Origin of the sequence: Streptomyces sp. NPDC060028, from assembly GCF_042736725.1 — a bacterium.
GTDB lineage: Bacteria > Actinomycetota > Actinomycetes > Streptomycetales > Streptomycetaceae > Streptomyces.
The window spans coordinates 1-56,873 of sequence record NZ_JBHWVJ010000002.1; the positions used below are offsets into that span (position 1 = coordinate 1).

At 72.0% G+C, this 56,873-nt stretch carries 47 protein-coding genes and 2 pseudogenes (1 of these 49 running past the window's edge); 18 read left to right on the forward strand and 31 right to left on the reverse strand.

Annotation, left to right across the window (positions count from 1 at the left end):
- Positions 1-56: 56 nt before the first annotated feature.
- Complete coding sequence (locus ACFWBF_RS01235; protein ID WP_385593245.1) at positions 57-2,117, reverse strand: SpoIIE family protein phosphatase; 2,061 nt, start codon at positions 2,115-2,117, stop codon at positions 57-59.
- A 206-nt stretch (positions 2,118-2,323) separates the two neighbouring features.
- On the opposite strand from ACFWBF_RS01235, the gene ACFWBF_RS01240 reads away from it, so the two are divergent.
- A complete protein-coding gene (locus tag ACFWBF_RS01240; protein ID WP_385593248.1) occupies positions 2,324-3,388 on the forward strand; it encodes an NAD-dependent epimerase/dehydratase family protein in 1,065 nt (354 codons plus the stop codon).
- Between the two features lie 8 nt (positions 3,389-3,396).
- On the opposite strand, the gene ACFWBF_RS01245 is transcribed toward ACFWBF_RS01240, so the two are convergent.
- Both ACFWBF_RS01245 and ACFWBF_RS01250 read right to left on the reverse strand, forming a co-directional pair.
- Positions 3,397-4,521: a sensor histidine kinase gene (locus ACFWBF_RS01245; RefSeq protein ID WP_385593251.1), complete on the reverse strand. Its 1,125-nt coding sequence runs from the start codon at positions 4,519-4,521 to the stop codon at positions 3,397-3,399.
- Positions 4,518-5,246 carry a response regulator transcription factor gene (locus ACFWBF_RS01250; protein ID WP_385593254.1) on the reverse strand — a complete coding sequence of 243 codons (729 nt, stop codon included), beginning with the start codon at positions 5,244-5,246 and terminating at the stop codon, positions 4,518-4,520. Before ACFWBF_RS01250 ends, ACFWBF_RS01245 begins: the two co-directional genes overlap by 4 nt.
- 115 nt (positions 5,247-5,361) lie before the next feature.
- On the opposite strand from ACFWBF_RS01250, the gene ACFWBF_RS01255 reads away from it, so the two are divergent.
- Genes ACFWBF_RS01255 through ACFWBF_RS01265 form a run of 3 tightly spaced genes read left to right on the forward strand, consistent with a single transcriptional unit; the run spans position 5,362 to position 7,366 of the window.
- A complete protein-coding gene (locus ACFWBF_RS01255) occupies positions 5,362-6,060 on the forward strand; it encodes a glycosyltransferase family 2 protein (RefSeq protein ID WP_385593257.1) in 699 nt (232 codons plus the stop codon).
- Entirely contained in the window at positions 6,057-6,692 is a 636-nt protein-coding gene (locus ACFWBF_RS01260; protein WP_385593259.1) for a DUF2064 domain-containing protein, read from the forward strand. The genes ACFWBF_RS01255 and ACFWBF_RS01260 overlap by 4 nt, the downstream gene beginning before the upstream one ends.
- Positions 6,689-7,366, forward strand: a complete 678-nt coding sequence (locus ACFWBF_RS01265; protein ID WP_385593261.1) for a class I SAM-dependent methyltransferase — start codon at positions 6,689-6,691, stop codon at positions 7,364-7,366. Before ACFWBF_RS01260 ends, ACFWBF_RS01265 begins: the two co-directional genes overlap by 4 nt.
- On the opposite strand, the gene ACFWBF_RS01270 is transcribed toward ACFWBF_RS01265, so the two are convergent.
- On the reverse strand, positions 7,327-7,785 hold the full coding sequence (locus ACFWBF_RS01270) for a hypothetical protein (protein ID WP_385593264.1): 459 nt from the start codon (positions 7,783-7,785) through the stop codon (positions 7,327-7,329). The genes ACFWBF_RS01265 and ACFWBF_RS01270 overlap by 40 nt on opposite strands.
- Positions 7,782-8,948 carry a molybdopterin-dependent oxidoreductase gene (locus ACFWBF_RS01275; RefSeq protein ID WP_385593267.1) on the reverse strand — a complete coding sequence of 389 codons (1,167 nt, stop codon included), beginning with the start codon at positions 8,946-8,948 and terminating at the stop codon, positions 7,782-7,784. The genes ACFWBF_RS01270 and ACFWBF_RS01275 overlap by 4 nt, the downstream gene beginning before the upstream one ends.
- A 115-nt stretch (positions 8,949-9,063) precedes the next feature.
- Here ACFWBF_RS01275 and ACFWBF_RS01280 point away from each other — a divergent pair, with 115 nt between their 5' ends.
- Positions 9,064-10,455, forward strand: coding sequence for a glycosyltransferase 87 family protein (locus tag ACFWBF_RS01280; protein WP_385593270.1), 1,392 nt, complete (start codon positions 9,064-9,066; stop codon positions 10,453-10,455).
- Here ACFWBF_RS01280 and ACFWBF_RS01285 read toward each other — a convergent pair.
- Both ACFWBF_RS01285 and ACFWBF_RS01290 read right to left on the reverse strand, forming a co-directional pair.
- Positions 10,400-12,640, reverse strand: coding sequence for a catalase (locus tag ACFWBF_RS01285; RefSeq protein WP_385593273.1), 2,241 nt, complete (start codon positions 12,638-12,640; stop codon positions 10,400-10,402). The genes ACFWBF_RS01280 and ACFWBF_RS01285 overlap by 56 nt on opposite strands.
- A gap of 189 nt (positions 12,641-12,829) precedes the next feature.
- Complete coding sequence (locus ACFWBF_RS01290; protein ID WP_385593276.1) at positions 12,830-13,375, reverse strand: cysteine hydrolase family protein; 546 nt, start codon at positions 13,373-13,375, stop codon at positions 12,830-12,832.
- Positions 13,376-13,753: 378 nt separating this feature from the next.
- On the opposite strand from ACFWBF_RS01290, the gene ACFWBF_RS01295 reads away from it, so the two are divergent.
- From ACFWBF_RS01295 to ACFWBF_RS01310, 4 genes are all read left to right on the forward strand, one after another.
- Positions 13,754-15,475 (forward strand): GAF domain-containing SpoIIE family protein phosphatase, encoded by a 1,722-nt coding sequence (locus ACFWBF_RS01295; protein ID WP_385593279.1) that lies wholly within the window; start codon positions 13,754-13,756, stop codon positions 15,473-15,475.
- Positions 15,476-15,666: 191 nt separating this feature from the next.
- On the forward strand, positions 15,667-16,068 hold the full coding sequence (locus tag ACFWBF_RS01300) for a hypothetical protein (RefSeq protein ID WP_385593282.1): 402 nt from the start codon (positions 15,667-15,669) through the stop codon (positions 16,066-16,068).
- Between the two features lie 254 nt (positions 16,069-16,322).
- A complete protein-coding gene (locus tag ACFWBF_RS01305; RefSeq protein WP_385593285.1) occupies positions 16,323-17,564 on the forward strand; it encodes a globin domain-containing protein in 1,242 nt (413 codons plus the stop codon).
- Positions 17,565-17,599: 35 nt separating this feature from the next.
- Entirely contained in the window at positions 17,600-18,235 is a 636-nt protein-coding gene (locus tag ACFWBF_RS01310; protein WP_385593288.1) for a pyridoxamine 5'-phosphate oxidase family protein, read from the forward strand.
- A gap of 93 nt (positions 18,236-18,328) precedes the next feature.
- Here the strand turns inward: ACFWBF_RS01310 and ACFWBF_RS01315 are convergent, their stop codons facing one another.
- A complete protein-coding gene (locus ACFWBF_RS01315; protein ID WP_385593291.1) occupies positions 18,329-21,247 on the reverse strand; it encodes a glycoside hydrolase family 48 protein in 2,919 nt (972 codons plus the stop codon).
- A gap of 267 nt (positions 21,248-21,514) precedes the next feature.
- Between ACFWBF_RS01315 and ACFWBF_RS01320 the strand changes: the two genes are divergently transcribed.
- Both ACFWBF_RS01320 and ACFWBF_RS01325 read left to right on the forward strand, forming a co-directional pair.
- Complete coding sequence (locus ACFWBF_RS01320) at positions 21,515-23,029, forward strand: cellulase family glycosylhydrolase (RefSeq protein ID WP_385593294.1); 1,515 nt, start codon at positions 21,515-21,517, stop codon at positions 23,027-23,029.
- Positions 23,030-23,043: 14 nt separating this feature from the next.
- The gene (locus ACFWBF_RS01325) at positions 23,044-24,783 is read left to right on the forward strand and encodes a glycoside hydrolase family 6 protein (protein ID WP_385593297.1); all 1,740 of its coding nucleotides are present in this window, start codon (positions 23,044-23,046) and stop codon (positions 24,781-24,783) included.
- Positions 24,784-24,891: 108 nt separating this feature from the next.
- Here ACFWBF_RS01325 and ACFWBF_RS01330 read toward each other — a convergent pair whose 3' ends face one another.
- Complete coding sequence (locus ACFWBF_RS01330) at positions 24,892-25,995, reverse strand: LacI family DNA-binding transcriptional regulator (RefSeq protein ID WP_385593301.1); 1,104 nt, start codon at positions 25,993-25,995, stop codon at positions 24,892-24,894.
- 320 nt (positions 25,996-26,315) lie between these two features.
- Between ACFWBF_RS01330 and ACFWBF_RS01335 the strand changes: the two genes are divergently transcribed.
- From ACFWBF_RS01335 to ACFWBF_RS01355, 5 genes are all read left to right on the forward strand, one after another.
- Complete coding sequence (locus tag ACFWBF_RS01335; protein WP_385593304.1) at positions 26,316-27,650, forward strand: ABC transporter substrate-binding protein; 1,335 nt, start codon at positions 26,316-26,318, stop codon at positions 27,648-27,650.
- Positions 27,651-27,736: 86 nt separating this feature from the next.
- On the forward strand, positions 27,737-28,768 hold the full coding sequence (locus ACFWBF_RS01340) for a carbohydrate ABC transporter permease (protein WP_385593307.1): 1,032 nt from the start codon (positions 27,737-27,739) through the stop codon (positions 28,766-28,768).
- 4 nt (positions 28,769-28,772) lie between these two features.
- The gene (locus tag ACFWBF_RS01345; RefSeq protein ID WP_385593310.1) at positions 28,773-29,669 is read left to right on the forward strand and encodes a carbohydrate ABC transporter permease; all 897 of its coding nucleotides are present in this window, start codon (positions 28,773-28,775) and stop codon (positions 29,667-29,669) included.
- 79 nt (positions 29,670-29,748) lie between these two features.
- Positions 29,749-31,191: a GH1 family beta-glucosidase gene (locus tag ACFWBF_RS01350; protein WP_385593313.1), complete on the forward strand. Its 1,443-nt coding sequence runs from the start codon at positions 29,749-29,751 to the stop codon at positions 31,189-31,191.
- A gap of 109 nt (positions 31,192-31,300) precedes the next feature.
- Positions 31,301-31,960: a DUF2278 family protein gene (locus ACFWBF_RS01355; protein WP_385593316.1), complete on the forward strand. Its 660-nt coding sequence runs from the start codon at positions 31,301-31,303 to the stop codon at positions 31,958-31,960.
- Between the two features lie 30 nt (positions 31,961-31,990).
- On the opposite strand, the gene ACFWBF_RS01360 is transcribed toward ACFWBF_RS01355, so the two are convergent.
- The 5 genes from ACFWBF_RS01360 to ACFWBF_RS01380 are packed head-to-tail and all read right to left on the reverse strand — an operon-like array spanning position 31,991 to position 36,500.
- A complete protein-coding gene (locus tag ACFWBF_RS01360; RefSeq protein ID WP_385593319.1) occupies positions 31,991-32,701 on the reverse strand; it encodes an ABC transporter ATP-binding protein in 711 nt (236 codons plus the stop codon).
- Complete coding sequence (locus ACFWBF_RS01365) at positions 32,698-33,459, reverse strand: ABC transporter ATP-binding protein (RefSeq protein ID WP_385593322.1); 762 nt, start codon at positions 33,457-33,459, stop codon at positions 32,698-32,700. The genes ACFWBF_RS01360 and ACFWBF_RS01365 overlap by 4 nt, the downstream gene beginning before the upstream one ends.
- Complete coding sequence (locus ACFWBF_RS01370; protein ID WP_385593325.1) at positions 33,456-34,433, reverse strand: branched-chain amino acid ABC transporter permease; 978 nt, start codon at positions 34,431-34,433, stop codon at positions 33,456-33,458. Before ACFWBF_RS01370 ends, ACFWBF_RS01365 begins: the two co-directional genes overlap by 4 nt.
- Entirely contained in the window at positions 34,430-35,308 is an 879-nt protein-coding gene (locus ACFWBF_RS01375) for a branched-chain amino acid ABC transporter permease (RefSeq protein ID WP_385593328.1), read from the reverse strand. The genes ACFWBF_RS01370 and ACFWBF_RS01375 overlap by 4 nt, the downstream gene beginning before the upstream one ends.
- A gap of 1 nt (position 35,309) precedes the next feature.
- A complete protein-coding gene (locus ACFWBF_RS01380) occupies positions 35,310-36,500 on the reverse strand; it encodes an ABC transporter substrate-binding protein (protein WP_385593330.1) in 1,191 nt (396 codons plus the stop codon).
- Between the two features lie 216 nt (positions 36,501-36,716).
- Here ACFWBF_RS01380 and ACFWBF_RS01385 point away from each other — a divergent pair, with 216 nt between their 5' ends.
- Complete coding sequence (locus ACFWBF_RS01385; protein ID WP_385593333.1) at positions 36,717-38,345, forward strand: carboxylesterase/lipase family protein; 1,629 nt, start codon at positions 36,717-36,719, stop codon at positions 38,343-38,345.
- Positions 38,346-38,385: 40 nt separating this feature from the next.
- On the opposite strand, the gene ACFWBF_RS01390 is transcribed toward ACFWBF_RS01385, so the two are convergent.
- The 17 genes and pseudogenes from ACFWBF_RS01390 to ACFWBF_RS01470 all read right to left on the reverse strand — a co-directional run bounded on the left by ACFWBF_RS01390 (position 38,386) and on the right by ACFWBF_RS01470 (position 55,447).
- A complete protein-coding gene (locus tag ACFWBF_RS01390) occupies positions 38,386-39,219 on the reverse strand; it encodes a PaaX family transcriptional regulator C-terminal domain-containing protein (RefSeq protein WP_385593335.1) in 834 nt (277 codons plus the stop codon).
- Between the two features lie 76 nt (positions 39,220-39,295).
- Positions 39,296-40,063, reverse strand: a complete 768-nt coding sequence (locus ACFWBF_RS01395) for an Asp/Glu racemase (RefSeq protein ID WP_385593338.1) — start codon at positions 40,061-40,063, stop codon at positions 39,296-39,298.
- 9 nt (positions 40,064-40,072) lie between these two features.
- Entirely contained in the window at positions 40,073-40,981 is a 909-nt protein-coding gene (locus ACFWBF_RS01400) for a fumarylacetoacetate hydrolase family protein (RefSeq protein WP_385593341.1), read from the reverse strand.
- Positions 40,982-40,998: 17 nt separating this feature from the next.
- Positions 40,999-42,114 carry a cupin domain-containing protein gene (locus tag ACFWBF_RS01405; RefSeq protein ID WP_385593343.1) on the reverse strand — a complete coding sequence of 372 codons (1,116 nt, stop codon included), beginning with the start codon at positions 42,112-42,114 and terminating at the stop codon, positions 40,999-41,001.
- On the reverse strand, positions 42,111-43,136 hold the full coding sequence (locus tag ACFWBF_RS01410; RefSeq protein ID WP_385593346.1) for a carbon-nitrogen hydrolase family protein: 1,026 nt from the start codon (positions 43,134-43,136) through the stop codon (positions 42,111-42,113). Before ACFWBF_RS01410 ends, ACFWBF_RS01405 begins: the two co-directional genes overlap by 4 nt.
- 12 nt (positions 43,137-43,148) lie before the next feature.
- Positions 43,149-45,548, reverse strand: coding sequence for a bifunctional salicylyl-CoA 5-hydroxylase/oxidoreductase (locus tag ACFWBF_RS01415; protein ID WP_385593349.1), 2,400 nt, complete (start codon positions 45,546-45,548; stop codon positions 43,149-43,151).
- Positions 45,549-45,651: 103 nt separating this feature from the next.
- Complete coding sequence (locus ACFWBF_RS01420) at positions 45,652-46,167, reverse strand: acyl-CoA thioesterase (protein ID WP_385593761.1); 516 nt, start codon at positions 46,165-46,167, stop codon at positions 45,652-45,654.
- An 18-nt stretch (positions 46,168-46,185) separates the two neighbouring features.
- Positions 46,186-47,814: pseudogene (locus ACFWBF_RS01425) on the reverse strand (AMP-binding protein); the annotation flags it as partial.
- 211 nt (positions 47,815-48,025) lie between these two features.
- Positions 48,026-48,247, reverse strand: coding sequence for a hypothetical protein (locus tag ACFWBF_RS01430; RefSeq protein WP_385593352.1), 222 nt, complete (start codon positions 48,245-48,247; stop codon positions 48,026-48,028).
- Positions 48,244-48,703, reverse strand: a pseudogene (locus ACFWBF_RS01435) (hypothetical protein). The gene ACFWBF_RS01430 and the pseudogene ACFWBF_RS01435 overlap by 4 nt, the downstream one beginning before the upstream one ends.
- A complete protein-coding gene (locus ACFWBF_RS01440; protein ID WP_385593354.1) occupies positions 48,586-49,347 on the reverse strand; it encodes an urea transporter in 762 nt (253 codons plus the stop codon). Before ACFWBF_RS01440 ends, ACFWBF_RS01435 begins: the two are co-directional and overlap by 118 nt.
- A gap of 64 nt (positions 49,348-49,411) precedes the next feature.
- Positions 49,412-50,629, reverse strand: coding sequence for an RNA polymerase sigma factor (locus ACFWBF_RS01445; RefSeq protein ID WP_385593764.1), 1,218 nt, complete (start codon positions 50,627-50,629; stop codon positions 49,412-49,414).
- Between the two features lie 68 nt (positions 50,630-50,697).
- Positions 50,698-51,114, reverse strand: a complete 417-nt coding sequence (locus tag ACFWBF_RS01450; RefSeq protein WP_385593357.1) for a YciI family protein — start codon at positions 51,112-51,114, stop codon at positions 50,698-50,700.
- A gap of 185 nt (positions 51,115-51,299) precedes the next feature.
- Entirely contained in the window at positions 51,300-51,890 is a 591-nt protein-coding gene (locus ACFWBF_RS01455) for a hypothetical protein (protein WP_385593360.1), read from the reverse strand.
- Positions 51,883-52,896, reverse strand: a complete 1,014-nt coding sequence (locus tag ACFWBF_RS01460) for an SCO0930 family lipoprotein (RefSeq protein ID WP_385593363.1) — start codon at positions 52,894-52,896, stop codon at positions 51,883-51,885. Before ACFWBF_RS01460 ends, ACFWBF_RS01455 begins: the two co-directional genes overlap by 8 nt.
- A gap of 149 nt (positions 52,897-53,045) precedes the next feature.
- Entirely contained in the window at positions 53,046-54,494 is a 1,449-nt protein-coding gene (locus ACFWBF_RS01465) for an NADH-ubiquinone oxidoreductase-F iron-sulfur binding region domain-containing protein (protein ID WP_385593366.1), read from the reverse strand.
- Positions 54,491-55,447, reverse strand: coding sequence for a hypothetical protein (locus ACFWBF_RS01470; protein ID WP_385593369.1), 957 nt, complete (start codon positions 55,445-55,447; stop codon positions 54,491-54,493). The genes ACFWBF_RS01465 and ACFWBF_RS01470 overlap by 4 nt, the downstream gene beginning before the upstream one ends.
- Before the next feature lie 458 nt (positions 55,448-55,905).
- Between ACFWBF_RS01470 and ACFWBF_RS01475 the strand changes: the two genes are divergently transcribed.
- Positions 55,906-56,873, forward strand: partial view of a PucR family transcriptional regulator gene (locus ACFWBF_RS01475; protein WP_385593371.1) — the 5' portion only. The gene runs 196 nt beyond the window's last position; 968 of the gene's 1,164 nt are visible here — the first part of the coding sequence; the start codon lies at positions 55,906-55,908; its stop codon lies beyond the right edge, outside the window.

A 56,873-nucleotide genomic window follows, 5' to 3' on the forward strand; every position in this document is an offset into this window, starting at 1 on the left:
CGAGGCGCCGTGCCGGGCGCCGCGACGCGGTGAACCTTTCCGGTCACAGCACTAGGCTAGGAGCGGCGGACGCGGGCGAGGACGAGAACCGTGTCGTCGGCCGGCGGGGCGGGCAGCAGATTCGTCAGGATGCGGTCCGCCATCGCTTCCAACGGCCCCGGTTCTCCGCCCAGCTCGGTGCGCAATGCTTCCAGGCCGGCCTCGATGTCACGGCCGCGTGCCTCGATGAGGCCGTCGGTATACAGGGCGAGGGTCGCGTTCCGGGGGAGTTCGATCTCGGTCGTACTGAAGGGGAAGCCGCCGACGCCGAGAGGAACTCCGAGGACGTCGTCGAGGGTCTCCACCGTGCCGTCCGGCAGGAGGACCAGCGGCGGGGGGTGGCCGGCGCTGGCGATGCGGGCGCGTCCGGTCTGCGGGTCGTAGACGATGTACAGGCACGTCGCCAGCTGGATGCCGGCCTCTTGGGCGCATGCGTCGAGCTCGGTGAGGAGGTCGTCGGGCTCGCTGTCATGCCTGGCCAGAGCCTTGGTGGTGATACGAAGGCGGCCCATGGCGGCGGCAGCCGACACCCCGTGCCCCATCACGTCGCCCACCACGAGAACGACCCGGCCGTCGGGCAGGCTGATGACGTCGTACCAGTCGCCGCCGACCTCGGTGATCCGACTGCCGGGCACGTACCGGTGGGCCACGTCCACGTACGGGCTGGTCGCCAACGCACTGGGCAACAACGCCCGCTGCAGCGTGAGGGCGATGTCCTGGACGCGGCTGTACAGACGGGCGTTGTCCAGGCAGATCGCAGCCCGTGAGGAGAGCTCACTGGCCAGGCTGACATCGTCCCGGGTGAAGACCGGCCGGCCCGCGGACCGGCCGAACATGGCGATTCCCTGGACCGTGCCCCTGGCGATCAGCGGGGCGACGAGGACGCAGGCCAACCCGCTCTCGGCGAAGAGCCGTGCGCGTGACTCGATGAGGACGGTCCGGGCCAGAAATTCCTCGTTCACCACGGCGGAGATGGCACGACCGGTCCTCAGCGTGTCGTGGATGACGGAGCCGGGCGGGTACCGCACCGTCTCCACCCCGCTCACGAGCTCGGTGGCCGGAGGGGGCAGGATCGTCCCGGAGGCGATCCGGCGGGTGAACAGCGGCCGCGCCGGGTCAAAGTCCTCCGCCTCGTCCCTCCACTCCACGACTTCGACCACGGCGCCGTCGCAGAAGTCCGGCATTGCCGCGTCCACCAGCTCCTGGGCGGTGACGTCCACGTCCAAGGTGGTCCCGATGCGAGTGGAGGCCCCGTCCAGCAGAGCCAGCCGTCGACGGCTGGCGGTGGCTTCCAGGATGGCCTGTTCCCGGTCGGTCACGTCCACCATCAGCCCGCCCACTCCGGGGCGCGAGCCGACCGCCCCGCTCAGGGGGAAGAAACTCACCGACCGCACCTGGTCACGGTCCGGATGCCCCCGCGGGCGCATACCCACCAGGGTCCCCACGACCGGCGCTCCGCCCAGGGCGACGCCGCGGAGCATGCGCTGGTACTCGCCACCATCGGACATGAGCATGATTTCGTCCATGCGCCGCCCGAGGTGGGCCTCGATCGGCAGGCCGTCCATGTCGGCGAGCGCCTGGTTGAGGTGGACGTACCGGAGGTCCGGATCGAGCATGACCAGGCCGATGGGGCAGGTCTCGAAGAGGGCGTCGAGGAAGGCGAGGTTGGTCTTGACCCGATCGAGCTCGTCGCTACGGCTCGCCAGGACCATCACCACCGAAGGTCCTCCGGCTCCGGTGACGGAGAAGGCCCGGAAGCCGCAGTCGAAGACGGCGCCGTCACGATGCCGGGCCGTCAGCCGGCCCCTCCAGTACCCCTGGGTCCGGCCTCGCTCGGTCAGCGAGGCGCAGGGATCGGGGGCGCCCCGGGGCGCGTCGGCGAAGAGGAGGGCGCCTGGCTTCGACAGGACGGCGGTGGCGTCGTGTCCGAAGAGCTCCCGCGCGCCGGGCCCCCAGTAACAGACAAGATCGCTGTCATCGAGGCCGAAGACGGCCACGGGCACGTGCTCAAGCAGCGTCCCCGGCTCGGACCAGAACGGGCCGTGGATCTCCTCGCCCCCCAGCCGGGCCGATGGCACGAGATGCCCCCTTCCACTCACTGTTGCATCCATTATCCGAACACCACGGGCATTGCGCGGCGCGAGGTGCGCCGTGGCGAGGACCGAGCCGAGACAAACGCCCCCGCCACCGGTGGGTGGCTCAGAGCGGGAGCGGGGGTGACGGAAGTCTTACGGGTACGTGTGGGACACCCCTGGGGAGTCCTGTGCTGCGTAACGTCCCCGGCATGCGCGTACTCGTCACCGGAGGGGCCGGGTTCATCGGCTCCCACATCGTCACCGCCCTGAAGGGCGGGGGCCACGAACCCGTCGTCCTCGACGCCCTGCTGCCCGCCGCCCACCCCGGCACACCGCCCCTGCCCGACGCACGGTTCCTCCGGGCGGACGTACGGGACGCCGACGCGGTGCGGGCGGCGCTGCGCGGGGTGGACGCCGTGTGTCACCAGGCGGCCATGGTCGGGCTCGGGAAGGACTTCGCGGACGCCCCGGACTACGTCGGCTGCAACGACCTCGGGACGGCGGTGCTGCTGGCGGAGATGGCCGCGGCCGGGGTGCGCCGGCTCGTCCTGGCCGGGTCGATGGTGGTCTACGGGGAGGGCCGGTACGAGTGCCCGCGCCACGGCGTGGTGCGCCCCGGGCCCAGGCAGGCGGCGGACCTGACGGCCGGCCGGTTCGAACCGCGCTGCCTCGACTGCGGAGCCGAACTGGCGCCGGGCCTGGTCGGTGAGGACGCGCCGACCGATCCGCGCAACGTGTACGCCACCACCAAACTCGCGCAGGAGCACCTGGCCGCGGCCTGGGCCCGCTGCGTGGACGGCCGGGCGGTGTCCCTTCGCTACCACAACGTGTACGGGCCCGGCATGCCTCGCGACACCCCGTACGCCGGGGTCGCGTCCTTCTTCCGCTCCTCGCTGGCCCGGGGCGAGGCCCCGCAGGTCTTCGAGGACGGCGCACAGCGGCGGGACTTCGTCCACGTCACGGACGTGGCCGCGGCGAACGCGGTGGCGCTGGAGGCGGTCGCCGCCCGGCCCGCGGGCACACTGACGGCGTACAACACCGGCAGCGGGGAACCGCACACCGTCGGGGAGATGGCGGCCGCGCTGGCCTCGGCGCACGGAGGGCCCGCGCCGGTCGTCACGGGCCGGTTCCGCCTCGGCGACGTACGGCACATCACGGCCGACTCCGCGCGGCTGCGCGACGAGTTGGGCTGGCACCCGACGGTCGGCTTCGCGGCGGGGATGGCCGAGTTCGCCCAGGCGGACCAGCGCGCATCGGCGGGCGCCGCCGGCTGACGAGCCGGTCAGGCGGGAGCAGCCGTCGGGAGGGTGACCTCGAAGCGGCAGCCGCCCGGGACGTTGCGTACACCGGCGCTCCCCGCATGGGCCTCGACGATGCCCCGGACGATCGCCAGGCCGAGCCCCGCCCCCGCGGGCGGCGTGCGGGCCGGGGTGCCGCGCCAGCCGGTGTCGAAGACCCGGGCCAGGTCCTCCTCGGGGATGCCGCCGCAGCCGTCGGTCACCGACAGGACGACCGCGTCCGACCGGTCCCCCGCCGCGATCGCCGCGACCGCCACGGTGCCGTCGGCCGGGGTGTGGCGGATGGCGTTGACCAGGAGGTTGGCGAGGACCCGGGTCATCTCCTTGCCGTCGACCTCCACCGGTACGGCGGCGACCCCCTCGCCCACCAGCCGCACCCCGCGTTCCCGCGCCAGCGGATCGGCTCCCGAGAGCGCCTCGTCCACGAGGTCGTAGAGCGACATCCGGGTGGGGTTGAGGCTGAGCGCTCCGGCATGGATGCGGGAGAGTTCGAACAGGTCGGTGACCATGGAGTTGAGCCGGTCGACCTCCGTGCGGATCTGCCGGTGGTAGCGGGCGGGGTCGGCAGCCATGCCGTCCTCCAGGGCCTCGGCCATCGCCCGCAGGCCGGCGAGCGGGGTCCGCAGGTCGTGCGAGATCCAGGCGACCAGCTCGCGCCGCGAGGCCTCCAGTGCCTGCTGCCGTTTCCGGGACGCGTCGAGCTTGGCGCTGGTCGCGGCCAGTTCCCGGGAGAGCGCGGCGAGTTCGGCGGTGGCCGCGGTCCGGGGCGCCGCGAACCGTCCGCCGTCACCGAAGTCACGTGCCGCGAGGGCCAGTTCCCTGCTGCGTGCCACGACCCAGCGTCCGAGCAGCATCGCGGTGGCCAGGGCGACGACAGCCGCCATGGCCACGACGACGGTCACCACCCACAGGTCATGGGAGGACAGGAACATCGCCTGCGCGACGGCCAGCGTTCCGGCCAGCATCGCGGTGACCGTGACCGCGGCGACCACGAACAGGGACACCGCGACCGAGCGGTGGCGGAGCAGGCGCAGGGCCAGGGCCCCGGCGAGTCCCGCGCAGAGCGCGCCGCCGAGTGCGAAGAGGGCGATGAGCAGGACGTCCTTCATGACGCGGCCTCCGGCCGTCCGGCTTCGAAGCGGTATCCGACGCCCCATACGGTCTGGATCAGCCGGGGCCGGGCGGGGTCGTCCTCGATCTTGGCTCGGAGCCTGCGTACGTGGACGGTGACGGTGGACAGGTCCCCGAAGTCCCATCCCCACACCTCGCGCATCAGCTCCTCCCGGCTGTGCGCCCGTCCCGGGTGCGTCAGGAAATGGGCGAGGAGGTCGAACTCCCGGAGGGTGAGCGCCAGCTCGCGCCCCTGCTTGGCCGCGCGCCGGTCCGCGGGGTCGAGCACCACGTCGGCCGCCTTCAGGACGGGGCGCGCCGGGGCGGCGTCCGGCGGCCGGTTCCCGAGGCTGCGGCGCAGCACGGATTCCACGCGCAGGACGAGTTCCCTGGGGCTGAAGGGTTTGGTGACGTAGTCGTCGGCGCCGAGTTCCAGCCCCGCGATCCGGTCGTCCTCGTCGCCGAGCGCGGTCAGCATGATCACGGGTACGGGGGCGGTCGCCCGCAGCCGCCGGCACACTTCGAGGCCGTCCATGCCGGGGAGCATCAGGTCGAGGAGGACCAGGTCCGGCCACCGTACGGCGGCGCGGTGCAGGGCGTCGGGGCCGTCGGGGGCGTGCTCGACGGCGTACCCGGCCCGTGCGAGGTAGCCGGAGACGACCTCCGCGACCGTCGGATCGTCTTCGACCACCAGGACCCGGGGCTGCGGTTCGGTGTGGCTCATGGATCCCAGGGTCGCATCCACCGGGCGCGGGGTGGCCGGCTCCCGGGGCGGCCGGGGGTGACGTCCGCGTTTCGTAAGGAGTCCATGGCCCTTTTGCGGTGCGCGCGTTCCTACGGTGAGACGCGTGACCGTAGACGTAGATGTCGTACTTCCCTGCCTGAACGAGGCCGAGGCCCTTCCCTGGGTACTGGCCCGCATCCCCGCCGGCTGGCGGCCGCTCGTCGTGGACAACGGGTCCACCGACGGCTCCGGCGACCTCGCCCGCAGCCTCGGCGCGACGGTCGTCGAGGAGGAGCGCCGCGGATTCGGCGCGGCCTGCCATGCGGGTCTCCTGGCCGCCGAGGCCGACGTGGTCTGCTTCTGCGACTGCGACGCCTCCCTCGACCCCGGCCTGCTCACCGGCTTCGTCCGGGCCGTTTCGGACGGCGAGGCCGACCTCGTCCTCGGGCGCCGCCGACCCCGGGGACGGGGCGCCTGGCCCGTACACGCCCGGGCCGGAAACCTTGCCCTGTCCCGGATGCTGCGCCGCCGCACGGGCCTGCGCCTGCGCGACCTCGGCCCGATGCGGGCCGCCCGCCGCGAGGCGCTGCTCGGCCTGGACCTGACCGACCGGCGCAGCGGCTACCCGCTCCAGATGGTCGTCCGGGCCGCCGACGCGGGCTGGCGGGTGCGCGAGGTGGACGTGCCCTACCTTCCCCGGTCGGGGAAATCCAAGGTGACCGGCACCTGGAGGGGCACCTGGCAGGCCGTGCACGACATGCGGCAGGTGCTGGCCGAGGCGCCGCGCGAGCCCGCTGCGGGCGGTGCCCGGTGACCGGGACCACCTTGCTCGTCATCGCGAAGGAGCCCGTCGCGGGCCGGGTGAAGACCCGCCTGACTCCTCCGTTCACCCCGCAGCAGGCGGCAGCGCTGGCCGAAGCCGCCCTGGCCGACACCCTGGCCGCAGTGGCCGGGGTCCCGGCGGCGCGCCGCGTCCTCGTACTCGACGGGGAGGCCGGACCGTGGCTTCCGCCGGGCTTCGAGGTGGTGCCCCAGTGCCCCGGCGGCCTGGACGAGCGGCTCGCCGCCGCCTTCGCGGCGTGCACGGGCCCGGCGCTGCTGATCGGGATGGACACGCCCCAGGTGTCGCCCGCGCTCCTCGGGCGGGCTCTCGCCTGGGACGAGCACGACGCCTGGTGGGGACCCGCGGTGGACGGGGGTTTCTGGGCACTCGGGCTGGCCGAGCCCGACCCGGCCCTGCTGCGCGGGGTGCCCATGTCCCAGCCGTACACCGGAGCCGCACAGTACGAGCGGCTGCGCGCGGCCGGGCTGCGGGTCGGGCGGCTGCCGCGGCTGCGGGACGTGGACACCGCCGAGGATGCCCGCCTGGTGGCCGCCGAGGCACCCGGCAGCCGGTTCTCGGCGCTCCACGCCGAGCTGGTCCCGGCCTCCGGGGCGCGTTCGTGAGCGCGCCCACCGCGTGGCGGGCGGACCCGTACAACGACGCGGTCCGGTCCGGGCGGGGCCCGCTGTTCCTGCGACGCCGGGACGGCTGGCTGCTGCCGTTGGAGGTGGAGCGCTGGTGCGAGGCGCCGGACGGCGGCGACTGGTCCGTGCTGCGGCGCTGCCGCGGCGCCGTGCTCGACGTCGGCTGTGGCCCGGGCCGGCTGGTGGCGGCCCTCGCGGCCCGTGGACGCCGGGTGCTGGGCATCGACCTCAGTCCCGAGGCGGTGGCCCGCACCGGGCGGGCGGGCGGACCCGCGCTCTGCCGCTCGGTCTTCGACCCGCTGCCCGGGGAAGGCTGCTGGGGCACCGCCCTGCTGATCGACGGGAACATCGGCATCGGCGGCGATCCGGCCGTACTGCTGCGGCGGATGAGGGAGGTGACGAGCCCTGGCGGGAAGATCATCGCCGAATGCGCCGTCGCCGAGGTGGACGAGCGCTGCGAGGTCCGGGTCGACGACGGACGCGGCGGCCTGGGCTCCCCCTTCCCGTGGGCCCGGGTCGGAGTCGATGCCCTGTGCGGGCACGCCGAGCGGGCCGGCTGGCGGCCGGCCCACCGGTGGAACGCGGCGGGCCGGCCCTTCGTGGAGCTGATACGTCAGCCTCCCCCGCCGTCCTGCGGCGGCGCCGAGCTCTGACGGGAATCCCGGAACCCGGCCGGGTGGCTTCGCCGCAGCCACCCGGCCAACAGCACGAGCCCGGTGACGGCGGCAACGGCGGCGAGCACCAAGGCCAGGTTCCGGCCGTACGCCAGGGGCAGGACGGTGGGGTTCGCCCGCCCCTCGGGCCGCAGCATCAGCGGCGAGGTGACGAGGACGAGGCAGCCCGCGGTGAGCAGCGCGCCGCGCAGCACCCCGCGCGCCGGACGGGCCGGGAGGAACAGCCCGACAGCCAGCACGAGCGGCGCGATCAGCCCGTCGTGCAGCACGATCGCCCCGCCCAGCCAGACCAGTACGTCGACCGGGTCCGGCAGCACGGCCACCTGACGGGCCCCGATCCCGATGAGCAGCAGACCCGCGGCCCCCAGGCCGTGGCGGAGCACGGTCGCGGTCTTCACAGCACCTCCAGCCGGTGGACCCACTTCGTCTGCAGCACTCCGGGGCGGTTCGGCGCGATGACGCGCGCCGGGAATCCGTGATCCGGCGACAGCACCTGCCCGTTCAGCGTCAGGGCGAGCAGGGTCAGCGGATCCTGCGCGTACTGCCGGCCCATCTCCATGACCCGGTACGCACCGCCCGCCTCCAGGGACACCACCCGGACGGCGGCCGATCCCGGGCGGACGCCGGCCCGTGCCAGGAGGTCGCGGATCGGCACGCCGCCCCAGTCGGCCGAGACGCTCCAGCCCTCCACACAGGCGATCGGCAGCCGCGCCCTCGCCTGGGGGAGTTCTCGCAGCTGCGCCAGGTCCAGCGCATAGGGAACGGGGCCCGCCACCTCGAGCCGCCAGTCGCGCAGCAGTTCCCGTGAGATTCCGGCGGCGGCCGCGGTCCGGTTGACGGGCAGTGCCTGCGGCCCGTGGTCCGGGTGCCGCGGAGCCAGCAGGTCCAGTGCCTTCAGCGGCGTGAGGGCCTGCCCGACGGTGGTCAGCGTCACCGCGCCGACCGCCGCGCCCGCGCCGAGCAGCAGGGAGCGCCGGTCCGGGCCGTCGGCGGCCGGGAGGGCGAGCGTGCCGGGCGAGCGCCTGCTCCAATGGCTCCTGATCTGCGGGGCCTTGACGGCGACGTGCAGCAGGATGGAACCGGCGGCCACCCAGGCCACGGCGAAGTGGACCGGCACGAACGAGAACGGCCACGGATACCACTCGGCGATGTTCAACAGCCCTGTCAGCACTTCGAAGAGCGCCGCGGCCACCAGCAGCGCCACCGACAGCCGCTCCAGAGCGTGCCGCACGGACTTCACGGGCGGCCAGGCGAACAAGCGCGGGTACACGGCCCACAGTTTCACCGCCAGCAGCACGATCGCGGCCAGCCCGGTGGCGACGTGCAGGCCCTGGGTGAGGCGGTAGCCCCACACCGGCCGGCTCGGCAGCCGGTCGGCGGCCCATGGCGGCGGATGCTGCAGGTAGTGGCTGATCAGGCCGGTCACGAAGCAGACCGCGAAGGCGGCACCGAGCCGGCGGCCCACCGCGGTCGCCGTGCGCGGATCGTGCAAACGCCCTGCGAAGGTCGGGGGTCGGACGGCCGACAGCCGGGTTCGCAGTCGGCGGGTACGGGATTCCATGACACCCATGACACCCGCGACGAGGGGGTTTCGGGCGGCTTGAACACCTTACGAAACGCGGACGCCCTGCCCGGCGACCTGCTGGGCGAGGTCCTGTCCTGCCAGGCTGGCCCGCATGAGCCGCCCCCTCGCCGACCGCGCCACCCTCACCACCGCCGTACTGGTGTCCGCACTGACCGGCGTACTCGCGGCGACCCTCCGCAAGGACGGCTACTTCACCGACCCCATCGGCCTGACCTGGTGGTACGTGGCTTCGTGGGCGCTGTTCGCCGCCGCGGTCCTCGCCCTGCGCAAGGTTGCGGCCCGGGCCGTCATCCCGCTGGTACTCGCCGGTTCGGCCGCCGTGGCGATCACCGGGCTGGCGGCCGCGCCCCGGACGAGCACGGACTCCTTCCGTTACGCCTGGGACGGCCGTGTCCAGGCCTCCGGCACCTCCCCGTACGACCATGCCCCGGCCGACCCGGCGCTGACCGCGCTGCGCGACGCCTGGCTGTTCCCCGAGGGCCCGGCCTGCGCCGGACACCGCGACCTGGTCCCCCTCGCCCCGGGCGTGTGCACCCGTATCAACCGCCCCCGGGTGCACACCATCTATCCCCCGGCAGCCGAGGGGTACTTCCTCCTCGTGCACGTCCTCTCCCCCGCCGACGTACGCCACAAGGCACTCCAGGCGGGCGGCGCGGCGCTGTCCGTCGGGGTGACCGGTGCACTGCTGCTGGTCCTGCGCCGACGGGGCGATCCCCGCCACGCGGCGTACTGGGCCTGGTGCCCGGCCGTACCGGTCGAAGCCGTCAACAACGCGCACGTGGACGTCCTCGCCGTGCTCCTCTCGGTCGCCGCCCTCGGGGTCGTGAGCCGCAGACGGGTCGCGGGCGGGGTGCTGTTCGGCCTCGCCATCGCCGCGAAGCTCCTGCCCGCCGTGCTGCTGCCGGGGGCGCTGGCCGGCGTCCGCAGCCCGCGGCGCGCCGCCGCCGTACTGCTGCCCGCCGCGGCGGCCGTCGGCCTGTCCTACCTGCCTTACGTACTGGGTTCGCGGTCCTCCGTGTTCGGGTACCTCGGCGGATACGCCGAGGAGGAAGGCTACGAGGACGCCGGATCCCGCGGCCGCTACGCCCTGCTCCGCATCGTGCTCCCCGACGACTGGGCACTGCCCGCCGTGGCAGCCGTCCTGCTCGTCGTGATCGTCCACCTGTGGCGCCGGGGCGACCCCGAACGGCCGTGGAGCGGCGCCCTGCTGGTGACCGGGACGGCCTTCCTCCTCATGACCCCCGGGTATTCCTGGTACGCGCTGCTGCTGATCGCCCTCGTGGCGCTCGACGGCCGCTGGGAGTGGCTCGGCGTCGCCCTCGCGGGCGCCGTCGTGTACGTGGCCGGCCACTCCCTCGGCCCGGAGACCGGCACGGTCGCCTACGCCCTCGCGGGCGGCGCCGTCCTCCTTCGCTTCCCCGCCGGTATCAGGCGGGGGGCGGGAACCGGTCCCAGGCCCGGTGTTCGGCCAGGGCGGCGGTGACCGTGTCCACGACCGCCGTGCTGTCCTCTCCCAGGGCGATGCCGGGTCCGTCCGTGGCGATGCCCGCGGCTTCGAGGAGTTGCGTCGCGTCGCTCCAGCCGCCGATGGCCTTGCCGTGGCGGTAGGCCTCGGTCAGCAGGAGCAGGACGCGTGGGTCGCCGCCACCTTGCGACGCGGGCCCGGCGGCCTTGGCGTCGCGGGCGCCGTGGGCGTCGGAGCCGGGCCCGGGTGCGCCGGCGAACAGGAGGGCGTCGTACTCGACGGAGCGGGTGGCGCCGAAGGTCCGCTGCACGGTGATCGGGTCACCGTCGGGGTCGAGGGTGCCGCCGGCCGGGGCGATGACGAGGGGCAGCATGCCCGCGTCCAGGATCGCCTGCCGCGCGGTGCGTACGCCGTCCAGGTCGGCCGCGGCGTCGGCGACGATGCCGATCACCCGGCCGTCGGTCGGCCAGGTCCTGCCCAACTGCGAGAGGGCGGGGCTGGCGTCGGACGCGATGAGCGGCACGGTGGCGGCCGGTGCCGGCAGGCCGAGGCCTTCGGCCACCTTCGCGCACAGCTCGGGGTCGATGTTCGCCAGTACCTTCAGGGTGCGTTCCTTGATCGCCTGCTCGTAGCACTTGTTCAGTTCGAAGGTGTAGGCGGCGATGATGTGTTCGCGCTCCGGCGGGCTCATGCTGAGCCAGAACAGGCGCGGCTGGGTGAAGTGGTCCGAGAACGAGGCGGGCGCCTCACGGACCTTGCTCGCCTCGGGGACCGTCACGGGTGTCTCGATGAAGGCGGCCGTGTCGGATCCGGCGAGGAAGGGGCAGCCCCCGTCCAGGCTGTTGGGCCGGTACGGGGCCACGCCCGTGTGGACGGCAGTCTGGTGCATGCCGTCGCGGAGCATGTCGTTGACGGGGGCGTGCGGCCGGTTGATCGGGATCTGCCCGAAGTTCGGCCCACCGAGCCGGCTGATCTGCGTGTCGAGGTAGGAGAAGAGGCGGCCCGCGAGCAGCGGGTCGTCGGTGACGTCGATGCCCGGGACCAGGTGGCCGGGGTGGAAGGCGACCTGCTCGGTCTCGGCGAAGTAGTTCTTGGTGTTGGCGTTCAGGGTCATCAGCCCGATGGGCTGCACCGGCGCGATCTCCTCCGGCACGATCTTGGTCGGGTCGAGGAGGTCGATTCCCTCGAAAGCCTGCTCCGCGGTGTCGGGGAACACCTGGATGCCCAGTTCCCACTGCGGGAAGGCGCCCGACTCGATGGCGTCGAAGAGGTCCCGGCGGTGGAAGTCGGGGTCCATTCCGTTGATCAGCTGGGCTTCCTCCCAGACGAGGGAGTGCACGCCGAGCTTGGGCTTCCAGTGGAACTTCACGAGCACGCTCTCGCCGGCCTCGTTGACCAGCCGGAAGGTGTGGACCCCGAAGCCCTCCATCATCCTGAACGACCGCGGGATCCCGCGGTCGGACATGTTCCAGAGGGTGTGGTGAGTGGCTTCGGTGTGCAGCGACACGAAGTCCCAGAACGTGTCGTGGGCGCTCTGGGCCTGCGGGATCTCCCGGTCCGGATGCGGTTTGCCGGCGTGGATGATGTCGGGGAACTTGATCGCGTCCTGAATGAAGAACACCGGGATGTTGTTGCCCACCAGGTCGAAGGTGCCTTCGTCGGTGTAGAACTTCGTCGCGAAGCCCCGGGTGTCGCGCACCGTGTCGGCCGAACCGCGCGAGCCGAGCACGGTGGAGAACCGGACGAACACCGGAGTCTCCACGTCCTTCGCCAGGAAGGCGGCCCGGGTCACTTCGCCGGCCGTGCCGTAACCCTGGAAGATCCCGTGCGCGGCGGCGCCGCGCGCGTGCACCACCCGCTCCGGGATCCGCTCGTGGTCGAAGTGCGTGATCTTTTCCCGCAGATGGTGGTCCTGGAGCAGGACCGGCCCCCGCGCCCCGGCCTTCAGGGAATGATCGCTGTCGTACAACCGCGCCCCTTGGGCGGTGGTGAGGTACGCGCCGCTCTGCGCGACGCGGGCCTGCTCCGCCCCGGTGGCCTGACCGGTGGGGCTCACCGTCTCGGGCCCGTCCTGGTCCGGCTTCGGCGGGAGGGGTCCCGTCGGCTCGGTGGGTTCGGCCACCTCAGGCGGCAGCGGCCCCGGCTTGCCGGGCACGAGGCCGTCGCCCGTCCCTGTGGTCGCTTTGGAGTGTTCGGCGGTCATGATCTCTCCATGGGAAGGGTGGGCGGGACGTTTCAGCCATGACCCGGAGCACGCCGGGCCCAAACGGACTCCCCGGGGTTCTCACCCGGCCGCAGGGGGTCATGGCATCTGCCCGAAGCCCGTGCCCCCCGCCTGCCCCGCGCGGGCCCGCGCGGGCCCGCGGAACCGTCTCCCGGGTGAACGGGCCTTTCAGCCCGCGGCTCCCAGGGCTTCTTCGGCGGGGAGGATGCGCGCCCCCATGTTGGTCCGCATCATGCACAGGGCGGCGTCGGCCAGGTCCTGGTGGATGTGGGCCACGGCGTCCTCGGCGACCGTGACCGACAGGTGCCGGATGTGGGCGTCGAGGGCGGAGTAGAGCACGCACTGCTCCGTGACCTGCCCGCACAGGACGAGGTGGCTCACGTCGAGCGTTCCCAACAGGTACGCGAGCGGCGTCTCGTAGAAGACGGAGTGGCGCGCTTTGACGACGAAGTAGGAGCTCTCGTCCGGCCGCACCGGGGAGACCAGGTCGGCGTGCGGGCCGGCGAGCGCCGTGTCCAGGATCTCCCCGTGGTGGGAGCGCCACTTCCCGAAGTTGTCGTTGGCGTAGATCACCGGAAGATCCCGCTCCCGGGCCTGCTCCAGCAGGTGCACCACGGCGGGCAGTGCCCGCGTCACGGAGGGGAGGAGCAGGTCGGCGTCCTCGTGGTCGTACGTGTTGAGCATGTCGATGACGACAAGAGCGGTCTTCCCCATGCTCTCCAAGGTCCCAGACGCTGCACCGGGCGGCCGCTGACCGGGCCGGACGCCCGATCAGTGATACACGCGTACGGGGGTGTCGCGGGATCTGCCCCTGGCCGACGGGCACATCCAGGCCCTCGGCACCGACGCGGCCGGCCGGCGCCAGTACCTCTACCACCTCCAGGGACTTCAGGACGTGGCACGCGACCGTCCTGGCCGCCGTGGTGCGGGCCGCCCAAGCCGCTGCGAGGGCCGCGCGGGGCGGACAGCGGAGGCCTACGATGGATGAGCCGCTCCTCGGAGCCCAGGCCCGCAGAACCTCCCTTCCGAGCCGGGCAGGGCCGGGGGGCGATACGGCGCCCCGCGTTCGGCGGCTGCCGGAGAGGAGGCGGGTTGAATCGGTTCGCCCGGCTCGCCACGCGTCTGCTGGGGGCCCCGCAAGGGCTCGTGTGGCTGGACCCGTCCGGCAAGGCCGGGGGCTCGGCTCCCGACTGCTGGCCGCCCGACGCACCCGTCCCCCCATCCGTGCTGAACTGCTGTCGGCGCGTCTCGGAGGCCCGGCTGCCCCTGTTCCTGCCGCAGGCCGGGGACCGTGACGGTGACAGTGGCAGCGCCTTCGCCTTCGCCGGCGTACCACTCGTGGGCGGCTCCGGGGAGCTCTTGGGCGTCCTCGCGGTCGTGGACCACGAGCCGCGCTCCTGGAACGAGGACGACGTACGGGACCTGTCGGACCTCGCAGCCGCCTGCGGCGCCGACATGCGCTCACGCATCCCCTCCGTACCCGCCCGCCGGGCCCGCGCGGACGGGCGGGAAGGGGCGGACGCCGCCGTCGAGGGGGAAGCGGTCCGCATGCACACCCTGCTCAGCCGCGCCCAGCTGCTGCTGCGGGCGTCCGAGGACCTGGCCGACACCAGCAGCCTGCAGGATGTCCGCCAACGCGTGGGAGACCTGGTCAGCGGAGACCTCAAGCCCTCCTACATCGGTCTGGTCCTGGTCCAGCAGGGGATGCTGCACCGCATCGCCCATCCCATCGACGGAGACATGCCCTTCGAGAGGATCCCCGAGCCCTACACCCTCGACTCGGACTGGCCGAGCGCGCGGGCGGTGCGTGAGAACCGCATGATCGTGGTGGACGACCAGACCGAGATCGCAGCCGCGTACGGCCCGCAGACCGGCAACGGGTTCGCCTCCGTGGGCCTGCGCACCGCCGTCTGCCTGCCCCTGCGAGGAACGCACAGGACCCTGGGAGCGCTGGTACTGGGGTGGAGCGCCCCGTACGCCATCGGCATGGGCGAGCGAGCCGTGCTGACCACGCTCGCCGGTTACACCGCCCAGGCAGTCGAACGCGCCCTCCACCTCGACGAGCGCGTCACCGTCGCGCGGCAGCTCCAGCGCGCCATGCTCACCGACCTCCCGGCCGTACCGGGCCTGGAACTGGCTGCCCTGTACCGACCGGCCGCGCAGGACGACATGGTCGGCGGGGACTGGTACGACGCCTACCCCCTGCCCGAGGCTCCGGGCGGCGGGGCCACGGGGGCACTGGCGCTCACCGTCGGCGACCTCACCGGTCACGACATGCGGGCCGCCGCCCTCATGGGCCAGGTCCGCAGCATGCTGCGCCAAGCCGATCAGGACCACCCCGGCGAGGGCCCGCAGCATGCCCTCAGCGCCCTCGAACAGGCCATCCGGCGCCTGAAGCTCCCGGCCAGCGGCACCGGCGTACACGCCCACCTCAGCCCCGTGGGCGACGGCCACTGGCGCCTGAAGTGGAGCAACGCCGGTCACCCGCCTCCGCTCCTGGCCACCCCGGACGGCGCCGTGGAGCACCTGACGCGGCACGACGTGCTGTTGCACCACACGCTGCCGCCCGTACCCCGCACCTGCGACAGCCGTCCCGTTCCACCGGGCAGCACGCTGTTGCTGTACACCGACGGGCTCGTCGAAGAACGAGGGCGGGACATCGGGGAGAACATCGGCCGCCTCGCCGGCGGGCTCGCCGCCGCCCCGGTGAAGCTGCCTCTGAAAGCACTGCTGCAGTCGCTCCTCGACACCGTCGGCCCCCGGGAAGCGCAGGACGACACCGTCCTGTTCGCCGTGCGCGTCCCCACTCCCTGAGCCGGCCCCCGGGCAGGCCGGGATCACCCCCGCTCACCATCTGCGGGACGGCGCTGGTCCGGGCGGGCGGTCTCCTTGTGTGTCCGGTGCCGGGAACCGGGGTCCTCGGCGGCGACGGAGCGATGGTGGCGGGTGCCCGGCCCCGCAGGGGCGGTCCGCGGGCTCCGGCCAAGAGCGAAGCGAGGTATCGCGTGAGCAGCCCGATCCGCCTTTCGGAAGACTGCCTTGATGCCCTCCACCACCTGAGGGAGACGCGAGAGGTCAATACCGTGATCCTCCGCTTCGCGGATCCCCCGGGGCTGCTGACTGCGGAGGTGGAGGGCAATCTGACCCACGAGGAGCTGGTCGCGGCCCTGCCCGCGGCCGAGGCGCGTCTGGTCGTCCACGAGCTGTCCTTCGCCACCGCGGAAGGTGCGCGCAGGCACGAACACCTGCTGGTCCTGTGGATGCCGCCGGACGCCGGCGGACAGGAGGAGACCTACACGGCGGGCTACGCCTTCCTGAAGGAACACCTCGCGGAGGTTCACGTCCACCTCACGGCCAGACGGGCGGACCAGCTGGAGTACCGGAGGCTGGTCGCCCTCGCCGGCTGAGAGTTCTGCGCCCACCGCACCCCGAGGAGGGCGCGAAGCATCGCTTAACAGAAATATCGACCGGGGTGCAATGGGTGCACGCCGGTCACACCCCTTTGTTACTTCTGAGTACTCACATGGTCATGTACCGTCCGGAACCGCTTGATCCGTTTCGGCGTTCCCGACCCCCGATGAGGACTCATGATGACCTCCACTCTCGACGTCCCGGTCACCACTCCCCCAAGACGACCAACGGACGGAGGAGCGCTGGTCTCTTGAGATTCCGGATCAACCGCCCGGGCCACACTCCCGCGCCCCCGTCCCCGCAGGCCCCGGCGCCCGCCCCGGCCGCTCCTGCCGCCAGGCCGGAGGTCGTGGAGCCACCCCTGTCGGCCCGCGAGACGGACCTCATACGTGCCTCCGTGACGGTGGTCGAGCCGATGGCCGCGGAAATGACGGTCTACTTCTACGCGATCCTCTTCGCCCGCCACCCCGAAGTCCGTCCGATGTTCCCGCCCGGCATGGACGCCCAGCGCGGCCGCCTGCTGCGCGCGCTGCTGCGCATCGTGGACCTCGTCGACGACCCCGAAAACCTCGTCCGCTTCTGCGGGCACCTCGGACGCGACCACCGCAAGTTCGGCACGCTCGCCGCGCACTTCCCCGCCGTGGGCGAGTGCCTCCTCGCCTCTCTGGCCCGCTACGCCGGCCCCGCGTGGACCGCCGACATCGCCGCCGCGTGGACCAAGGCGTACGGCGTGGTCGCCGAGGTCATGATCAGCGCCGCCGAGCAGGACGAAGCGGTACGGCCCGCCGTGTGGCCCGCGACCGTGGTCCACCGCGTCTCGCGCGGGAACGGCATCGCCGAGATCACCGTACGCCCCCACATGCCCTACGCGTACGCCGCCGGACAGTACGTCAGCGTCGAGACCCCGTGGTGGCCGCGGCACTGGCGCCACTACTCCCCCGCCAACGCGCCCCGCGAGGACGGCAGCCTCACCTTCCACGTGCGCGCGGTCGCCGGCGGCTCCGTCAGCAGCGCACTGGTGCACCGGGCGGTGGTGGGCGACGTGATCCACCTGGGAGCCCCCATGGGTGACATGGTGCTGGACGCCGCCGTCTTCAACGACCTGCTCTGTGTGGCCGGCGGCACCGGCCTCGCCCCGATCCGCGCGCTCATCGAAGAGGTCGCCCGCCGCGGCGGACGCCATCAGGTGGACCTGTTCCTCGGCGCCCGCACCGGCGCCGAGCTGTACGGGGTCGAGGACATGCTCCGGATGTCCCAGCGCCACCACTGGCTGACCATCAGGGGCGCGGTCTCCCACGAGTACATCCCCGGGATCCGGGGGTCCCTCCCGGAGGTCCTGGCCGAGTACGGCCCGTGGTACCAGCACGACGTCTACCTCAGCGGCCCGGCCCCGATGGTCGTCTCCGCGAGAGAGACGCTCACGCTCGGCGGCACCTTGCCCGACCGCATCCACCACGACCCGTTCGAAACGCCCGTCCTGTCCTTTCCCTGAGCCAAGCGCTTGCCCGTCCTGCCAGGAGAACCCCCGTGACCTTGCCCCCGCCGTCCTTTGGATCAGCAGGCGAACACCGACTGCAGCAGCAACTGGGCACCGCCGAGCGCGCCGCCCGGTTCTACGACCAGCAGGTGCGCCCCTGCCTCACACCCGAGATGCGGGACTTCATAGGCCGCCAGGCGATGGTCTTCCTCGCCACCGCCGACTCCCACGGCGCGTGTGACTCCAGTTTCCGGGCGGGGCCGCCGGGCTTCGTCCACGTGATCGACGACCACACGCTGGCCTATCCCGAGTTCCGCGGGAACGGTGTGCTCGCCAGCGCCGGGAACATGACGGAGAACCCCCATCTCGGCATGCTGTTCGTGGACTTCACCCACCACCACGTGGGCCTCCACGTCAACGGTGTGGCCCGCCTCTACACCGACACGGGCCTGCGCTCCCTCCATCCCGGGCTGCCGACCGACCTCGCGCCCGGACGCAGCCCCGAAATGTGGGTCCAGCTGAGCGTCGACGAGGCCTACATCCACTGCTCCAAGTACATACCGCACCTGGAACCGGCCCCCCGTCCCGGCAGCCATGACGCCGCGCGCCCCAAGGACTCGAGCTATTTCACCGGTCTCCCGGCCGCGCGCCCGACGGTTCCGGCGCCGAGCGCTCCTCCCCGCTGAGGGCCCGGCGGACCGGGTCGCAGAGGCCAGGCATGCCCTTGCGGGCTGCCCGGCCTCTTCGTACGCGTAGCTGTCTCCGGGCGGGGCGGGCCGTTATTCGAGCAGCTCCGCGTACGAGCCCATGGCCAGGGCGATGTCCGCCTGGGCCCAGAACCGGTGGTACGTGAAGACGGGCGCGGCGCCGCCCGCGAGGTAGGCCTCGATCTTCGGCCAGGCCGGGTCGTCCTGGTAGAAGGTGCGGATCGAGGCGAAGGTGGACGAGGAGTTCACCGTGTCGCCGTTCGGCATGGTGCCGGTCCATGAGCCGGGGACGTACACCGGGTTGTCGAAGCGGTTGTAGTCGGTCCGGGTCTCCGGGACGGCGATGCCCAGCGGGTCCTGGTGGTGGGCCCACATGCCGTCGAGCAGGGCCTTGGCGACCCGCTTGGCCTCGGCGTTCCCGGACTTCGCCGCGTAGTACGTCAAGGTCTTGGCGTAGGCGGCGGCCACGCCCACGTCGTCGGTGTAGTCGGCGACGGTGACGTGCAGGCCCGCGTTGGCGCCGGGGGCGGACGCGTTCCAGGTGTCGGGGGCGCCCGACCACTGGAGGGTGGAGGGGATGCGGTAGGTGCCGTCGGGGTTGACGGTGGTCTTCGACAGGGCCCAGCCGACCCACTTGTCGAGCACGGTCTTGGCTGCCGCGTCGCCCGTCTGGCGGTAGTACTCGGCGACCCGCTCCATCGACCAGGCCTGGAAGCCGAACCACTGGTTGGACGCCGGGTCGTGGTAGACGGGCTGCTCGTCGTAGAAGAGACCGTGGAAGGTGGGGGTCCCGGCCGGGGGCTGTGCGTACCGCCCCTGCCAGCTGTTGGTGGCGCCACCCGCGATGGCGCCCTCGTCGGACTGGAGCCAGCGGTAGAACTCCAGCTGCCGGTCCAGGCTGGTCGCCCAGTCCGCCGCGCCGGTCGACGACTTGGGCTTCAGCGGGGCGTACTCGCTGAGCGCGTAGGCGGCGAGCGGGTTCTGGTAGCCGCTGTGGGTGTGGCTGGAGCCGATCCGCCAGGACCAGCCGGCCGAGGTGTCGGCGGCGCCGCCCCAGGCGTAGTACCAGGACATCAGGTAGTGCGCGCTGTCCTTGCCGGTGCCGGCGGGGCAGACGGTCGGGCCGACGCAGTTCCCGGCCTTCTTGAAGTACTTGTCGAACATGGAGTACCGCAGGTAGTCGCCCATTTTGGCCGCCTTGGAGACGGTAGCGGTGACCTGGGCTGCCTTGCCCTGTTCCTTGGCCCAGATGTCGGCCCAGTAGGCGGCCTGGACGGCGCGCGCGTCGGCGTCCGGGGCATCGGTGAACTTCCACTGCTTGGCGTAGGAGGAATCCCCGGTGAAGAGGTCGAGGTAGCCGTTCTTGCCGCCGAAGGTGAAGTTGTCGCAGGTGGGGTGCGGAACGGTCTCCCAGACCGACTCCTGGGGCCCGCGCTGGAAGGTGTTGATGTACGAGGGACCGGTCGCGGTCGGTCCGGCGGAGCACTTTCCGGGCTCGTTGCCGTAGCCGTAGACGTTGTCGACGTCCTGGAGCCAGTGCATGCCGTAGATGTCGTCGGTGCCGTACGCGCTCTTCAGCTCCCCGGCGATCGGGTCCGCGCCGGCGGCGACTCCCCCGTCGAGCTTGGCCGGGTACTGCGAGGGAAGGTCGTGCTCGGGTGCGTAGGTGGCGGGCTTGGAGGCGTTGTACGAGCCGGTCGTCGGCTGGTCGGCATGGGTGGGGATCATGAACTTCTCCATGGTCTCCCACGCACCGTTGAACTTGGTCCAGTCCCCGGTGATCTTCCCGTACATCGCCTGCAGCCAGATCAGGTAGCTGTACGCCTCCGAGGTCGTCTCGTGCCCCTGGTCCGGGGCCTCGACGATCAGCGTCTCGACGGAGTGGTACGGGATGCCCTCGGGCGAGAAGTAGCCGTTGGCCGGATTGGTGATCTTCCCGTGGAGGTCGAGGAAGCGGGCGTCGTACGTCGAATCGGCGGCCAGCTCCGCGACCGTGACCTCGGCCTTCGCATGGCCGGGGGCCGTCGCGGTGAAGACGGCGGAGCCGCTGCCGGTGCTCCCCGCGGCGACCGTCACCTTCTGGGCGGTGTTCCAGTTCGCCGGGGTGAAGGTGAGCGTGGCGGGTGTCGCGGTGAGGTCGGTGTTTCCCGAGGTGCGGTCGACGCCCACCGTGACGTTCGCGGTCGGCTGGGCGGAGAGCTTGAGATCGAAGGTGGCCCTCTCGCCCCGGCGTACGGAGAGCTGCGCGGGCGTGGCGACGAGCGCGGGGCCGGCGGCGACGGTGATGCCGACGGGGGCGGACTCGGCGGAGGCGCCCAGGCTGTCGTAGGCCTTGGCATAGAGGGAGTGGGCACCGGCGGCGAGGCCGGTGGCGCCGAGGGTGAAGGGCGCCGTGGTGTCAGTGCCCAAGAGGGTGGTGCCGCTGTAGAACTCGACCTTCCCGACGGTGGCCCCGTCGGCCGCCGCGGCGGTGGCGGCGAGCGGGACGGGGGCCCCGGCCGGGTAGACGGCGCCCGCGGTGGGGCTGGTCAGGACGGCGACCGGGGGCTGATGGGCTCCGGTGCACGAGGTGCCGTTGACCGCGAAGGAGGTGGGGGCGGCGTTGGTCCCGCTGTAGGCGAACTGGGCGCCGGCGGTGACGGCCGCGCCGGGGGCGACGGTCTTGTTCCAGGCCGCGGCCGTGACGCTGACGCTCTTGCCGGACTGGGACCAGGCGCCGTTCCAGCCGTTGGTGAGCTGCTGGTTGCCCTTGTAGTCGTAGGTGAGGTTCCAGCCGTCGAGCGGGGTGGCGGAGCGGTTGGTGAGGGTGAGCTCGGCGGTGAAGCCCGACCCCCAGTCGTTGGTCTTGTAGTCGACGCTGCACTGCACCGCCGCGGCCGCGGCGGTGGTGGCGCCGACGGCCGTGAGGCCCAGGGGGAGGGAAAGCGCCGCGGCCGACGCGGTCAGCAGCCGGCGCCGTCCGCGCCGTCTGAGTGAGGGGTGTGCTGGCATGCCGGTGGTTCTCCTCGCGGCTCGGGGAGGTGGGGGGCGTGCGAAGAGCATGAGCACAAGCTGTGAACCAGTGGGAGCGCTCCCACTGTGCAGACGGGACGCAACGGCGTCAAGACGCGCGAAGAGTCGAAGACATTCCGGGGAGAAATTTGGCCAACTCCTCTTTTGCTTGGCGTCAGTTGCCGCTACGGTCTGGCCCCAACCAGTGGGAGCGATTCCGTCAGTCGGCGCGCCGTCAGAGCGCGCCCTCGCTGCAAGGAGTCGCTCATGCGACACCCCCCACGCCTGTCCGCGCTGCTCACAGGGGCAGCGCTGGCGATGGCGAGCTGTGCGTTCGCTGTCATGGGTACGGCCTCAGGAGCCGCGGCCGCACCCTTGTGCACGGTGAAGTACTCGGTCGTCGGCCAGTGGGCCGGCGGATTCCAGGGCGCGGTCACCGTCACCAACAACAGTTCCGCGCTGAACGGCTGGAGCCTCGGCTTCGGCTTCCCGGCAGGTCAGACCGTCAGTCAGGGCTGGGGCGCCAAGTGGTCCCAGACCGGGCCGGCCGTCACGGCCGTGAACGAGGACTGGAACGCCGCGCTCCCCGCCGGCGCGAGCGTCACGACCGGCTTCATCGCCTCGTGGTCGGGCGCCAACACGGCGCCCGGTGCGTTCACGCTCAACGGAACGCCCTGCACCACCGGCCCGGGACCGGGACCGGATCCGACACCCACACCCACACCCACACCGACGCCCACCGACCCGACCGATCCCCCCGGCCCCGTCTCCGGGGCGCCCGAACTGAGCGTCACCGGCAACCGCCTCACCGACCAGAACGGCGCCACCCGCCGCCTCCTCGGCGTCAACCGCTCCGGGGGCGAGTTCATGTGCGTGCAGGGCCACGGCATCTTCGACGGTCCCGTTGACGAAGCCTCGGTGCGCGCCATCGCCGACTGGAAGGCCAACACCGTCCGCATCCCCCTCAACGAGGAGTGCTGGCTCGGCCTCGACAACATCAAGCCCGAGTACCGGGGCACGAACTACATCGACGCCGTCAAGGGCCTGGTCGGCCGGGTCCTCGCCCAGGGCATGACCCCGGTCGTCGAACTGCACTGGACGTACGGCCAGTACACCGGCAATTCCTCGGGCTGCGCCGACGTCCACGCCTCCTGCCAGAAGCCGATGCCGGACGCCCGGTACGCCCCGGCGTTCTGGACCTCGGTGGCGGACACCTTCAAGAGCGACCGGCGAGTCGCCTTCGACCTGTTCAACGAGCCCTATCCGGACCGGGCAACCCCCACCACCGCGCAGGCATGGACCTGCTGGCGCGACGGCGGCACCTGCCCGGGCATCGGCTACGAGGTCGCCGGCATGCAGGACCTGGTGGACGCCGTCCGGGCGACCGGGGCCCGCAACCTCGTCCTCGTCCCCGGCATCGCGTACTCCAACGACCTGAGCCAGTGGCTCGACCACTCCCCCACCGATCCGACGGGCAATCTGGCCGCGGCCTGGCACGTCTACAACTTCAACACCTGTTCCGACGAGGCCTGTTGGAACTCGACCCTCGCCCCGGTCGCCGCCCGGGTCCCCGTGGTGGCGGGCGAGATCGGCGAGAACACCTGCGGACACGCGTTCATCGACCGCGTCATGGCGTGGTTCGACGCCCGCGCCCTCTCCTATCTCGGCTGGACCTGGAACACCTGGAACTGCAACTCCGGGCCGGCCCTGATCACCTCCTACGACGGCACCCCCACCTCATTCGGCACCGGGCTGCGCGACCGCCTGCGCGCCCTGAACTGAAAGGCACCCACGAAATGAGCCGCACGATCCCCCGCACCGCCCTGCTGGCGGCCCTCAGTCTCGTCACGGCCGCCGGCGCCACCGCCACCGTGTTCGGTACCACCGCCGCCGGCGCCGCCACCGCCGGCTGCAAGGTCGAGTACCAGATCACGAACCAGTGGAACACCGGGTTCGGTGCCAACGTGATCGTCACCAACACCGGTGACCCGGTCGCCTCCTGGAACCTCGAGTGGTCCTACGCGAACGGCCAGCAGGTCACCCAGGGCTGGAACGCCGCCATCACCCAATCCGGCACGGCCGTGACCGCCAAGAGCCTCTCCTACAACGGGAACCTGGCCACGGGCGGTTCGACCTCCTTCGGCTTCAACGGGTCGCACACCGGCACGAACGCCGTGCCCGCGACGTTCAAGCTCAACGGCGTCACCTGCAACGGCGCCACCGTGCCGACGGAGCCGCCGACCACACCCCCGACCACACCACCCACGACCCCGCCGCCCTCCGGCAGCAAGGTCGACAACCCGTACGCCGGCGCCAAGGTGTACGTGAACCCGGAGTGGTCCGCCAAGGCCGCCGCCGAGCCGGGCGGCACGAAGGTGTCGAACCAGCCCACCGGCGTCTGGCTGGACCGCACCGCCGCCATCCAGGGCGTCAACGGCGGGATGGGCCTGCGGGCCCACCTCGACGCGGCCCTGGCACAGAAGGGCAGCGGCGAGCTCGTCGTGCAGCTGGTGATCTACAACCTGCCGGGACGGGACTGCTCCGCGCTCGCCTCCAACGGCGAGCTGGGCCCCACGGAGATCGACAAGTACAAGACGCAGTACATCGACCCCATCGCCGCGATCCTCGCCGACTCCAAGTACGCGGGGCTGCGGATCGTCACCACGGTCGAGATCGACTCGCTGCCGAACCTGGTCACCAACGTCTCCGGGCGCCCGACGGCCACCGCCAACTGCGACGTGATGAAGAACAACGGCAACTACATCAAGGGGGTCGGGTACGCACTGAACAAGCTGGGCTCGATCGCCAACGTCTACAACTACGTGGACGCCGGCCACCACGGCTGGCTCGGCTGGGACGACAACTTCGGCGCCTCCGCGGACATCTTCAAGCAGGCGGCCACCGCCGAGGGTTCCACGCTCGCCAACGTGCACGGCTTCATCGTGAACACGGCCAACTACAGTGCGCTGAAGGAAGACCACTTCAAGATCGAGGACTCCGTCAACGGCACGTCCGTACGCCAGTCGAAGTGGGTCGACTGGAACCGGTACACCGACGAGCTCTCGTACGCCCAAGCCATGCGGACCAAGCTCATCTCCCTGGGCTTCGACCCGAAACTCGGCATGCTGATCGACACCTCCCGCAACGGCTGGGGCGGCACGGCAAGGCCGACCGGACCCGGCGCGCTGACCAGCGTCGACACGTACGTCAACGGCGGCCGCTACGACCGGCGCATCCACCTCGGCAACTGGTGCAACCAGTCGGGCGCCGGGCTCGGCGAGAGGCCGCAGGCCGCACCGGCCCCGGGCATCGACGCGTACGTGTGGATCAAGCCGCCGGGGGAGTCGGACGGGGCGAGCAAGGAGATCCCGAACGACGAGGGCAAGGGCTTCGACCGGATGTGCGACCCGACGTACACGGGCAACGTCCGCAACGGCAACAGCATGTCGGGCTCGCTCCCGAACGCGCCGCTCGCGGGCCAGTGGTTCTCGGCCCAGTTCCAGGAGCTCCTGAAGAACGCCTACCCGGCACTGTGACGCACCGCCGCGGGTGACAAGCCCGGAGCCGTACGGAACCACTCGATTCCGTACGGCTCCGGGCCGCGCCGCGCTCAGGAGGAGGACCCGGAGGGACCGGAACCGCCCTCAGGAGGAATCCCGCACGATCAGCTCCGTCGGAAGGACCCGGCGCGGCTCCTCCCCCGGCCCCGCCGCGGAACCGGCCCAGGAGGGCTCCGCCGCCTTCTCCGCCTTCCCCGTCTTCTCCGTCTTTTCCGTCTTTTCCGTCTTTTCCGCGATCTTCTGGAGCAGCAGCCGGGTCATCGTGCGGCCCATCTCCTCGATCGGCTGACGCACACTCGTCAGGGGCGGATCCATCAGACGGGCCACCGCCGAGTCGTCGACGCCGACGAGGGCCACGTCCTCGGGGACCCGCCGCCCGGCCTCGCGCAGCACACCGCGCGCGCCGGCCGCCATCACGTCGGAGGCGGCGAAGACCGCGTCCAGACCGGGGCTGCGCTCCAGGAGCTCGCGCATCGCCAGCCTGCCGCCGTCCTCGGTGAAGTCCCCGTGCGCCACGAGCGACTCGTCGGGCACGAGCCCGGCCTCGGCGAGGCCCGCGCGGTAGCCGCCCAGCCGCGCGCGGGCCACGTACATGTCGAGCGGCCCGCTGATGGTCGCGATCCTGCTCCGGCCGCGTCCCACGAGGTGGGCGACGGCCGCCCGTCCCGCGCCGATGTTGTCGGAGTCCACGTAGGCGACGGGTTCCGCCTCGGAGCGGCGCCCGTTCATGACGACCGGCAGCCCCAGCTCCCGGATCCGGTCGGGCAGCGGATCGTCTCCGTGGACGGATGCCAGCAGCACCCCGTCGACCCGCTGGGTGGCCAGGTACTGTTCGAACCGCGCCCGCTCCGGCTCGGTCCGCACCAGGGTGAGCAGCAGCTGCTTGTCGGCTTCCGCGAGCTCGGCGCTCACTCCGCGGATGAGGTCGAGGAAGTACGGTTCCGCGAACAGCCGGGCCTCGGTCTCCGGGATGACGAGGGCCACCGCGTCGGTGCGGCTGCCGGCCAGCGCCCTGGCCGCCTGATTGGGTACGTACCCGAGCTCGGCGACGGCGCGGGCGACGGCGTCCCTGGCCTGCTCGCTCACCCGTGGCGAGCCGTTGATCACCCGGGAGACCGTACCCCGGCCGACGCCGGCCAGGGCCGCGACTTCTTCCAGGGTGGGCCTGCCGTTGTGCCGTCCGCTCACGCCTCTCGAACTCCCCTCGCTGATCAGGCAGGACAGTGGACCGCTCCCCGTCCCAGCGGAACAACGTTACGCCGACCGGAGGTGTGGGAGCGCTCCCACACTACCTGCGACCGTCCGCCGACGCCATGGCCGCGTTCAGAACCTGACGCGACCCCCCGGAAAGCGGGGGCGCGACATCCGCCGAACACCTTCCCGTAATGAATCGGCGTTCATCTCTTGACACTTGCACCCGCCAGGCAGCAACCTTCCGGCAACGACGTGGGAGCGCTCCCATGCAGCCCTGGCGCACAACGAGCACCACCTTGGACGAGGAGAGTGGAATGCGCACTTCCAGCAGCAGACGCGGACGCCGTACCGCGATCGCCGCAGTCGCCGTCGTCGCGACCGGCACGGCCTTGCTCACCGGCTGCGGCGGTGACGGTGACGACGGTGCGGCCGGCGGCGAGAAGATCACGCTGCGGATCGGGACCTTCGGTTCCTTCGGTTACGACGACGCGACCGGGGCCAAGCTCTACGCCGAGTACACGAAGGCCCACCCGAACATCAAGATCGAAGAGTCGAACGTGGCCGACGGCCAGAAGTACTGGGACACGCTCAAGCTGCGCCTCTCCCGCGACAGCGGCCTCGCGGACATCCAGGCCCTGGAAGTCGGCTACGTCGCGGAGGCGACCGGGCCCGCCATGGCGGGCAAGTGGGTCGACCTCGGCAAGACGGGCGGTGCGGACCTCGGCGCCTTCCTCGACTGGAAGGTCAAGCAGGCCACCACGGGCGACGGCAAGGTCATCGGCCTCGGCACGGACATCGGCCCGATGGCCATCTGCTACAACAAGGACCTGTTCGCCAAGGCCGGCCTGCCGACCGATCGCACCGAGGTCGCCAAGCTCTGGACGGGCGACTGGGCGAAGTTCATACAGGTCGGCGAGACCTACAAGAAGAACGCCCCGGCCGGGACCGCCTTCCACGACTCCGCGAGCGGCCTGTTCAACGCCGTGGTCTCCAGCGAGCCGGTGCAGTACGCCAACGCCAAGGGCGAGCTGGACTACGAGAACAGCCCCGGCGTGAAGAAGGCCTGGGACACCGCCGTGACGGCGGCCAAGGGCGAACTGACGGCGAAGCTGCGCCAGTTCGACGAGAAGGGCACCTGGAACGCGGCCTTCAAGAACTCGACGTTCGCCACGGTCGCCTGCCCGAGCTGGATGACGGGCATCATCAAGGACCAGGCGGGCGCCGAGAACCAGGGCAAATGGGACATCGCCGCGCCCCCCGTGGCCGGGAACTGGGGCGGTGCGTTCCTCACCGTGCCGAAGTCCGGCAAGCACACCAAGGAGGCCGCCGAGCTCGCGGCCTGGCTGACCGCACCGGCGCAGCACGCCAAGGTCTTCGGCGTGAACGGCAACATCCCGTCCTCCAAGGACACGCTCACCTCTCCGGCGGTCCAGGACGCCAAGCTGCCGTTCTTCGGTGACACCCCGGTCGGCAGGATCTACTCGCAGGCCGCGGCCGGCATCACGCCCGCCCCGATCAGCCGCTGGGACGGCCAGGTGAAGACCTTCCTCACCGACAACGGCATCCTCGACATCGAGCAGCGCGGCACCGACCCGGCGAAGGCCTGGGAGAACGTCAAGAAGCTGGTCGACGACAAGATCGACCAGTAGCGGGGATCGCGCGCGGCCCGACGCCTGCGGGCGGCGGGCCGCGACCGTCCGCACCACCGCACGCACCGACCTGGAAGGACGCCCCCGTGGCCACCTCCGTACGGGCGACGAGTGGCGGCCCCCCGCCGCCCGCCGCACCTCCCTCCGCCTCCGGCTCCGGCTCCGCCCCCGGCTCCCGCAAGCACCCTGCCGGGCGCGGCGGCGGCTGGCGCAGCGCGCTCCACCGCCTGGACATGAAGGCGATCCCGTACGTCTTCATCGCCCCCTTCTTCCTCACCTTCGCGGCCTTCGGCCTCTTCCCGCTGATCTACACGGGCTGGCTCTCGCTCCACCGGGTCGAGCTCGGCGGCAGCGCGCAGTGGAAGGGGCTGGAGAACTACAGCTCCCTGGCGACCAGCGAGTTCTTCTGGAACGCCCTCGCCAACACTTTCACCATCGGTGTGCTCTCGACCGTTCCCCAACTGCTGATGGCCCTCGGTCTGGCACACCTGCTCAACTACAAGCTCCGCGGCCGGGGGTTCTTCCGGGTCGCGGTCCTCGCCCCGTACGCCACCTCGATCGCGGCGGCGACGCTCGTCTTCGCCCAACTGTTCAACACCGACTACGGCCTGATCAACACGGCGCTGGGCTGGCTCGGCTTCGAGCCGGTCGCCTGGGAGTCCTCCAAATGGCCCGCGCAGATCGCGATCTCGACCATCGTGACGTGGCGCTGGACGGGTTACAACGCACTCATCTACCTGGCAGCGATGCAGGCCGTGCCGCCGGACCTGTACGAGGCTGCTGCGCTGGACGGGGCTTCGCGCTGGCGCCAGTTCCGCAGCGTCACCATCCCCTCCATCCGCCCGACGATCCTCTTCACGGTCATCGTCTCCACCATCGGTGCCACCCAGCTCTTCGGCGAGCCGATGCTCTTCGGCGGCAGCGTCGGCATCAGCGGCGGCAGCGGGAACCAGTTCCAGACGCTCAGCCTGCTCATGTACGAGAAGGGGTGGGTCACCGGCGCGCTGGGCCAGGCCTCCGCCATCGCCTGGGTGATGCTGCTGCTCCTGTTGCTCATCGGCGGCATCCAGACGTTGATCTCCCGCTCGAACCGCAAGCGCAAGAAGCCGGGGAGCTGACCTGATGGCCCGCACACTCGACACGACCACCGCTACGGCGCCGCGCGCCGCCAGGCGGCTTCGCCAGTCGGCAGGCCGTCAGCACCACGCGGGGCCGCTGACCTACGCGTCGCTGGGCCTGGCCGCGCTGGTCTCCCTCTTCCCGCTGTACTGGAACCTCGTCGCCGCCTCCCACTCGGGCGAGCGCGTGGTCGAGGCCCCGGCCCCGCTGCTGCCCGGACCCCGGCTCTTCGACAACCTCTCCTTCGCCTGGAACCAGGTCGACATGGGGGAGGCGCTGGTCAACACCACGATCGTGGCGGGGCTGGTGTCCCTGTCCACCGTGCTGTTCTCCACCCTGGCGGGCTTCGCCTTCGCCAAACTGCCCTTCAAGGGGCGGGGCGCCATGCTGGCGCTGGTGGTGGCGACCATGACGATCCCGCCGCAGCTCAGCGTGATCCCGCTCTACCAGATCATCACCGACCTCGACTGGGTCGACCAGCTCCAGTCGGTCGTCCTGCCCTCGCTGGTCGCGGCCTTCGGCGTGTTCTTCATGCGCCAGTTCCTCATCGAGGCACTGCCGGTGGAGCTGGTGGAGGCGGCCCGGATGGACGGCGCGCACAGCCTGCGCATCATCTGGCACGTGGTGTTCCCGGTGGCGCGGCCCGCGATGGCGGTCCTCGGGATGCTCGTCTTCGTCCAGGCCTGGAACGACTTCTTCTGGCCGTTCATCGCCCTGACCCCCGACGGGAACCCGACGCTCCAGGTCGCCCTGGCCGGGCTCGGCGCGGGCAATCACACCGTCGACCAGGCCGTGGTGCTGACCGGCGCGCTCATCTCCACGCTGCCGCTGCTGCTGGTCTTCGCCGTGCTCGGCAAGCACATCGTCGGCGGCATCACGGCCGGCGCCGTCAAGAACTGACCTGCTCGTCCCCCTTTCTCCCCCCTCCCCTCCCCCCTGTCCGCACCACATCCGTACTTCGCGTTGGGAGCGCTCTCCTATGACCGCGTCCGAGACCCGGCCGCTCACCGCCGTCCGCTCTTTCCCGTCCGACTTCCTGTGGGGCACGGCCACCGCCGCGTACCAGATCGAGGGAGCCGCCCGTGAGGGCGGCCGGACCCCGTCCATCTGGGACACCTTCTCGCACACCCCGGGCAAGGTCTTCGAAGGCCATACCGGTGATGTGGCGGTGGACCACTACCACCGGTTCCGCGACGACGTCCGGATGATGTCCGAACTCGGCCTGGGCGCCTACCGGTTCTCCGTCTCCTGGTCCCGCGTCCAGCCGACCGGCCGGGGCCCGGCCGTCCAGCAGGGGCTGGACTTCTACCGCCGGCTCGTCGACGAGCTGCTGGCCGCCGGCATCGAGCCGGCCCTCACCCTCTACCACTGGGACCTGCCACAGGAGCTGGAGGACGCGGGCGGCTGGCCGGAGCGCTCGACCGCCGAGCGGTTCGCCGAGTATGCGGGACTCGTCGCGGATGCCCTGGGAGACCGGGTGAAGCGCTGGATCACGCTCAACGAGCCCTGGTGCAGTGCGTTCCTCGGCTACGGCTCCGGGGTCCACGCGCCGGGCCGCACCGACCCGGTGGCCGCCCTGCGCGGGGCCCATCACCTCAACCTCGGACACGGCCTGGCCGTCCAGGCCTTGCGGGCCGCGCTGCCCGGGGGCGGCCAGCTCGCGGTCTCGCTCAACCTCCACGAGGTCCGCCCGTTGACGCCCTCGCCCGAGGACCGGGAGGCGGCCCGCCGCATCGATGCCGTCGGCAACCGGGTCTGGCTCGGTCCGATGCTGGAGGGCGCCTACCCGAAGGACCTGTTCGCGGACACCGCCCATCTGACGGACTGGTCCTTCGTCCGGGACGGCGACACCGCGACGAGCCACCAGCCCTTGGACCTGCTCGCCCTCAACTACTACACCCCGACCGTCGTCTCGCACGTCGCGAAGGGCGAGCAGAAGCCGCAGGACGACGGCCACGGCAACAGCGAGCACTCGCCCTGGCCCGGGGCGGACGACGTCGCCTTCCACCGGGCGCCGGGCGAACGCACGGCGATGGGCTGGCCGGTCGACCCGGGCGCCCTGTACGACCTGCTGACCCGCACCGCCGCCCGCTATCCCGGCCTGCCGCTCGTCATCAGCGAGAACGGGGCCGCGTACGAGGACGAGATCGGCCCGGACGGCACGGTCCACGACCCGGAGCGCGCCGCCTACGTGCACGCGCACCTCGACGCGGTGCACCGGGCGATCGCGGCCGGGGTGGACGTACGCGGCTACTTCCTCTGGTCGCTGCTCGACAACTTCGAGTGGGCGTACGGGTACGCCAAGCGGTTCGGTGCGATCCACGTCGACTACGACACCCTGGAGCGCACGCCCAAGTCGAGCGCGCACTGGTACGCGCGCGTGGCGCGCACGGGTGAGCTGCACGCTCCCGGCGACGGGTAGCCGGCCACGCCGGTCCGCGGCGGGCTCCTCTCCCACCGTGCGGGCGAGGAGCGTCCGCTTGGCCGAGCCCTGATGGCCGGAGCGACCGACCGGTGGTTCAGTGAGGGTCATGCCATTCGACCACTACGGCGTTCTGGTCGGAACGCTGACGCAGCACTTCCGGGACACGCCCGACATGCAGGGGGCGTGGTTCCACGTCAACCTCAGGGTCGATGCTCCCGACGGGCGGTACAGGTGCGCCGTCGACGTCGACAGCCATGATTCCGACACCGGGGTGCAGTGGAAGGTCTTCACCGTGGACGCCTCCGCGCTCGGCCCGGTGGCCGCACTGGCGCCGGGGTACCACGACCTCGCGCGCACGGCCGGGTCCGGCGCCCTCGACTACATTCGCCATCCGGCCCTGCTCGGCCGCCCGGCCCTTCCCGCGTGGCCGCTGCCCCGTTGGCTGCAGGAGCTCCTCGAGCGGTGGCTGAGGTCCTCCCGGCCCTGGCAGACGGGTTCCAATCTCGACGCGGCCCTCGCCCTCGAGACGATCCTTGACGTCGGACGGCCGATCCTGGTGTTCGGCGAACCGTTCGATGCCGGCCTGGGCGTGCACAACGTCCACCAGAACCAGGGCGACCCGTACGGCAGTCCGTGGTGGGACGAGAACGGCACCTGGCAGGACGGCGCGACGCTGACCCGCCGCCCCGACGGCCGCTACGACGTGTTCCTGAGCAAGTTCTCCTCCCAGAAGGAGCACACGGACGCCGCCGGGCATCCCGTCTGACGGCAGCCGCGGCCGGCCGGGGGCCTACGGTCATTCGACGCCCAGCAGACGCCGCCGGTCGTCCGGGCGGGATGCGAAGTCCGCGCAGGTGGCCCGGTGGACGATGCGGCCCTTCCGCATGACCGCCACGTCCCGGGCCACGGAGAAGGCGAGGCCGAGGTTCTGCTCGACGAGGACCACCGACATGCCCTGCGCGCTCACCTCCCGGATGACCTCGCCCACCTGCGCGACGATCGCGGGCGCGAGGCCGTCGGACGGCTCGTCGAGGAGCAGCAGCCGCGGATTGCCCAGCAGGGCCCGGGCGATGGCGAGCATCTGCTGTTCCCCACCGGAGAGTTGGTCGCCGCGGTGGCCGAGCCGCTCCCCCAGCCGTGGCAGCAGGTCGAGGATCCGGGCCCGGGTCCACGGTCCCGGGGAGGCGCGGCGGGGGGCGGCGATCGCCAGGTGCTCCGCGACGGTCAGCGGCGCGAAGACCCGCCGCCCTTGCGGGACCACGCCGACCCCGGCCCGCGCGATCACGTCGACGCGGGCTCCGGCGAGTTCCCGGCCGTCGATGCTCACGCTGCCCTCGTAGGGCCGGACGAATCCCATGACGGTCGAGACGAGGGTGGTCTTGCCGACTCCGTTGCGGCCGAGTACGGCGACGATCCCGCCGGCTTCGAGGTCGAGGTCGACGCCGCCGAGAACGGTTCCCCCGGCGTAGCCGGAGCGCAGGCCGCGTACGCGGAAGAAGGGTGTCACGAGGAGACCTCCATGGTCCCGAGGTAGGCGCTCTGGACCTCGGCGGACGCCCGCACCTCGGCCGGGGAGCCCGTCTTGAGGTGTCTGCCGAGGTGCATGACCGTCACCGTGTCGGCGAGCTCGAAGACCATGTCGAGGTCGTGTTCGATCAGCAGTACGGTCACTTCGGCGGGCAGCGCGGCGACCAGTTCGGTGAGCCGCGCCGTCTCCGCAGGCGACATGCCGGCGGCGGGCTCGTCCAGCAACAGCAGCCGGGGTTCGGTGGCCAGGGCGACGGCCACCTCCAACTGCCGCCGTTCGCCGTGCGAGAGCTCGGCCGCGCAGGCCCCGTACCGGTCGGGCAGTCCCACCCGCTCCAGCAGTGTGCGCGCCCGTGCGGTCGCCGCTGTCCGGGTGCTCACCCGCCGCAGGCCTCCGAGTCCGGTACCGGTCCGGCGCAACACGGCGAGCAGGACGTTCTCCAGTACGGTTTCGCGCAGGAAGAGGCTGGAGTGCTGGAACGTCGCGGCGACGCCGAGCGCGACGCGGCGGTCCACGGTCAGCCGGGTCACGTCCCGCCCCTCGACGAGGACGGAGCCGGAAGTGGCCGCCAGGGTTCCGGAGATCAGGCCGAACAGGGTCGACTTGCCGGCGCCGTTCGGCCCGATGATCGCGTGCCGTGCACCCGCCCGTACGGTGAGGCTGAGCTCGTCCACCGCCGTGAAGGATCCGAAGTGCCGTGACACCTGGCGCAGTTCGAGTGGATCACGATCTGTCATGCCGTCCCCTTCCGGGTCAGCCTGGGCGGGAGTCGTACGCCGGCCAGCCCGCGCGGCAGCGCGTAGACGGCGGCGACGAAGAACAGTCCGAGCAGCAAGGGGCCTCGTCCGGCGACGACTTCGAGGTTTCCGAGGTAGTCGCGGGTGAGCCAGACGAGCGCGGCGCCCGCGCAAGCTCCCCCCGTGGATCCGGAGCCGCCGATGACGACGGCCAGCAGGGCCAGGGCCGCGATCTCGAAGCCCGCGTCGCCGGGCGAGACGAACCGCTGCACCGACACCCACAGGCCACCGGCAACGCCCGCCAGGGCGCCGGCGCCGCAGTAGGCGGTCAGGGCGTAGCGCCGGGTCGGGTATCCGATCGCGCTCATGCGGCTCTCGTTGTCGCGGATCCCGCGCAGGGCCAGGGCGAAGGAGGTCGCGCCCAGGTGGGAGACCGCCGTGAAGAGCAGCAGGAAGACGGCCAGGACGTAGAGGTGGACCAGCCCGTCGGCCTCCAGCGCGGCTGCGCCGGGCAACGGCACGACGGGCGGGATGCCGGACATCCCGTCGGTGCCGTTCGTCAGTGGCTTCCAGTTGACGGCGGCGCTGTACGTGATCTCGCCGATGGCCAGTGTCAGCATCAGGAACACCACCCCTCGGGCCCGTACGGCCAGCCATCCGGTCACGGCGGCCACCAGCGCGGAAACACCTGCGGCGACGAGGAGTTGGAGTGGCCCGATCTCGGTGAGGCGCTTCCCGACGATCGCCGCCGTGTAGGCGCCGACGCCGAAGTACGCCGACTGCCCCAGCGTCGGCAGCCCGGTCAGGCCGGTGAGGAGGTTCACGCTCATGGCGAGCAGGGCGAAGACCAGGATCCGCGACAGGGTGCCGATGGCGTACGGCCCGAGGACGAAGGGGGCCGCCGCCAGCCCGGCGACCACGGCGCTCCCCGACAGCCTCCGCGTGGTGGATCCGGCGGGTGCGGCGGGGCTCATGCGCGCACCGCCGACGGGACCAGTCCGTGCGGGCGGACGGCGAGCACGGCGAGCATCGTGCCGAAGAGGAGGAACGGCGCGTATGCGGGCACCAGGGCCACTCCGAGCGTCTGCACCTGGCCGATGAGCAGCGCTCCGGCGAGCGCGCCGCGCACCGATCCGAGGCCGCCCACCACCACGACGACGAGCGAGAGGACGAGCACGGTCTCGTCAACGCCCGGGCCGGGCCCGAGAATCGGCGCCCCGAGCACACCGCCGACCACGGCCAGGGCCGCGCCGGACGCGAAGACCCCGTAGAGCACCGCGCGGATGTCGATGCCCAGCGCGCGGACCATGTCCCGGTCGGCGACGCTCGCCCGTACCAGCGCCCCGAGGGAGCTGCGTTCGAAGACGAGGTACACGACGAGCGCGAGGGCGGCCGCGACGCCGATGAACACCAGCCGGTAGACCGGATAGGCGTGGCCGAGGAGGCCCACCGTCCCGCGCAGCGAAGCCGGCGGGTTGGTGGGCAGCACGTCGCCGCCGAAGGCCGCGGCGAGCAGATCGGCGACGACGAAGGTGATGCCGAGCGTCAGCACGGCCTGGTCGAGGTGCCCGCGCCGGGCCAGCGGTGCGGTGAGGAAGGTCAGCGCCGCTCCGCCCGCGGCGCCCAGCAGGCCGCCGGCCGTCAGCGCGAGGAGCAGACCCCACAGGCTGCCGTCGGACAGTGCGTAGGCGACGTAGGCCCCGGCGAGGTAGAGCGTGCCGTGGGCGAGGTTGAGTACGTCCATCATGCCGAAGACCAGGGACAGGCCGACGGCGATGGTGAACAGGAGCAGACCGAAGGCGACTCCGTCGACGAGGCTGACGAGGTTGCCGTCCAACCATCCGGTCATGTCAGCCGCCCAGTCTGCCGAGGTCACCGACGACGGTGTTGGCGCCCTGCCTGACCTCGCGCAGGTACCAGGGCTGGACGGGCGTGCCGCCGTTGTTGAAGCGCCAGGTGCCCCGCGGGCTGTCGATGTCGCCCGCCTTGGCGATGGCGGCGTTGACGGTTTCGGAGGTCACGCTGCCGCCGGACGCCGCGACCGTCCGGATGGCCTGGTCCAGTACCTGCGCCGCGTCCCACGAGGCCATCGCGTAGGTGGTCGGGGCCGAGCCGTAGGCGGACGCGTAGGCGGGGGCGAACTGCTTGTTGGCCGCGTTGTCGAGGTCCGCGCTGTAGTTGAGTGCGGTGAGGATGCCGGTGGCGGCGTCGCCCTGCCCCTTGAGTACGCCGCCCTCGGTGAGGAAGCCGGGCGCGTAGAGCGGGATCTTGCCGGCGAGTCCGAAGTCCCGGTACTGCTTGACGAAGTCGACGGCCGCCCCGCCGGCGTAGAAGCAGAAGACGGCCTTCGCACCGGACTTCTCGATCTGCGCGAGGTACGGCTGGAAGTTCTTGGTTCCCGGGAACGGCGTGTAGACCTCCTCCCCCGCGATCTTCCCGCCTGCCGGGAGGAAGGTGGACTTGAAACCTTCCACCTCGTCCTTGCCCGCCTGGTAGCCCGCGGCGATCAGGAAGACGGGGCCGCCGGCCTTCTCGGCCACGTGCTTGCCGAGCGCTTTGCCGGGTTCGTCGTTGACGTAGGAGGTGCGCCAGATGTACTTGGTGCCGGTCAGCGTCGTGGGCGAGGCGTTCGAGCCGACGAGGGGGATCCTTGCGGCCTCGAACAGGTCCTTGACCCCGTTGACGGTGGCCGAGCTCACCACGCCGCTCACCGCCAGGACGCGGTCCTGCTTGACCAGCTTTTCGGCCGCCGCCTTGCCGGAGTCGGCCGTTTCCCCCTCGTCGGCGACGACGACGTGCACCGCGCGGCCGCCGAGTCGGCCACCGTGCTGGGTGACGTAGAGCTCGAAACCGTGCCTCATGTCGTCGCCGAGGGCCTTGTAGGTCCCGGACTGCGGAACCAGGAGCCCGATCTTCACGGGACCGTTCTGCTTGTCGTCGCCGGCGCCGCCGGCGCCGAGGCTGGCACCACCGCACGCCGTGGTCAGCAAGAGGGCCGTTGCCACGGCCACCAGACCAACGGGACGTATCCGACCTGCCATGGGAACTCCGTAGGTAGTCAACCGACCCTGGGGGACGGGGTGTTGCCGATGAGGACATCGAAGGTGACACGTGTCTATCGCGCGACTGGGACGGCCGTCAAGACTTCACGAGATGAACGAGCCCATGGGCGCCACACCCCTTGACCGCCCCTCCGCATGTGCCGTAACACTGACCCTCGTCAATTTCACGCCATGCATTTCGGGGAGTGAAGCACGATGACCGACGATCCATCTCGGCGCGAAGTCCTCAGGAACAGCGGGGTGTTGGCCGGCGCAGCCGTGCTGTCCGGCCTGCCGGACGGCCCCGCGGCCCAGGCCGCCTCGCGCACGGACGAGCCCTCGCCCGTCGCGGAACCGCCCGCGGGCCGGCTGCGCGGAATCCGGGAGGGAGGCCTCGCCGTGTTCAAGGGCGTGCCCTACGCGGCGCCGCCGGTCGGCGCCCTGCGATGGCGGCCGGCGGGGCCCCATCCCGGCTGGCAGGGCACACGCGATGCGACCGCCTTCGGCCCGAGCGCCCCGCAGCCCTACCGGGAAGGAGGCGACCCGGTGCTCGGCACGCACGGCTCGCCGCCCTTCGACGAAAACTGCCTCACGCTCAACGTCTGGACCCCCGCACCCGACGCCGCCAAGCGGCCGGTGATGGTGTGGATCCACGGCGGCGGCTTCATCTCCGGATCGGGCTCGGTGCCGGGCTACTCCGGCGAGACCTTCGCCCGCGACGGCGACCTGGTCGCCGTGACCGTCAACTACCGGCTCGGCCCGCTGGGTTACCTGTACTTCGGCGAGGACGGCGCCGGGGGGAACTTCTGGCTCACCGACCAGCTCGCCGCGCTGCGCTGGGTACGGGAGAACATCGCCGCGTTCGGCGGTGACCCGGACAACATCACCGTCGCCGGCCAGTCGGGCGGCGCGCTGTCGGTCGCGGCACTGGCCGGCCACCGGCCCAAGGGCCGCCCCCTGTTCCGACGCGCCATCCTGCAGAGCCCGCCGCTCGGGCTGCAGATCCCCACCCGAGCCGAGTCGCTCCAGCGCACCGCCGCCTACCTGGACATCCTCGGTGTCGCGAACGTGGCGCAGCTACGGGCCGTGCCCTGGCCCCGGCTGATCGCCGCCACCTTCGAGATGTTCGGGCGCACCGCCCGGTGGGGCTACTGGTCGACGCCGTTCCTGCCCGTCCTCGACGGGGTCACCCTGGACCGCGACCCCGCCGAGCTGCTGACCGGCGGCGCCGGAGCGGACATCGACGTCCTGATCGGCTGGACCAGGGAGGAGGCCAACTTCGCCTTCGCGCTCAGCGAGCCGTACGTCTCCGCGACCAGGGAGCAGGTCCTCGTGCGGGCCCGGGACACCTTCGGGAACCGGGCGGGCCAGGCCTACACCGCCTACGAGGAGGCCCGGCCGGGCGCCCGCCCGGTGGACGTGCTGATGGATCTGATCACCGACGACCTGTTCCGGATGCCCGCGCTGGAGCTGGCCGAACGGCGCGCGGCCCGCGGACGGCCGGTCTGGGCGTACCAGTTCAACCTGCCGACGCCCGCCCACGAGGGTCAACTCGCGGCCGCGCACTGCCTGGAGCTGCCGTTCGTCTTCGACAATTTCGACAAGTGGGCGCAGGCGCCCTTCCTGGCGGGACTGGCTCCCCGGGTCCGCGACGGTCTCGCCGCGACCGTGCACGCGGCCTGGATCTCCTTCATCCGCACCGGCGACCCCAACCACCACCCGATGCCGCAGTGGAACCGCTACGACCGGGACTCCCGCACCACGATGGCCCTCGACTCGGTCACCACCGCCGTCGATGACCTCGCGGGCTACTGGCGGCGCCTGCACCAGGAGGCGGCGTCCTAGTGCTGTGGCCGGGAGGTTCACCGAGTCGCGGCGCCCGGCACTAGCCGTCCGCCTCCGTCAGGCCGGTGACCTGCCGTACGTGCAGCAGGCTCGGTGTGGCGAGCACCTCGTGCAGTTGCTGGAAGATCCGGCGCGCCGCGACCGCGTTCCAGTCCGCGGGGAGCAGTTCGCTGGGCAGACCGGGATCGAGGTAGGGCAGCCGGCGCCACTGGGTGAGCATCGGGACGTAGTGGCGGAAGGCCTCGCCGCCGTCGATCTCGCGCTGCCGCGCGAGCCCGGCGGCGACGGGGCCGTACGCCTGGGTGAAGGTGGCGTACTGCTCCTGGATCGCCGGGAAGTCCCACCACGAGCTGACCGTCTCGGGCAGGTCGCTGAAAGCCGCGTAGTCCGCGGCGAACAGGTGCACGTAGTCGCTGAGCCCGAGCCGGACCAGCATGTCGCGGGCGTCACCCAGGAGCCGGCCGGGCGCCAGCCACACGCCCGGGGCGATGTTGCCGAAGCCGAGCCAGGTCAGGCGGGTGCGCAGCTGGTAGCGGTACGAGCGCTCGGATTCGGGTACGGAGAAGACGGCCATCGCCCAGCCGTCGCTCAGCTTCGCCGGTTCCAGGCTGCCGAAGATGCGCCGGTCGCCCTCGTCGAAGACGGGCTGCGCGGCCGGGCTCAGCCGGTAGCCGGTGGCGCCACGGCGCTCCGGTTCGAGTACGCCCTTCTTCTTCTGCCGGGAGATCGCCGAGCGCACCGCCGGGCCGTCCACGTCCAGCTCGCCCATCAGCGTGATCAGGTCCGCCACGGAGATCCAGCCGCCGAGACGGCGCAGGAACGCCCCGTACACCGTGTTGATCAACGAGCTGGGCCTGAGGGGACTGTCCGCCATGATCGCCTTCCGTCGTATGCGGTCGCGATCCTACCGAGCCGGGCGGCCGGGGCGCCGTCCAGGTCCCGGTGACGGCTCACCCCGCGTAGGCGCCCGAGAGGAGGTGGCCCGCCCCGGGGGCCACTGCCGGGAGGTCCAGGGCGCGCAGCATCTGGTGCGCGGTGCACACGGCCGCCGAGACGACGGGCTTGCCGAGGAGCTGTTCGGCTTCCCCGATCGCGCCCAGGGAGGGCATCTGGACGCAGGCGGAGAGCACGACGGCGTCGGCGTCGGCGTGGTCCAGGGCCTTGGCGAGCCCGGGGAGGCGCGCGGGATCGTGCGCGGCGACGTCCAGGTTGCCCGGGATCTCCAGGGCCTGGTAGTCGAGCACCTCGATGCCCTCGTGGGTGAGGTAGTCGACGACGGTCTTCGTCAGCGGGCGCATGTACGGGGCGATCAGGGCGATCTTCTTCGCGCCGAGGGTGTGCAGGCCGTGGACGAGGGCTCCGGCACTGGTCACGACCGGCGCGGGGGCGCCGTTCTCCACGGTACGGGTGTGCAGGCGTTCCTCGGAGACGCGGTGGTAGCCGAGGCCCATGCTCATGATGGCGACCAGACAGGCGTAGCCGAGCACGTCGACGTGGGCGTCGGAGAGCTCGACGGCGCACCGGTCGGAGTCGGCGTCCATGGCCCTCAGCTGCTCCGGGGTCACGTGGGTCATGCGCATGCGGCTGGAGTGGAAGGTGAAGCGCTCCGGCGCGATGGCTTCCCGGGCCCGCAGGATCGCCGGGACCTCGGTCTCCATGGTGACGTTGGAGCTCGGCACGATCTGGCCGATGCGGTAGGTGTGGGTGGGGCGGGGCATGGTCGCTCCTCAGCGGGCGTCGATGACGGGGTTGGTCAGGGTGCCGATGCGCTCGACGGTGGCCTCGACGGTGTCACCCGGGTGCAGGAACTCGGGCGGGACCATGCCGGCGCCGACCCCCGCGGGGGATCCGGTGGCGATGACGTCGCCCGGTTCGAGGGTGACGCCGGAAGAGATGTCGGCGATGAGGCGGGCGATGGGGAAGAGCATGTGACGGGTGTTCGACTTCTGTTTGGTGACGCCGTTGACGCGCAGCGAGAGGTCGAGGTCCATCGGGTCCGGGATCTCGCCGGCCGTGACGACGGCCGGGCCGAAGGGGGCGTAGGAGTCCTGGCCCTTGGAGAAGAACCACTGGCCGGAGCGCCGCTGGTCGCGGGCGCTGATGTCGTTCACGATGCTGTAGCCGAAGATGTGGTCGTACGCCTCCTCCTCGCTCACGCGGAAGGCGGTCCGGCCGATGACGACGGCGAGTTCGCACTCCCAGTCGAGCTGCGTGGTGAGGTCGGCGTTGTGCAGGATCGGCTGGCCGGGGCCGGTGACGGCCGTGGCGGGCTTGCTGAACAGCACCGGGCGCGAGGGCCGCTCCTTGTCGGTGTCCAGGCTGCGGCTGGACTCCTCCACGTGTTCCACGTAGTTCAGCCCGACGCCGATGATCTTGCCGGGGCGAAGTGGGGCGCGCAGGGTGACGTCCTCGAGCCGGTGGACCGCCCCGGCGGGCCGGTCGGCGGCGGCGAGGCCGAGGAGTTCGCGGGCGGTCTGCTGCGCGGCTTCTCCGGCCCGGATGAACGACAGGAGATCGTGCGGGAGTTGGACGCCGGCCCGGTCGGCAAGGAGCGCGAGGTCGAGGACGAGTCCGTCGGTCTCGGCGCCGAGGCGCTCCGGGGCGTCGGGGCCGGTGGTGAAGGTGAGCAGGCGCATGATGTCGGTCCTCGGGGTCAGGCGGTGGTGGGCTGGTGGCCGTCGTGGTCGGCGTACGCCTCTTCGCGGTGGAAGCCGAGCGAGCGCATGACGGGGAAGTCGTTGAAGGAGAACAGGCAGGCGTCCTCGGACTGGTCGAGGTTGTGGTGCTCGTGCCAGGCCCAGGAGGGGACGCAGAACATGTCGCCCTGCCGCCACTCGAAGCGCTGTCCGGCGATCACCGAGACACCGTGCCCCTTGGCGGCCGTGTAGATGACCGAGCCGGTGTGGCGGTGGGCCGAGGTCGCCTGGCCGGGCCGCAGGAGCTGCATGTGGGCGCCCATGGTGGGCATGACGGGGCCGCCGGTGAGCGGGTTGGTGTACTCGGCGATCACGCCGTCGTACGGGGAGCCCTCGGTGGCCTTGGCCAGCTTGCGCAGGGCTTCGTAGGTGGGCTCCCAGGGGAACGCCAGCAGCGGCGAGTAGGGCCTGGTCCACTTCTCCACGCCGTAGGGCAGGAGGTTCGCGCCGTATGTCAGCACGGAGGAGTTGATGACCTTTCCCGGGGTCTGGTACAGCTCGGGGTGGACCTCGTAGAAACCGGCGTCCAGGGCGTTGACCAGGGGTATGTCGAGCCCGTCCTGCCAGATGACGGGGGCGTCGTCGGCTTCGTTGCCGTGTTCGTGCCAGGTGCCGTTCGGCGTGATGGCGAAGTCGCCGGGTCCGACCCTGAGCTTCTGGCCGTCGACGATGGTCCACGCTCCGGTGCCCTCGTGGACGAAGCGCAGGGCGGCGGCCTGGTGGCGGTGGGCGGTCATGGCCTCCCCGGGGCCCATGATCTGCAGGCCGGTGTAGAGGAGCCCGACGGCGGCGCTGACGTCCCTGCGGCCCGGGTTGACGAGCATCACCACGCGGCGGCCGGCTTCGTCGGCCTTGACCAGGTCGAGGGCCTTGCGGACCAGCGGCCGCAGTTCGCTGTAGCGCCACAGCACGGGCACGGACTTCGGCTGCGGGTACCAGGGCTCGATGTCGTTGGCGACGGTCCACAGCGCGCCGGCTTCGAGCTGGGCGAGTTCGCCGTAGAACGCGGAGAGTTCGGGAGAGTCGGACACGCGGGCTCGGCCCGGTCGGCTGTCGTCGTACTCGGTGGTCATGCGTCCTCCTTCGGGAGAGCGGGGTTCTCGGGGCAGAGGGGCGCCGCGGTGTGCGCCGGATCGGTGGCGAAGGTCACCGGGGTGCGCGGACGGTTGTCGACGTGGAGCTGGAAGACGTCGAAGCGGTTGTAGTGGCCGACGATGTCGTGCATCTGCTTGGGCTGGATGCACCGGGCCAGGTCGATCTCGGCGTAGACGATGCCCTCGGAGTCGATCAGCGGTTCGGTGACGGGCCGGCCGTCGGGCCCGAAGATCCCGGACAGGGCGCTGCGGGGACGGGCGAGCATCCGGCGCACGTCCTCGTCCTCCCCCGCGATGGCGTCGACGATCTCCGGCGAGATCGTCGAGCAGGCCACCACGGAGAAGACCTTGCCCTCGAAGCTGTGGGCGGCGGTGCGCACGGCTATGGCGTCGGCCATGTCGTAGTCGGCGGGTGCGACGGGCAGGGCGATGTAGCAGGAGGCATGGACCAGTTCACCCTGTGCGAGGAGGGTGAAGCGGGCCAGCGTGTTGGTGTTCTCGCCGCAGGCGAGGGCGCCGAGCGGGCCGACGGGGGTCCGGTGGACCTTCAGCGAACTGCCGTCACCTCCGGTCCAGGTGAGCTTCTCGGCCCACGTCGGCACCAACTTGCGGTGCACTCCGAGGAGTTCACCGTCGGGTCCGATGGTGAGCAGGGTGTTGTAGAGGGTGCCGAGGCTGTGCGGGCCGCGCTCGTTGACGCCGATGACGAGGACGACCTCGTACTGGCGGGCCGCGGCGCGCAGTTGGTTTACGTACGGGCCGGGCACATCGATGGACGAGCGGTAGAGGCGCTCGAACCAGGGCGACCCCTGGACCGGGTTCATCGTCCAGTTCCAGTACGGGTATCCGGGGACGAACACCTCGGGGAAGACGACCAGTTCGGCGCCCTGGGCCGCCGCCTGCGCGATGAGGGCGATCGCCTTGTCGACGGTTGCGGCCGCGTCCAGGTACACGGGGGCCGCCTGTACGGCCGCGGCGGTGAAGCGGGGCAGATGGTCCATCGGTCCTCCAGATCAGCGGGCGGCGGCAGCGGACACGGCCACGGGAGTGCGCGGCGCCCAGCGCTGGTGCACGGGTGCGGAAGCCTCGCGGAGCAGCTGGAGGCGGGGCGGTACGCGGTCGGTGCGCGCACCCGGCGGGCGCCCGCTTCCCGCCCGCCAGGAGGCGGGCCAAGGCGCGGCCGGGCCGCTGTAGCCCTGGGCGGCCGCCGCGTGCAGGGTCCACAGCGGGTCGTGCAGCTGGGCACGCCCGATGGCGCACAGGTCGGCCCGGCCGGCCAGGATGATCGAGTTCACGTCGTCGTACGTGGAGATCGCGCCGACGGCGATGGTGGGCAGGCCGGTGGCGTTGCGGATCAGGTCGGCGTACGGGGTCTGGTAGCTGCGGCCGTACCGGGGCCGCTCGTGCGCCACGACCTCGCCGGTGGACACGTCGACCGCGTCGGCGCCGGCCTCGCCGAGCGCGCGGGCGATCTCCACCGCGTCGGCCTCGCTGGTGCCGCCTTCGGCCCAGTCCGCGGCGGAGATGCGGACCACGAGCGCCTTGCCCTCGGGCCACACGGCCCGCACCGCGCGGAGCACTTCCAGGGGGAAGCGCAGCCGGCCGGTGAGGGTCCCGCCGTACTCGTCGGTCCGCACGTTCGTCAGCGGGGAGAGGAAGCCGGACATCAAGTGGCCGTGGCCGTACTGCAGTTCCAGGGCGTCGAAGCCGGCGCGGTGCGCGCGTTCGGCCGCGGCGGTGAAGTCGCCCGCGATGGCGTCCATGTCCCGGCGGGTCGCCTCGCGCGGGACGGCGGCGCCCGCGCCCCAAGCCAGCGGGGAGGCAGCGAGGAGCGGCCAGCCCTCGTCCCCGAGCGGGACGGCCCTGCCGTCCGGCCGGGGCACGCCGGTCGCGGCGCGACGGCCGGCGTGGGTGAGCTGGACGCCCAGGCAGGTGTCCGACTGGCCGTGGACGAAGTCGGTGATGCGCCGCCAGGCGGCTTCCTGCTCGTCGGTGTACAGGCCGGGGCAGCCCGGGGTGGCCCGGCCGTCGGCGCTGACCGCGGTCATGCCGGCGAAGACCAGACCGCAGCCGCCGAGGGCCTGGGTGCTCAGGTGGACGAGCTCGAAGTCGCCCGGGACGCCCTCTCGCGCGGTGTACAGCGCGGTGGGCGGCACGACGACGCGGTTGCGCAGGTGCAGTCCGCCCAGTTGGAGCGGGCGGAACATCGGCGGGACGGTGGCGCCGCCGGCGGGCCGGGCGGCGGGCAGCGAACTCCCTTCGACATGCCAGGAGTCGACCGTGGTGGTGAACCGCTCGTCGCGCACGCGCAGGTTGTCGTAGGTGACGCGGCGGCTGCGGGTCAGGAGGTTGAAGGCGAACTGCGGGGGCTCCTGGGCCGTGTAGCGGCCGACGTTCTCGAACCATTCGAGGCTGGCCTGCGCGGCGCGCTGGGTGGATTCGACGACCGGACGGCGTTCGGTCTCGTACGCGGCGAGCGCCGAGGCCACGTCGGGGTGTTCGTGGAGACAGGCGGCCAGGGCGAGGGAGTCCTCCATCGCGAGCTTGGTGCCGGAGCCGATGGAGAAGTGGGCGGTGTGGGCGGCGTCGCCGAGCAGGACGACGTTGCCGTGGCGCCAGGAGGCGTTGCGGACGGTCGTGAAGCGGATCCACTTCGAGGCGTTGGGGATCAGGCGGTGCCCGTCGAGGTGCCCGGCGAGGATCTCCTCGCACAGCCGCACGCTCGCCTCGTCGCTCTCGCCCCGCTCGAACTCCCGGTCGGCGAGCACCTCGAAGCCCGCCCGGCGCCAGTCATCCTCCGCGATCTCCACGATGAAGGTGCTGCGCTCGCCGTCGTACGGATAGGCGTGGACCTGGACGCTGCCGAAGTCCCGCTTCTCGACGATGAAGGTGAAGGCCTCGAAGACCCGGTCGGTGGACAGCCACATGTAGCGGCAGTGGCGCTCGTCCAGGTCCGGGCGGAAGCTGTCGCCATACGTGTCGCGGGTCGTGGAGCGGATCCCGTCCGCTGCCACCACCAGGTCGTATGCGGCGGAGAGTTGGCCGACGGGCGGCGCCTGGGTGCCGTAGTGCACGTTCACCCCGAGGTCCGCGCAGCGCTTCTGCAGGATCTCCCGCAGCCGGTTGCGGTCCAGGGCGGCGAAGCCGTGGCCACCGGAGACGTGGACCTCGCCGCCGTAGCGGACGTCGATGTCGCTCCACCGGGCGAACTGCGCGGACATCGCCGCGAACACCTCGGGATCGGCCTGCGCTATGCCGTCGAGCGTCTCGTCGGAGAAGACGACGCCGAAGCCGAACGCGTCGTCGCGGGCGTTGCGCTCCCAGACCGTGATCTCCCACTCCGGGGAGAGCTGTTGGGCCAGGGCCGCGAAGTACAACCCGCCGGGCCCTCCTCCGATGACTGCTACACGCACGGTGTTCCTCCTAGTGGTTCCGGACGACAGAATATGTTGCAGATTTGGCGATCGTCAAGAATGCGACACATCCTGTCGGTGCGCCCGGGCTCGTCGCCCGCGCTCACGCGAAGAGCTCGGGGGCCTGCGGACCGGACTTGGTGAGGACCTCCCGCACGTCGTCCGGCCAGGCCGTGGATCCCGTCGCGCGCGAAGCCGAGTGGGCGACGACCATGCGCCCGGTGGCGGCCGTCTCCTCCCCTTCGCCGCGCACGGTGAAGGCGTAGTGCAGGGAGCTCGTTCCGACCTTGACGACCCGCAGTTCGGTACGGACGGTCTCGCCGAACCACAGCCGGGCCTGGTAGTCGGCCTCGAAGTGGACGCGGGGCGTGCTGCCGAAGAGGTGGGCCAGCCCCAGTCGGCGCAGCAGGACGGCCTCGGCCGCCTCGACCCAGCGCACGACGGTGGAGTGGTGGTAGTGGCCGGCCGCGTCCGTGTCGGGCCATTCGACGCGCCGCTCGACGACGACGCCGGGCAGGTTCTGCGCGAGGGCCTCGGGGCACCCGGCGGCGCAGCTGTCCGACGGCGCGGAGGCCGTCTGCCGCGGGCGGGGGGCGGGGTCGGGGTCGGGAGTGTTCATGGTCGTGCCTTTCGCGGGACTGCTAGGGGTGTTCGCGTGGGCCCGCTTGCGCAGTTCGGCACGCTGGAGCTTTCCGTTACTGGTGCGCGGGAGCTCGGTGACGAACTCCACGGCGCGCGGGTACTTGTAGGGCGCCACGGTCCGCTTCACGTGGTCTTGGAGCTCCTTGACGGTCGCCCCGTCGGGCGCGATGCCCGGGCGCAGGATCACGTACGCCTTGACGAGCATTCCGCGCTGGTCGTCCGGGGCGCCGACGACCCCGCATTCCTCGACGTAGGGGTGGGTGGCGAGTGCCTTTTCCACCTCGGGGCCGGCGATGTTGTACCCGGAGGAGACGATCATGTCGTCGCTGCGGGCCACGTACCAGAAGTAGCCGTCGGCGTCCCGTACGTAGGTGTCGCCGGTGATGTTCCAGCCGTTCCTCACGTACGCGCTCTGGCGCGGGTCCTCCATGTACCGGCAGCCCGTGGGCCCGGTGACGGCGAGGAGGCCCGGCCGGCCGTCCGGGACGGGCTCGCCCGCCTCGTCGACCACCTTGGCCCGGAATCCGGGCACGGGGCGGCCCGTCGAGCCGGGCCGTATCTCGCCGTCGGAAGCCGAGATGAACACGTGGAGCATCTCGGTGGCGCCGATGCCGTCGATGATCCCCAACCCCGTGGCGGCGTGGAACTCCTCCCACACCGCGACCGGCAGCGCCTCCCCCGCGGACACGCAGCGGCGCAGCCCGGCCAGCTGGTGCACCGCACCGGCGGCCATGATCGCCCGGTAGGCGGTGGGCGCGGTGAAGAGCACGGTGACTCCGTGTTCCTCCACGAGGTCGGCAAGCCGCTGCGGGGTGGTCTGTTCGACCAGCAGGGTGGCCGCGCCCGCGTACAGGGGGAAGACCACCAGCCCGCCGAGCCCGAAGGTGAAGGCCAGGGGCGGGGTCCCGGTGAACACGTCGTCGTGGAGGGGCTTGAGGACATGGCGGGAGAAGGTGTCGGCGTTGGCCAGTACGTCCCGGTGGAAGTGCAGGGTCGCCTTCGGCCGCCCGGTCGTCCCCGAGGTGAAGGCGATCAGCGCGACGTCGTCGGCCGCGGTGGCGACGCCGGTGAACCGCCCCGCCTTCGCCGCGCAGCGCGCAACCAGGTCCTCCTCGCCCGGGCCGCCGTAGGCCAGTACGGCATGGGCGGGTGCGTCGACGGCGGTGAGCTCGTCGAGGAAGCGGTGGTCGCACACGGCGACGGCCGGCCGGCTGATCTCGCACAGCTCGGCGAGCTCACCGGCACGCAGCAGCGGCATGGTGGTGACGGCGACGCCGCCGGCCTTCAGGACGCCGAACCAAGTGGCCACGAGCCAGGGGTTGTTGGGGCCGCGCAGCAGAACCCGGTTGCCGGGGACGAGGCCGAAGTCCTCCGTGAGCACCTGGGCGACCTGGTTGGCGCGCTCCAGCAGGTCACCGTACGTCCACCGCTCCGCGGGAGTCAGCAGGCAGGGCCGGTCGGGCCCCCAGCGCCGGACGGCTTCGTCGAGCAGTCGCTCGGCGCAGTTGAGCCGGTCCGGGTAGTGCAACTCCGGCAGGTCGAAGTGCAGTTCGGGCCAGAGGGAGAAGGGCGGGAGCCGATCGCGGCAGAACGTATCGACATGGGCAGACGGGGAGAGCTCCATGGGGCGGCACCTCAATCTCGGGGCAGCAGGGAGAGTGGAGCAAGTATCTCGCTAATCTGGCGACCGTCAATGATCCGCGATATTCGATTTTGTTAACAGCGTGTTGCGCGGCCGACCGAGTCGTTACACGTGTAACACACTAGGCCTCTCCCCGGAGGGGTTCAATCATTTCGGACAATCATCACTAAGCGGGACGCTCTGGTTACACGCGTCATCCCCGATCGGTGCGCGCCGCCAGCAGCACCTCCCGGAGCCGGGACACCTGTACCGACGCGCTCTCCGGCTCCTCGCTCACCCCCGGCGTGGCGTCCGCCGAGAGCTGCTTGAGGTGGTCGGAGGGGACCTCGGCGTACGCCTGCTCCTCCTCGACCAGGCCGCCGGGCCGGCGCAGTCCGACGGTCAGCCCGACGGCCCTGCCGATGAGGGCCGTCATCGCGAACGAGTACAGGCCCGGTACCACCGTGGCGCTGAGCTGCCTGCCCAGCAGGTCCCACGAGCCGCCGTGGAAGAGGCCCCCCAGCCGTGGATGCCGACCACGTCCAGGGTGTCGTCCACTCCCAGCCGGCCGACGACAAAGCCGATGACCGCGGCCCACACGGGGCTCACGCCGCCCGCCGGCGGGGTGGTCGCCACCAGTCCCGTGACGGCGCCCATGCACATGTCGAGCAGACCGACCCGGCGGGCCCGCCACCAGCTGGTCACGGCCCAGCCGGCCATCGCCGCGCCCGCCGCGAGCCGGCTGTTGAGTGAAGTCGAACCGGCCGAACCCCATCAGGGACAGACCGATGACGACGAGCGGCAGGTTGTGCGGGCGGATGCCCTGCCGCTCGAAGTCCGCGCGGTGGCCCGCCACGATCGCAAGGGCCAGACCGGCGGCGCCCGAGCCGATCTCCACGACCGTGCCGCCGGAGAAGTCCACGGCGCCGAGCTGCTTGGGAGCGCGGTCGCCACGCCGGCGCCCGCCACCGCGTAGGCCAAGGCGGCGGTACCGGGGGCGATGAACACCCCGCACAGCGCCATGGCGACCAGCACCGCGTTGTAGCCCATCAGCCCCTGGGCCACGCCCTGGGCCGGTGCGCCCGGCATCCAGGCGACCAGCAGGCCGGTCGCGCTCCCGACGCACGCCATGGCCCCGGCGAGCCGGTCCGCCACGAAGATCCCGGCCAGGAAGAGCAGGCCGACGTACCACTGCGCATGAAGAAGATTTCGCCGACGTTGCCCAGGAAGGTACCCAGGAAAGCCGCGACCGCAGAAGTGACCACGACGACCAGACTCGAACCGGCGACGGTGAGCAGATAGGCGGCCGTACTGCCAGCCCGACGCGAACAGCGCCGAGACGAGGAACACGCCACACAGGGCGCTCGGCATGAAGTCCACCTGGGCGACGCTCCGTGGCACCTCCAGCACGAATTTCACCGGATGGCGCTCGCCCGTTCCGGAGCCGGAAGACCCGGACCCCTTCTCGGGGGCCTTCGCAACACCCGGCGCCGCAGCCACGTACACACCCTCGGGTAATGGTCCGCAAAAGCGCATCAGCGCATACGGAACGCCTTGAAGTCAGCGAATCAAGACGCTGACACCCCGCACGGGATTACCGCTATTGCGCGAGGCGGGCCGCGCGGGCCCGGAGGTAGCGGCGCTCCGGGATGCTCAAGGTCCGCCCGGCGGCCCTCGCGTAGGCGGCGCGGGCCGCCGGGCGGTCGCCCGCCATCTCGAGCAGGTGGGCCCGTACGGCGTCCAGGCGGTGGTGGCCGGCGAGCCGGCCGTCCTCGTCCAGTTCCTTCAGCAGCGCGAGCCCGGCCTCGGGGCCGTGCACCATCGCCTTCGCCACCGCGTGGTTGAGGTGCTCCATCGGGCCCGGGGCGAGGTGGATCAGGAGCCCGTACAGGGCGAGGATCTCCGCCCAGTCGGTGTCCTCGGCACGCGCCGACTCGTCGTGGACGGCCGCGATGGCGGCGCGCAGTTGGTACGGGCCGAGCCGGCTGTGGGTGAGTGCGCCGCTGACCAGGGTGACACCCTCGGCGATGGCCTCACGGTTCCAGCGTGCGCGGTCCTGCTCGGCGAGCGGGATCAGGCTGCCGTCGGTGCCGGTACGGGCCGGCCGGCGGGCGTCGGTGAGCAGCATCAGGGCCAGCAGCCCGGCCACCTCGCCGTCCCCGGGCAGCAGTTGGCGCACGGCCCGGGTGAGGCGGATCGCCTCGGCGGCGAGGTCCGCGCGCAGCAACTCCGGGCCCGAGCTGGCGGTGTAGCCCTCGTTGAACATCAGGTAGAGCACCTGCAGCACGTCGGCCAGCCGCTGCGCGAACTCCTCCCCCGGCGGCGGCCCGAAGGGCACTGCGGACGCCTTGATGCGCTGCTTCGCCCGGCTGATCCGTTGCGCCACCGTCGCCTCGGGCACCAGATGGGCGCGAGCGATCTCCGCGGTGGTCAGCCCTCCCACGGCGCGCAGCGTGAGGGCGATGCGGGCGGCCGGTGAGAGCTCCGCGCGGCAGCACAGGAAGAGGAGGGTGAGGGTGTCGTCCTCGGTGGGGGTACGGCCCTCCCCGGGCGGCGGTGACTCGAACTCGTCGCGCGGCGTCATCGCCGCGGCCGTCTCCTCGCGCCGTCTGCGCGCTTCCTCGCTGCGCAGTTGGTCGATGAGCCGGCGGGAGGCCACCCTGATCAGCCAGCCGCGCGGGTTGCGCGGGCGGCCCCGGTCGGGCCACTGCGCGGCGGCCGCGAGCAGCGCGTCCTGTACGGCGTCCTCGGCGGCGTCGAAGTTCCCGTAGCGGCGCACGAGGGCGCCGAGGACCTGGGGAGCCAGTCGGCGCAGCAGGTCTTCGGTGTCCTCGGGGTCTTCGCCGCCCCCTGCGTGATCGCCGGGGGCGACCGGGTCGTCGCCTGTCACATTTCGGTCCCCGGGCCCTGGTCCACGGGGTGCACGACGACCGGATGGTTCGGGGCGCCCTCCGGCGCCGGGCAGGCGTGGGCGCGCGCGGCGATCTCGGCGGCCCGTTCGAAGTTCGGGACGTCCACGATCCAGTAGCCGGCGAGCACCTCCTTGGCCTCTCCGTACGGGCCGTCGGACACCACCGGGGTGCCGTCGGCCGCGGCGGTCACGAACCGGGCCTGCCGGGGTTCGGCCAGCCCCTGACCGTCGACCCACTCTCCGGACTCGGCGAGATCGTCGTTCAGCGACCCCATGTGGTCGAACATCGCCTTGCGCTGCTGCTCGGTCCAGGCGGGGCTGCCCTCGCTCCCCTTGCCTGCCATGGCGTCGTAGTCGGCCTGCTTCCCGAGGACCATCAGCAAGTACTTCATGGCCTCTCACTCCTTGTGATCGCGACCCCCTGGGGGGCCTTTCACATGGGACGTCGTAGCCGTCGCTCCATTCTCGACATGTCCGGGCGGCGCCGCCACCACGAGGGGTCACGGGGGCCGCGCGCGTTCTCGCGTCGAACGGGCGGCCGCGACGCGGTGCGGTGGGGCGCCGCACCGCGTTCGCGTCAGGAAGGGCCCGGGCCGGGCTCCGTACCGGGGGCGGGTCCGTGTTCAGGGCCGTGTTCGGAGCCGTGCTCCGCGCCGTGTTCGGAGCCCTGCTCGGAGCTGTGCTCGGAGCTGTGCTCGGGGCTGTGCTCGGAGCTGTGCTCAGAGCCGTGGGAGGCCCCGGTCTCGATGGTTCCGCCGAGACGCTCGCGCAGAGGGGTCAGGGCTTCGGCGGAGGCCGCGGTCACCACCCACCGGTCCCCGACGAGGTACGTGCCGCCGTACATCCGTGATTCCGCCAGCCACGCCTGCTGCCCCTGGCCGGCGGTGAAGGTGGCCATGCGGTACGCCTCCTGCCCCGCCCCGCACGCTCCCTCCTTCAGCTCCTCCGCGTCGACGGTGATCTCGGCGGTGCAGCCGAGGGCCGCGGCGATCTCCGCCAGCGTGGTGCCCGGCGCGGGCGCCGCGGCCGCCGCGGGCTCCGCCGCGTGTTCCGTCCCGTGCCCTGCGGCGCACCCGCCGCACCACAGGGACGCGAGGAGCACGGCCACGCAGGGCACCAGGTGGCGGCCCGTGACGCGAGGGGCGCGGGAGACCGCCGGGTCACCCACCCGCCCCACCCGCCGGGACCTTCTTGCCCGCGTCGGTGACGGCGAACCAGAGTCCCTGCTTGTTGTGCCCGTTGGTCTGCCCGGGCGCGGTGTCGCCGGTGAAGAGGTAGACCGGCCAGCAGTCGATCGTCAGCTGCTCCGTTCCGTCGGGGCGCTTCACCGATCCGACCAATTTCGAATTGATTCCCGACACCTTCGCCTTGTCCACGGCGGCCGCAGGCTTCCAGGTGTCCAGGCAGGCGTCCAGGCAGCCGAATTTCATCGGCCAGGCACTGTCCTTGTCGAAGCGGTAAAGGGTGCGCCCCTCGCCGTCCACGACGATCTTCCCGAGTTTCGCATCGGCCGAGACGGAGAGTTCATCGCCGGATTTCCCCTCCTTTTCCGCTCCTCCTCCCTTTTCCGCACCCTTCTTGTCGATGGCCTTCTTTCCGTCCGACGCCAGCGCGTGCCAGGTGCCGCCGACGCCCTCGCCCTTCGCCTCGCCCGGCCCGCCGTCCTTGGCGTACCGGTAGACGGGCCAGCCCGCGAGCGTCAGCTGCCGGGTGCCGTCGGACCGGGTCACCGCGCCGAGCGCCGCCGGGTCCATGCCCCCGGAGACCGAGGCGTCGTCCGCGGGCACCGCGGGCCAGGCCTTGGCGCAGTCGCCGTCACAGTTCGAGGCGGGGGGCTTGGCCGTGTCCTTGTCGAACCGGTAGAGGGTGGCCCCGGCGCTGTCGGTGACGACGCTGCCCACGTCCGCGATCTCCCGTACGGCCAGCTGCCCGGCCGCCGCGGTCGACGCTCCGGCCGACCCGGCCGCTCCCGCGGGGGCCGCCCCCGAGCCGTATCCGGATCCCGATCCCGATCCGTAGCCCGAGTCGTATCCGCCGCCGAGGGCCTTGCTGTCACTGGCCGGCTGTACGGAATTCACATTGCGGGCGGTATCGCTGCCGCTTCCGCATCCCGCGGCCAGCATCAGTACCGCGATCACCGATCCGGCCGTTGTCACTCGACGCCTGTTGTCCACGATCACTCACTCCTTCGAGTTCAGCCCGGGGATTTCGCTTGCCTGCTCATTCATAAGGCCCGCACAGCTTGTCGAATTGGAAATCCCGGGAATTTATCAGATCGCGCCAAAGAGTGAACTCGGCCCGGCGGCGGCCGTTCACCCCCGGCTCATTCCTGAATGCGCAGGGCGAGGGCCGGGCAGCGGCGCACCGCCCGCAGCGCCTTCGGCCGCAGCCGTCCGGGGACCGGCATGACGCCCTGTGCGGGGAACCCGTCGGCGTCCAGCCGGACGACGTCGGGCAGCAGGTCCACGCACAGCCCGTGGCCCTTGCACAGCGTCCAGTCCACGACGAGCCGTTCCGGGTTCTCGTCCTCCGGCAGCGGCAGCGCCCCCAGGACGCGCCGCCCGCACCCGCTGCCCAGCGCATGGTCGCGGAACTCCTCGGGGAAGACGGCCAGCGCCGAGGCCACGAAGGACGAGGTGCCGTCGGGGTGGCTGCACGCGCCGCGCCCGCGTACCGCGCGCATCCGTGACTCCACGGCTTCCAGGGCGGCCCGCCCCCCGCCGCCCACCAGGTCCTCGACCGCGCCCGCCAGCGACGGCAGCCCCCTGACGCACGGCCCGCACTGCCCGGCCGACTCGTCCGCCATCCAGCGGGCCACCCGCGCCACTTCACCGGCCGGACAGGTGTCCTCGGGCAGCGGGAGGACCGCACCGGCCCCGAGGACGGCGTCGAACGCGGAGAGGGAGGCCCGGGAGAGGGCCGCCGACCGCGCCGCGCCCGGAGCGAGCCACCGGCCGTGGTAGCCGCCGACCAGGACGCCCTGGCCGGGGGCCGATCCGCACAGGTCCAGCACGTACGCCAGCGAGGTCCCGGTCGGCACCTCGACCACGGTGGAGCCGCCGACCGTCAGCAGGATCGTGCCCGGCTCGGTCGGCAGGCCCGCCGAACGGTAGGCGGCCGCGCCGAGCCGGGCCGCGACGGCGAGTTGGGCGTAGGTCTCGGTGTTGGACAGCAGGGTGGGCAGCCCGCCCAGCCCCCGTTCGCTGGTGCGCACCTTCTGCCCGGACGGGAGCGCGGAGCCGCCGTCGAGCCCGTTGACGAGGGAGGTCCCCTCGCCCGTGACGAAGCGTTCGGGGAGTCTGACGACGCGGACCCGGCTGCCGGCCGGTCCGCGTTCGGCCACGGCGGCGCGCAGCGACTGCTCCACGTCCTCCCGGGTCACGCCGACGACGATGTCCTCCGCGCCGAGCGCCGCGGCGGCCAGCAGCGCCCCGTCGAGCACGAGGTGCGGCACGTGCAGCAGCAGGGCGGTGTCCTTGAGACAACTGGGCTCCCCCTCGCTGCCGTTGACGACGACCGCGGTACGCCCCTCGCGCGCCCGGGCGGACCGGGTGACGGCCCGGAGTTTGCGGGCGAAGGGAAAGCCCGCCCCGCCGCGGCCCCGGAGGTCGATGCCCTCGGCGAGCTCCACCAGGGCGTCGCCCGGGTACGGGGGCAGCGCGCCGTGCACGGTCAGGTGGCCGACCCGGTCGAGGCGCGGGGCGGCGTCGAGCCCGGCCAGCAGCCTCGGCTGCCCCACGCAGCCGAGGGCCGGGCGCGTGACCCCGGTCATCGCGGGCCCCGGCCGGCCGATGACGGCAGGACGAGGGGTTGTTGGAGGGTCTGTTCACCGGGCGGCTGGGCCAACTGCCGAGCCAGTCGCGCGGTGAGCAGCGCCGTGGGCTGCTCCACGGGCTGGCGGACGAAGGGCCGCGGGGGCCGCGCCGGCCGCTCGGGCGGCGGCTTGGGGGCGGCGGACGGGGCCGGGGCCACGGGCCGGGCGGGCGCCGCGCGCAGCCTGGTCCGCAGGCGCAGCACGAGTACGGCCGTGACGCCGATGAGGCAGAGGGCGTACGCGACGGTCACCCACCCGCTGGCGGAGCGGCCGGACTTGAGGCCGTGGACGAGCGAGGCGCCCCAGGCCGGGTAGGCGCCCATGTGCAGGGCGCGCCACCACACGGACCGGCCCTTGGTGGCGAAGGCGCTGCGGACGGCGCCGGAGACGGCCACGGCGACGAAGAAGTACCCGGCCAGGGTGCCGAGTCCGATGAGCACGGGCTGGTCCCGGTCCGCGAACGGCACGACCACGGAGGCGGCTGCGGTCTGCGCCTCGGCGACCTTGACCCAGACGTGCAGGGCGAGGAAGCCCAGCCCCGAGACGGCGAGGCCGCGGTGGGCCGCCTGGGCGATGATCCGGTGCCCCGAGGTGAGCAGCGTACGGTCCGTGGCCGCCAGGCCCCACAGGACGGCGGAGGTGAGCGAGACGAGCGAGAGCACGCCCGCCCCGTAGTCCAGGAAGTCCCAGACGTGGCCGAGGACGCCCGCCTGGACGGCCACGGTCAAGGAGGCCAGGGCGGCGAGGGCGCCCACGAACAGGGCGGCCGGGTTGGGCCCGCCGGCAGCGGACAGCAGGGGCGGGCGCCGGACGGCCCGCCGCCCTACGGCCGCGGCGGTGGCCGCGCCGGCATGCCGTCTGGTGCGCCGGGCCCGATGGGAGCGGGGCATACGGGTCTGGGGCAAGGGCATCGGGTTCTCCCATACGCCCGGGTCCCGAGCGCTCCACCTCGCACTCGGCTCCCGGGGCACTCGTCGGAACTGCTCCGCGGTGGGCGGGAGATGGATGCGTCGCCGACCGGGAGCGGGGGCCGGAGTGCAGAAGCATCGTGGACCTCCGCAACGCCTCCACAGTATTTATCGAATCGTGACAAGTTCTGGCGGCCACGGCATCATCACATCGAACACCCCCGGAAGATTCCCTTCCAACGGTGCGGTGGCGACCGGGTCCAGGCCTTGTCCGCCGCCACACCTCCCCGACGGCAAATTCGAGGCAAAGCCGCGGGACTGCAAGTGGACGGCACGCTCCTGGAGGGAGTACGAGGTGCTCAACTCACCTTCCGGCAGCGGCCGGTGGCGAGGGGCGGCGACTCGGCAGGCTGCTCACCCTTCCACGGGGCGGGCCGTACCCCGGCATGAACGAGGTAACAATGTGCGAACTTCTGAACCGCATCTGGTCCCGCCCCCGCGGCGAGTGGACCCGGGTCCTGCGAAGGGAGCTGCCCGCGCTGGCCGCCGGGATAGTGGACGAACTCCGGGAGGGAATCCCCGGATTCGCCGAGCTGGTGGAGGACATCGGTGAGGACGTGGTCAGACACCGGGTGGAGGCGGGCCTGCTCACCACCCTCGGCTACCGCGAGCCGGCCGACCACGGCCGTCGGCCGGACCCCGAACACGGCCTGGTCGAGGACCACGGCGGGGATCGGGAACTGGCCATGGGACATCAGGAACCGGGCAGGGTGAGGCAGTCGCCGCCACCCCTGACCGTCGTGCCCCCGCAAGGCCTCGGACCGGCGCCCGAGCGGGCCCGGCGCGAGCTCTTCACCGCTCTTACGGGTGACATGACCATGTCTGAAATTGCCCTCGCGGAGCTCGCCGCGGCGGCCGGCTGGCCGCTCCCCTCGGCCGTTCGCGCCATCGCCCTCGCCACACCCGGCGAGACCCAGCAGCTGGCGGCCGTCCTCGAGGACGGCCTGCCCGGCATGGTCGGCGGCCAGCCCTGCCTGCTCGTCCCGGACCAGGACCCGGACGCCCGCAGCGCCCTGGAGGCCGCGCTGCGCGGCCGGTTCGCCGCCGTCGGCCACACCGTCGCCCTGCGGGACACCGCCTCCTCGCTGCGCTGGGCACTGCGGCTGCTGGCCCTGACCCCGGCCCGCGCCGGCCTGGACGCGCGGGCCGTCTTCGTCGACGACCACCTCTCGACGCTGTTGCTGCTCCAGGACGAACCCTTGGCGCACGCGCTGGCCGCGCGCTGGCTGCGGCCGCTCGCGGACCTCACCCCGCGCCAGAGCGAACGGCTCGAAGTCACCCTGCTCGCCTGGCTGGAGGGTGGCGGCGCGCCCGAGGCGGCGAAGGCCCTGAGCGTGCACCCGCAGACCGTGCGCTACCGCATGCGGCA

What these genes read in the sequence shown, in the direction of transcription:
- ACFWBF_RS01240 (WP_385593248.1), top strand. Translation starts at nt 2,324, where the DNA reads ATGCGCGTACTCGTCACCGGAGGGGCCGGGTTCATCGGCTCCCACATC.
- ACFWBF_RS01245 (WP_385593251.1), bottom strand. Translation starts at nt 4,521, where the DNA reads ATGAAGGACGTCCTGCTCATCGCCCTCTTCGCACTCGGCGGCGCGCTC.
- ACFWBF_RS01250 (WP_385593254.1), bottom strand. Translation starts at nt 5,246, where the DNA reads ATGAGCCACACCGAACCGCAGCCCCGGGTCCTGGTGGTCGAAGACGAT.
- ACFWBF_RS01275 (WP_385593267.1), bottom strand. Translation starts at nt 8,948, where the DNA reads ATGGAATCCCGTACCCGCCGACTGCGAACCCGGCTGTCGGCCGTCCGA.
- ACFWBF_RS01280 (WP_385593270.1), top strand. Translation starts at nt 9,064, where the DNA reads ATGAGCCGCCCCCTCGCCGACCGCGCCACCCTCACCACCGCCGTACTG.
- ACFWBF_RS01285 (WP_385593273.1), bottom strand. Translation starts at nt 12,640, where the DNA reads ATGACCGCCGAACACTCCAAAGCGACCACAGGGACGGGCGACGGCCTC.
- ACFWBF_RS01290 (WP_385593276.1), bottom strand. Translation starts at nt 13,375, where the DNA reads ATGGGGAAGACCGCTCTTGTCGTCATCGACATGCTCAACACGTACGAC.
- ACFWBF_RS01315 (WP_385593291.1), bottom strand. Translation starts at nt 21,247, where the DNA reads ATGCCAGCACACCCCTCACTCAGACGGCGCGGACGGCGCCGGCTGCTG.
- ACFWBF_RS01320 (WP_385593294.1), top strand. Translation starts at nt 21,515, where the DNA reads ATGCGACACCCCCCACGCCTGTCCGCGCTGCTCACAGGGGCAGCGCTG.
- ACFWBF_RS01325 (WP_385593297.1), top strand. Translation starts at nt 23,044, where the DNA reads ATGAGCCGCACGATCCCCCGCACCGCCCTGCTGGCGGCCCTCAGTCTC.
- ACFWBF_RS01335 (WP_385593304.1), top strand. Translation starts at nt 26,316, where the DNA reads ATGCGCACTTCCAGCAGCAGACGCGGACGCCGTACCGCGATCGCCGCA.
- ACFWBF_RS01345 (WP_385593310.1), top strand. Translation starts at nt 28,773, where the DNA reads ATGGCCCGCACACTCGACACGACCACCGCTACGGCGCCGCGCGCCGCC.
- ACFWBF_RS01350 (WP_385593313.1), top strand. Translation starts at nt 29,749, where the DNA reads ATGACCGCGTCCGAGACCCGGCCGCTCACCGCCGTCCGCTCTTTCCCG.
- ACFWBF_RS01355 (WP_385593316.1), top strand. Translation starts at nt 31,301, where the DNA reads ATGCCATTCGACCACTACGGCGTTCTGGTCGGAACGCTGACGCAGCAC.
- ACFWBF_RS01365 (WP_385593322.1), bottom strand. Translation starts at nt 33,459, where the DNA reads ATGACAGATCGTGATCCACTCGAACTGCGCCAGGTGTCACGGCACTTC.
- ACFWBF_RS01370 (WP_385593325.1), bottom strand. Translation starts at nt 34,433, where the DNA reads ATGAGCCCCGCCGCACCCGCCGGATCCACCACGCGGAGGCTGTCGGGG.
- ACFWBF_RS01375 (WP_385593328.1), bottom strand. Translation starts at nt 35,308, where the DNA reads ATGACCGGATGGTTGGACGGCAACCTCGTCAGCCTCGTCGACGGAGTC.
- ACFWBF_RS01380 (WP_385593330.1), bottom strand. Translation starts at nt 36,500, where the DNA reads ATGGCAGGTCGGATACGTCCCGTTGGTCTGGTGGCCGTGGCAACGGCC.
- ACFWBF_RS01385 (WP_385593333.1), top strand. Translation starts at nt 36,717, where the DNA reads ATGACCGACGATCCATCTCGGCGCGAAGTCCTCAGGAACAGCGGGGTG.
- ACFWBF_RS01390 (WP_385593335.1), bottom strand. Translation starts at nt 39,219, where the DNA reads ATGGCGGACAGTCCCCTCAGGCCCAGCTCGTTGATCAACACGGTGTAC.
- ACFWBF_RS01395 (WP_385593338.1), bottom strand. Translation starts at nt 40,063, where the DNA reads ATGCCCCGCCCCACCCACACCTACCGCATCGGCCAGATCGTGCCGAGC.
- ACFWBF_RS01400 (WP_385593341.1), bottom strand. Translation starts at nt 40,981, where the DNA reads ATGCGCCTGCTCACCTTCACCACCGGCCCCGACGCCCCGGAGCGCCTC.
- ACFWBF_RS01405 (WP_385593343.1), bottom strand. Translation starts at nt 42,114, where the DNA reads ATGACCACCGAGTACGACGACAGCCGACCGGGCCGAGCCCGCGTGTCC.
- ACFWBF_RS01410 (WP_385593346.1), bottom strand. Translation starts at nt 43,136, where the DNA reads ATGGACCATCTGCCCCGCTTCACCGCCGCGGCCGTACAGGCGGCCCCC.
- ACFWBF_RS01420 (WP_385593761.1), bottom strand. Translation starts at nt 46,167, where the DNA reads ATGAACACTCCCGACCCCGACCCCGCCCCCCGCCCGCGGCAGACGGCC.
- ACFWBF_RS01430 (WP_385593352.1), bottom strand. Translation starts at nt 48,247, where the DNA reads ATGACGGCCCTCATCGGCAGGGCCGTCGGGCTGACCGTCGGACTGCGC.
- ACFWBF_RS01440 (WP_385593354.1), bottom strand. Translation starts at nt 49,347, where the DNA reads ATGCGCTTTTGCGGACCATTACCCGAGGGTGTGTACGTGGCTGCGGCG.
- ACFWBF_RS01450 (WP_385593357.1), bottom strand. Translation starts at nt 51,114, where the DNA reads ATGAAGTACTTGCTGATGGTCCTCGGGAAGCAGGCCGACTACGACGCC.
- ACFWBF_RS01465 (WP_385593366.1), bottom strand. Translation starts at nt 54,494, where the DNA reads ATGACCGGGGTCACGCGCCCGGCCCTCGGCTGCGTGGGGCAGCCGAGG.
- ACFWBF_RS01470 (WP_385593369.1), bottom strand. Translation starts at nt 55,447, where the DNA reads ATGCCCTTGCCCCAGACCCGTATGCCCCGCTCCCATCGGGCCCGGCGC.